This is a genomic window from Sneathiella sp. P13V-1 (assembly GCF_015143595.1).
Lineage (GTDB): Bacteria > Pseudomonadota > Alphaproteobacteria > Sneathiellales > Sneathiellaceae > Sneathiella.
Window position 1 is genome coordinate 1,030,864 of the sequence record NZ_WYEU01000002.1, and the last position, 57,671, is coordinate 1,088,534.

The following is a 57,671-nucleotide window of genomic DNA, read 5'->3' on the forward strand; positions in this document are numbered from 1 at the left end:
TCGTCGATTTTCGTCATCGTTTTGCCTTTTGTAAATGTGGCAAAACTGGATGGTGAATTTGGAACGTCTGGTGCACGCATCCACGTGAAAATCACATCGTCAGCTGTAAAAGGTGAACCATCGTGGAATTTTACGCCCTTGCGCAATTTAAATTCCCAAGTCAGTTCATCAATTGCTTTCCATTCTGTTGCAAGACCAGGCAGCAGTGCCTGCTTTGCGTCTTGTTCAATCAGACGGCTGAAGATATTCGCTGACATCGCATTGTTTGGTGTCAGGTTGTGATAATGCGGATCGATAGATGAAGGTTCGCTACCCAAACCAACAACAAGATCAGCAGCGTATGCAGTACCCATAGCGAAAGACGCAACGGCTGCGATTGCAGTCGCTTTCAACATCTTTTTAAGTTTCATAGTGCTCTCCCTGTATGAATAAAATCCAGCGGCTACCTTGTCGGCCAGACTCACCAGATTCCTCAAGCTCGATAACCTCGCGCACGCGCGAAGCCCATCCTCTCCCGCTTGCCGCTGATACTGAATCCCCATCTCAACAACACGCATTAGCTGATGTTCCAAAAATTATTTCATAACAATTTCGCATTTGCAATTTATTTTTTCATGCAATATTGTTATGCAAAATAAGGAAGCAAGATTACATTCTTGCATAGACAAGCATAAGATCGGTCGAAACCGTGCTACCTAATGTCAGTTTAAGAGAATTACAAATCCTGAGGGAAACCATATCCCTTCAATCGGCGACCCGTGCGGCGAATCGTCTTGGGATTTCTCAGCCTGCCGTCAGCCGCGCCCTTTCCCGTCTGGAAGAGCGCTTGGATCTGGTTCTTTTTGACAGAAAAGATCGCAAACTTATTCCAACACAGGCTGCTTTTGCCCTTAACGAACAACTGACCCCGGTCTTCACCAGCCTGGAGAATGTCGCCCACTTCTCTCCTGAAACTAAATCAGAGAATGTAGAAAAACTGAAAATTGTCGCTCCGACAACTTTCTGCATTCACCTCGTAATGCCGCTCATTTCTGAATTTATGAAAGAACATCCGCAAGTTCGATTTGAAATTGATATTGGCTCCTCACAGGAGTGCATTGCAAAAGTGGCGTCAGGGGAATCTGATATCGGTATCTCCAACACGCACCTCACCCATGACGGGATTAAATTTTCATCCATCCATGTGTGTGACGCTGTCTGTGTAATGCCTAAAGATCATCCGCTCACTAAAAAGAAAGTCATCGAAGCAAAGGACATTGCTGATTACAACATCGTTGCCATCTCCAAATCCATGTCCAGCCGGCATTTCTTTGACAGATCTTTAGAAAAAGCGGGTGTAGAACCCAAAATGATTGCGGAGGTTTCCGCCTCCTATACTGCGTGTCAACTTATTGCTGATGGTCTTGGTATCGGCGTCATTAACCCATTTCCCACCTTAATTGGTAGCTTTGGCCATCTTGAAGCACGACCTTTCACCCCAAGCCACACTTATGACACCAGGGTCATTACATCAGTCTATAATCAACCGAGTTGGTTAATGCAGAAATTTATCACTTCTTTACGAGAAACCACCCAAAGGCAGTGGGCAGAATGCGCAAAGACATTCGACCTCCCCCTTACCCCAAAAGGACATCAAGGATCATGAGCGAAGATACAATTAAATATGCTGTTGAATTGCCAAAAGTTGACATTTCAGCTTATGAAGAAGGCAACCGTGGCATTCCATATGTCACAACCTTCGACAGTGGTATTGAGGGTGATAACATCCTGATCATGGCGGTGACACATGGTAATGAAATCTGTGGCCCGATTGTTCTGGATTTTCTCTTCAAAAACAATGTTCGCCCTAAAAAAGGTAAACTCACTCTTGCATTCAGTAATGTGGCTGCCTTTGAAAGTTTCGATAATGACGCCCCTGAAAAATCCAGGTTCGTCGACGAGGACATGAACCGTGTCTGGAGTGCGGATGTGCTTGACGGGGATCGTGTGACAACGGAAACCACCCGCGCCCGTCAAATCCGCCAGATCGTCGAAGAAGCCGATTTTATTTTCGACATTCATTCCATGCAGACCGCCATTGAACCGCTGATGATTTGTGGCCCTCTCGAAAAAGGTCGTCAATATGCACGTGAACTCGGTGTTCCCGAATTTATTGTATCCGACGCTGGCCATGCCGCCGGTACACGCATGCGCGACTATGCGGATTTTGGAAATCCTGACAGCCCGAAGAACGCACTTCTTCTTGAAGCGGGACAGCACTGGGCGAAGTCCAGTGGTGACGTAGCACTGGATGCGACCATTCGTTATCTGAAAATGCATGATGTCATTGATCAGGATGCCTTTAGCGAGCACGAAATTCCAAATCCACCAAAGCAGAAACTAATCGTCGTTACGGATGCCGTGACTATCAAAAACGGCAGTTTTAAATTTGCTGAACCCTTTATCGGTTTTGAATGCCTTGAAAAAGCAGGAACAGTGATTGGCTGGGATGGTGATGAGGAAGTCGTCACACCATATGATAACTGCGTTCTGGTGATGCCAAGCCGTCGCCAAAAAGTTGGCGATACTGCTGTCCGTCTTGGGCGATTGGAAGACTGATCTTAAGGTTGTTGATATGTGACCCGATAAATAACATCGGAATAATCATCGGATATCAACAATGACCCATCGGGAAGTTCTTCAAGGTCAACCGGCCGTCCAAGGACTTCCCCATCTGGCCTCAGCCACCCATCAATAAAAACAGTGTTTGAGACAGCATTGCCCTTGTCGTCAAACTGTACATTGACGATGCGATACCCAATAGGATCTGTTCTGTTCCAGCTGCCCCGCTGCGCAACAAAAGCACTTTTCTGGTATTTCTTTGGAAAGCCATTCCCTTCGTAGAAATCAATGCCAAGTGACGCCACATGGGCGGCAAAATTCACCTGCGGCACTATCGGATTTGACGGTTTTACAGCATTTGCAAATTGCGGATAAGGAATGTTGTTTCCATACAAAAACGGATAACCGTAGTGATCTCCGGCCTTATCTACGCGATTAAGTTCATCGGGCGGTATGTCATCGCCAAGATTGTCGCCGCCATTATCGGTGAAGTACATTTTGCCACTATCAGGATGCCAATCAAACCCAACCGAATTACGTACCCCTTTTGCATATATGCTAGGTCGCCAATTGACAGGATCGAAACGCAGTATTGTGCCCTCAACACCCTTTACTTCGCAGATGTTGCAAGGTGCCCCAACGGCCACGTAATAGGTACCATCAGGCCCAAATCCAGCATAACGCCATCCGTGATGACGACGATCAGGCAGTAGTCCTGCCTTTACAAGAATTTGCCGTTTTCCGTTTTTCAAAATCCGAATGACACGATGCTGCTCAGCAATCACAAGATTGCCATCCTTATCTAGATCAATTCCGTTTGCCACATTCAGGTCATTGGCAAAAACTTCGACTGGGCCGGCTGTATAGTTTTTTTTCTGCAGATCAATCTTATAAATGCGACTACTGCGCGTCCCCACAAACACAGATTGATTATCTGGTGAGAGTCTAATTGTTCTGGCGCCCGGTACGTCTGCCCATTTTTCAATTTTAAATCCGGCAGGTAAATTAAGTTTGCTCAGATCATTCGCGCTTGCAGGCAATGCAACACCCGCAATCACTCCAAATATAATCCAGTTTTTGAATTTTCTGAGCGTCTTAATCACCATTAGGCAGCCGTTTTCTCCAACATCTTGGGTGTCATAAAATGAGAAAGCCGCGCTTTGGAAAATCCGATTTCCTGCCAGTTTTGCGTATCGAATTCCATGCTACATACCGCAGCTGTTGAGAATTTTCGCAGAATTCTGTTGCGGGTTTCCTGTTGGGCCGCATCCCAATTCGGCAGAACCAAAGAAAGTTCCTGCATTGCGGGATTATGTCCGATCACCCAGACATGCTCTTCTTCGGGGTTCTGGGTCATGAGGAGGTTCATAATCCCCTCTCCCATCCCAGCTGAATAAATGCTCCGATCAAAGACGACTTCTGAACTTAACGGCATGACCGTTTTCATTCGGGATAAAGTTTCCTTTGTTCGCCGTGCGGGGGAACAATAGATTAAGTCAGGTGACAACCCTTCGTCTGAAAGATATTTCGCTATTTTCGGGGCGGCCTTTATTCCGCGCGGAGACAACGAACGATCAAAATCGGGTAATTCCAGATCATCCCATCGCGATTTTGCATGACGAATGAGGGTCAGCCTTTTGGTCATTTCCTGTTTCCAGTCCTCCGCATTTCAACCAGCTTACACTAAAACACGCATATGGCGAAGGCATTACAGAAACAAGGTTTTGGCATAAAAAAAGCCGCTTCAATTGCTTGAAGCAGCTTTTTTAGTCCAATAAAGGACAATTACTTCAGGATTGAACGTCCTGCGTAAACAGCGGCTGGGCCAAGCTGTTCTTCAATGCGGATCAGCTGATTGTATTTTGCAAGCCTGTCAGAGCGCGCCAAGCTACCGGTTTTGATCTGACCGCAGTTTGTGGCAACCGCCAGATCCGCAATCGTTACATCTTCAGTTTCACCAGAGCGGTGAGACATAACAGCTGTGTAGCTGGCTTTATGCGCCATTTCTACAGCTTCCATTGTTTCTGTCAGGCTACCGATCTGATTTACTTTCACCAGAATGGAGTTACCGACGCCTTTTTCGATACCATCTGCAAGACGTGCTGGATTGGTTACGAACAGATCGTCACCAACAAGCTGAACCTTGTCACCGATTTTATCGGTTAGCAATTTCCAACCATCCCAATCATCTTCTGACATGCCGTCTTCGATGGAGATGATCGGATAATCGGCAACCAATGCCGCATAGTAATCAACCATTTCCTCATGAGACAGAACCTTGCCTTCACCTTTCAGGTGATATTTGCCATCTGAATAAAACTCTGTAGAGGCAGCATCAAGTGCAAGATAGATATCTTCGCCTGGTTTATATCCAGCTGCTTCGATTGATTTCATAATGAAATCAAGTGCTTCGCGTGTACCGCCGATATTTGGCGCAAAACCACCTTCATCACCAACGTTGGTGTTGTGACCTGCGTCAGATAGCTGTTTCTTCAATGTGTGGAATACTTCTGAACCCATACGAACAGCTTCACGAATGCTTGTTGCAGAAACAGGCATGATCATGAATTCCTGAACGTCAATCGGGTTATCCGCGTGCTCACCACCGTTAATGATGTTCATCATTGGAACTGGCAATGTGCGGGCATTCGCGCCACCGATATAACGGTAAAGCGGAAGGTCTGCATCTTCTGCGGCTGCTTTGGCAATCGCCATGCTGACACCCAGAATTGCGTTGGCGCCGAGGCGACTTTTATTTGGTGTGCCATCAAGTTCCAGCATGATCTGATCAAGAGCAATCTGGTTATCTGCATCCATGCCAGAAAGCGCATCGAAGATTTCACCGTTTACGGCTTCAACGGCTTTCAGAACACCCTTACCTTTGTAACGGTCGCCGCCATCTCGAAGCTCAACCGCTTCATGCGCACCTGTGGAGGCACCGGATGGAACAGCGGCGCGGCCAAAGGCACCTGTTTCCAAAAGAACGTCTACTTCAACGGTAGGATTACCGCGACTGTCCAGAATTTCGCGACCGATAATGTCGAGGATTGCACTCATTGTTCTGTATTCCTGTTATCGTATTTTCAGGGTTAGATTTGTTTTGCAAGGCGATCAAAACCTTGCAATGTCACTAGAAGATCTTCCATTTCATCAATCGGCACCATGTTCGGGCCATCGGATGGGGCATTGTCCGGATCTTCATGAGTTTCCATAAAGACCATGGCGACGCCAACGGCTACTGCTGCACGCGCAACAACTGGGACAAACTCACGTTGACCACCTGATGTCGCCCCTTTGCCGCCGGGTTGCTGCACGGAATGAGTTGCATCAAAGACAACCGGATAACCCGTTTCTGCCATTGTCGGCAGGCCACGCATATCGCTCACCAATGTGTTATAGCCAAAGCTTGTGCCGCGATCTGTCAGCATAATGTTTTCATTACCGCTTTCAGAGATTTTATTCGCCACATGCTTCATGTCCCACGGAGCCAGGAACTGTCCCTTCTTCACATTGACAACTTTGCCAGTTTTGGCAGCGGCGACAAGCAAATCGGTTTGGCGGCAAAGGAAAGCTGGAATTTGAAGGACATCCGCAACGGACGCAACTTCTGCACATTGGCCTGGCTCATGGACATCTGTCAGAACCGGAATACCAAACTCTTTTTTGATCTTTTCAAAAACAGCGAGTGCCTTTTCAAGGCCCAGACCACGCTCTGTATGAATGGAGCTGCGATTTGCCTTATCAAATGAAGATTTGTACACAAACCCCATATCCAGTTTCTTGGTCATTTCGACCAAGCGACCGGCCATGTCCATAGCATGACCTTCGCTTTCCATCTGGCAGGGTCCGGCGATTAACGCCATGAGCAGATCATTCCCAACTTCAAAATCCCCAATCTTTACGTGGGTTTGCGTGGTTGTCATGATCTTCTTCCTTAATTTTTATACGAGCCGGGATTGTTCCATGGCAGCTTTCACGAAGCTGCTGAACAATGGATGTGGGTCAAATGGTTTTGATTTCAATTCCGGATGGAACTGGACACCTATAAACCAAGGGTGATCCGGGATTTCAACGATCTCAGGCAGTTCACCGTCTGGGGACATACCAGAAAATTTGTATCCCACTTCTTCCAAAGGCGCACGATATTCCACATTCACTTCATAGCGATGACGGTGGCGTTCCTGAATAAGTTCCTCGCCATACACCTCGCGTACTTTTGTACCCTCGAGCAAATGACAAGGGTAAGCACCAAGACGCATGGTTCCGCCAAGGTCACCGTCTTCGGACCGTGTTTCAGTCTCGTTACCGCGTGTCCATTCAGTCATCAGTCCGACAACATTTGGATCGGAGGAGCCAAATTCAGATGTTCCCGCGCCTTCAATGCCAGCAACATGACGGCAGCCTTCAATGACAGCCATCTGCATACCGTAGCAAATACCAAAATATGGAATGCGGTTTTCACGGGCATAACGGGCTGCTTTGATTTTACCTTCTGCGCCACGTTCACCGAAACCACCCGGAACCAGAATAGCATGAGCAGATCCCAGCAACTCGTTGAGTTTGCTATCGTCTTTTTCAAACTCTTCGGACTCGATCCAGTTGATATTTACTTTCACACGGTTCGCAATACCGCCGTGAACAATACTTTCAGTCAGGGACTTATAGGCATCTTGAAGCGCAATATATTTACCAACAACCGCAATATTCACTTCGCCTTCCGGGTTAATCACGCGATCGCGAATATCTAACCAACGGCTCAGGTCTGGCTTAGGCGCATCTTCAATTCCAAATGCGCTCAATACAGCTTCATCAAGACCTTCGTCATGATAGCTGAGCGGCACTTCATAGATGGTGCGTACATCCAGCGCCTGGATAACGGCTTTTTCCGGAACGTTACAGAACTGACCAATTTTTGCCCGCTGACCTGCAGGAATTGGATGTTCACTACGACACAGAAGAATATCTGGCTGGATACCAATGGACTGCAGTTCTTTTACGGAGTGCTGCGTTGGTTTTGTTTTAAGCTCGCCCGCCGCCGCAATATACGGCACCAATGTCAGATGCATAAAGATAGCATCTTTTCCAAGCTCGTTACCGAGCTGACGAATGGCTTCAAGGAAAGGCAGACTTTCAATATCACCTACTGTTCCGCCAATTTCCACAAGCACGAAATCTTCGTCTTCCAGATCGGCAGTCGCAAATTCTTTAATAGCGTTCGTAATATGCGGGATCACCTGTACGGTCGCGCCTAAATAGTCGCCACGGCGTTCTTTACGGATAACCGTCTGATAGATACGGCCCGTAGTTACGTTATCGCTTTGTTTGGAAGGAACGCCCGTAAAGCGTTCATAGTGTCCAAGGTCCAGATCCGTCTCGGCCCCATCATCGGTCACATAACATTCACCATGCTCAAACGGATTCATGGTGCCAGGATCGACGTTGATATATGGGTCCAGCTTGCGCATCCGCACTTTATAACCACGAGCCTGTAACAGGGACGCAAGAGCTGCCCCGGCAAGACCTTTGCCAAGTGAGGAAACCACACCACCGGTAACGAAAATAAACCGTGCCATGGAGTTACTTTATATCCAAATTCTGTTTCAAGGAAAAGTAAAAGAGGCGGCTAATCGCCGCCTCAGTGAAATTTAGTTGTTTGAAAGGGGTGCAGAGGGTTCTGCGGGAGCCGTTTTTGCTGGCTCTTCCACTTTCGCGGGCTCATCGAGAATAGAAGTCGGCGCAGAATGGCTTCCACTGAGAATCGCCAATAGGATGCTTGTGCCCATAAATGCTGCTGCCAGAATAGCTGTTGTGCGTGTCAGCAGGTTCGCTGCACCACGGCCCGTCATCAGTCCACCGGTTCCACCACCACCGCCGATACCAAGTGCACCCCCTTCTGAACGCTGCAACAGTACAACGCCGATCAGAAAGACCGCGATAATAACGTGGATGACCAGCAGAATAGTTTCCATGACCTAACACATTCCCGAAATCAAGACACACCTGTGCCCTAGGTTTAACAAGTTCTGGGCTGGCTTCTACACCATAGCCCAGACAATTACCAGTCTAAATATGTTTACTTCAGACCAGTTTCAACGATTGGCCAGAAATCGCTTGCTTTAAGGCTGGCACCGCCAACTAGGGCACCATTCACATTATCCAGCGCCATTAATTCAGCCGCGTTACTGCCCTTTACAGAACCACCGTAAAGAAGACGAACACCGTCGGCATCCGACATCAGACCGGCCAGATCTTTACGCATATGAGCGTGAACTTCTGCCACATCTTCTGGGGTTGGGGTCTTACCTGTACCGATGGCCCATACAGGCTCATACGCAATAACAGTATTTTCAGCAGTTGCGCCAACTGGTAGTGAGTTCTTCACCTGATCTGTAATAACAGCAAGTGTCTCCCCGCTTTCGCGTTGTTCCAGTGTTTCACCAACGCAAACGATTGCAATAAGACCTGCCGCTATCGCTGCTTCTGCTTTTGCCTTTACAACTGCATTTGTCTCACCGTGATCTGTACGACGTTCAGAGTGGCCGACAATTGCATAAGTCGCACCAGCATCTTTTAACATAGCTGCACTTGTATCACCTGTGTGAGCGCCGCTTACATTTGCATGACAATCCTGACCACCGATTTGAAGAACACTGTCCTTAGAAATCTGGGCCATCTGATAAATAAGAGTGGCTGGTGGACAAATAAGAACGTCACAGGCTACGGTGTCAGCATTTGCAAGTAGATCTGCAAGTGCTTTCAATTCAGCAGATGATTCATCTGCCAGACCGTTCATCTTCCAGTTACCAGCGATCAATGGGCGTACAGTCATGTCTTCAACTTCCTCAACCATTTGTATATTTGCAGCGATTCATTCGTTTTGCAGGTGATATGCCATCTTTTTTCGAAGAAAGATACCGCTTTCAGAATTCCCTATTGCCGCACCCCACGAATACCCCCTATCATGTCGCGCCGTTATCCCTATATAGATAGCGATTAAGATTTAAACCTAATTTCGATTGATGGGTAGTTATGCTTCACGCAATGCGTAAAGGGTCAACAGGTTGGCTCGCTAAAGGACTGTTAATTCTTCTTGTTGCCAGTTTCGCCGCATGGGGAATTGGCAGTGATATGTTGGGTAGCTCAGTGACCAGTAATGTACTGGAAGCAGGCAAAACAACAGTGTCATTGGGCGAGTTTCAGCGCGAATACCAAAATCAGGTAAATATCGCGTCTCAACGTTACCAGCGCCAACTGACTCCGGAACAGGCCCAGCAACTAGGTATTGCCCAGCAGACAGTTGCGACCCTTCGCAATCGTATTGTTCAAGGGGAGCGGGCGCAGGAATTGAAATTGGGTGTGACTGACAGCGCCGTTCGCACCGAAATTACAGAAGGCCCCTCCTTCAGAAACGAAGTAGGTCAGTTCGACCGGATGCGTTTCCAAGAAGTCTTGTCACGAAATGGATATTCAGAAGGCGAATATATCAACATTCTTCGTGACGAGATTAAACGCGCACAGCTTATGGAAAGTTTCGCCCTTCCTGGCGGTAAATCACCTGAGGTTTTCACAGACGCGATTTATAATCACTTCTGGGAAAAACGCAGTGCACGATACGTCGAGGTTGCAGATACGCGCGTTGGTGACGCTCCAGAGCCAACTGATGAGCAGTTACAGGCGCTTATCGATGACAACAAAGCGTCCTACACTGCGCCAGAATATCGTAGCGGTGAATTTATTTTACTGACGCCAGATGTTTTTGTTGGTGAAGTTGATGTGACAGAAGACGAAGTAAAAGCTGAGTTTGAGGCTCGCGCCAATGAGTTCTTTACACCGGAATCCCGTGCGATTGAGCAGATGATCTTCGAAAAAGAAGAACGTGCGATCGAAGCGGCCTCGCGCCTGACCGGTGGAGAAGACTTCGCAGCTGTCGCACTTGATATGTTGCAGCTTACTAAAGAAGACATCACACTTGGTGCCAGCACTAAAAGTGATTTACTGGATGAATTGAAAGAACCTGTATTTTCAATCAATGAAGGTGATGTCACGGCCCCTGTCAAAACCATCCTCGGTTGGCATTTGATCCGCGTTGCTAATGTCACACCAGAGACCAACAAAACACTTGAAGATGTCCGCGAACTGGTAACCCGTTCCGTTGCCCTCCGTTACGCATCTGACATTCTTCACGACAAGCAGACTGCACTGGAAGATGAATTTGCTGGTGGTGCCTCTTTGGAAGAAGCGGCCAAAGTTGTGGGCATCAGCGTTCAGAAATTTGCGAGCCTTGATCGCGGTGGCCGCGATAAAAATGGGGCAGCTGTGGCAGGTCTTCCTGTGGAAAGGGAATTCCTCGCAACTGTGTTTGATACAGATGCCAACATTGAACCTACTCTTACTCAAACGGCGTCGGGGAATTACTTTGCTCTGACCGTTCAGGAAATCACTCCGTCCGATGTTCGCCCTCTTGCAGATGTGCGTGAAGCCGCAACGGCAGCATGGAAAGCCAAGTGGCAGCACGAAGAAAACGAAAAAGCGGTAACTGCCCTTTTAGACAAACTAAAAGGTGGTGCTACCTTGGATGAAATCGCTGCTGAAACAAACGGTACGGTTAAGACATCCAATGTCGCAACCCGTCAGGAGCAAATTCAGGGTCTGTCACGTGATGCCACACAGAAACTGTTTGAGCTTGATGATAACGGTTTTGCCATGGGTACCAATGAGGCAGGAAACGGCTTTGTATTGATGACAGTTGGCGAAAAAGCCGCTGCTGACAAAGTTGCTGACAAACCAATGTTTGACCAACTGTCTCAAACCATTGCAGCAAGTTTCCAGGAAGACTTGATTGCGCAGTACCAGTCCTACCTAGAAAAGGAAATCGGCTTCTCCGTCAAGGAAGGCCTAATCAGGGAATATTTCCAACAATGACCATTCAGCCAAGCTACCAGGAATTTACAGAGGGATTTGAACAAGGTAAGTCTCAAATCCTCTGGACCACACTGGTAGCGGATCTTGAAACTCCGGTCTCTGCCATGATGAAATTGGCAGAGGGGAAAGCAAATTCTTTTCTGCTTGAATCCGTTGAAGGCGGTGCCGTGCGCGGTCGCTACTCTATCATCGGAATGAAACCGGACCTGATCTGGCGATGCGATGGAACACAGGCACGCATAAATCGGACAGCCCGCTTTGACCCTGAGGCTTTTGTCACTTGTGATAAGCCGGTCTTGGACAGCCTGCAAGCGCTGATTGATGAAAGCCATATTGACCTACCAGAGCACCTGCCCCCAATGGCAGCGGGTCTGGTTGGTTACATGTCATACGACACTGTTCGTCTTATGGAAGATATTCCTGACAGCAACCCAAATGAATTGGGCTTGCCAGACGGTATGTTTATCCGCCCAACGGTTATGGCCATCTTTGACAGTATTCTGGACGTCGTTACCATTGTAACGCCTGTGTGGTATGGTGATGGGCGGTCCGCGCAAACGGCGTATAACCATGCAGCGGAACGCCTGACCGATGCGGTGAATGACTTCTCACGTTCCCTGCCCCATACGGTATCCACTGGCGATGTGATGGATGATCTGCCTGAGCCTACCTCAAACACCACTAAGGATGAATTCTTTGCCATGGTGGAAAAGGCAAAGGAATATATCCGTGCTGGTGATATTTTTCAGGTGGTGCCAAGTCAGCGGTTTGAAATTCCATTTCAGTTGCCGTCCTTGTCCCTTTACCGTGCACTTCGCAGAACAAATCCTTCCCCGTTTATGTTCTATCTGAACTTTGGAGAGTTTTCTGTGGTTGGATCCAGCCCGGAAATTCTTGTTCGACTGCGGGATGAACGGGTGACCATTCGTCCAATTGCAGGCACACGCCCACGCGGTGCCAATAAGGCAGAAGATCAGGCCCTTGCTGACGATCTTTTGAGTGATCCAAAAGAACTTGCCGAGCATTTGATGCTGCTTGATCTGGGTCGCAACGATGTCGGCCGAGTGAGTAAGATTGGATCTGTTGAAGTCACTGAGAGGATGATCATCGAGAACTACTCTCACGTGATGCATATCGTCTCCAACGTGGAAGGTCAGATCCAGGAAGGCTTAACCGCGATCGATGCGCTTAAAGCCGGCTTCCCTGCGGGAACGGTTTCAGGTGCCCCAAAAGTGCGGGCCATGGAAATCATTGATGAGCTTGAGAAATCCCGCCGCGGCGTTTATGGCGGTGCAGTTGGTTATTTCTCAGCCAATGGATCAATGGATACCTGTATTGCGCTTCGGACAGCTGTGGTGAAAGATGACAAGATCTATATTCAGGCGGGCGGTGGTGTCGTTGCAGACAGTGTCCCGGAATCTGAATATCAAGAGACTGTCAATAAATCCAAAGCCCTTGTTCGCGCGGCGCAGGAAGCGGTGCGCTTTGCCTCAGAAGGCAGCGGTAACCGTTAAATCTATTTCACAAGTGCGGCGGTCACAGGGATTAAGACAAATCCTTTCCGCCGCGCCTCCGGTATCCATTTTTTCAAGGCTTCGATAGTTTCTTTGTAAGGGTGACCGATAGCAATCGCCTGTCCATTTTTAAGGGCCACCTCCTCCACTTTTTGAAGCTGCTTCAAGATAGCATCTACTTCCGCGGTGTTATCCAGGAAAATATCTCTGTTCGCAGTTGGCAGGCCCCGCTCCTTCGCTAACTGATATCCTGTAGACTTTGCAGTTGTCCGGCTATCCAGAAACAAAAGACCTTTTTCTGCGACAACATCCATGACAACCCGCATGCCTTCACGGTAGGCTGTAAATTTGCTGCCCATATGGTTATTGATACCGACAAACCCGTCAAACGAAGCCAGGTTTTTCCGGGTACGTTCTTCAATCTCTTTTAGGGATAATTCCGTGAGCAACGCGTTGGGGCCTGGGTTCGCTGATTTCCGAGACGGCTCCATTGGCATATGAACCATAATCTCGTGGCCTTTGTTGCGGGATAGATCCGCACTTTCTTGCAGACCATTTCCATATGGTAGAAAAGCGAAAGTAAGCGGAGCTGGTAAATTCGCCAGATCAATGACACGTCCCTTATTAAGCCCAACATCATCAATCACAATGGCAATGGCGGGACGCCCGTTTCTCTCTTCACTTTGGGCCGCAAATCTCTCCCACGCTGGCCCATCTAAAGAGCTCACTTTTGGTGGCTTAGAAATTGCTTCTGGGTCCTCCGGCGGGAGGGTAGCTACGACCGATGTTTTTTCTTCCTCGACGGCAGGCGGGAAAAGAGGGTCACGTTTTCCTTCTGGCGATACACCAGCGCGATCTACAGGCAATCCTTCTTCATAAGCTGGAAATCGCACCTCAGGCGCACTTAACGCCTCTGGTTTATTGGACGGCCCCTTAGTCTCAGCAATTTCAGTCTTGGGACGGTCTTCGTCCTCATCATCAAGGATACCACCAACTAACATTCCTGTGGCGAGGCTTAATACGAGTACCGCGACGCAAAAACTGATAATTTTTGTAGGTGACTCCCAGATAGATGATGGGTTTTCCACCTCTTCATGCTTCACCTTATTCTGCGTCTTCTTCTTTTTAGCCATAAATCGATCGTCACCGGTATGATTTCATGCTCTTTTGTAGGGCATCAATTCTACAAGGAACAGAATTAATTGTGATTTGCCACAATGTTTTTGCCTACCAATTATGGTAAAAATCAGAACGTTTAAAGAATATGAATTAAATCAAGTCAATTTGAGCATTTCAGGGGTTGACGCGCCCCCAAAAGACGCCAAACTACAGACTTTCGCGAAACACCTTCTGGTGAAAGTGACATTTTACATGACCGCATGTAGAATTCCTTTCAAGATATTGATATGATTACATTAATAGACAACTACGACAGTTTTACATACAACCTGGTTCACTTTCTTGGCGAATTGGGCGCAGACATTAAAGTCTATCGGAATGACGTCGTCTCCGTTGATGAGGTTTTAAGGGAAAAACCCTCCGGGATTGTCTTGTCTCCGGGCCCTTGCTCGCCTGATAAAGCGGGTATCTGCCTTGATATGGTCAAATCAGCCGCCGCAACGGGTGTTCCGCTTTTTGGTGTTTGCCTTGGACATCAGTCAATTGGTCAGGCATTTGGCGGTAAAGTCATTCGCGCAGATGAGCTTATGCACGGAAAGACTTCTGACATTCACCATGAAGGTAAAGGCGTTTTTGCGGGTCTTCCCTCTCCTTTCACAGCGACACGCTATCACTCTTTGACTGTCGAGCGGGAAAGCCTTCCTGACAGCCTGGAAATTACAGCCGAGACTTTGGATGGCGTCATCATGGGACTACGTCACAAAGAATATCCAATTCACGGTGTTCAGTTCCACCCTGAGAGCATTGCCTCAGAACAGGGACACGCCATTTTGCAGAATTTCCTGGATCTGACAAACGAGCCAACAAAGGCAGTCGCGTAACATGAGTGTCGCGAATTTTAAAAACCTTATTGCTAAGATTGCCTCCGGAGGAACTCTATCTGAGGAAGAAGCGAAAGAGGCCTTTAATATTATTCTGTCTGGTGATGCTACACCGTCCCAGATGGGTGCTTTCCTTATGGGGCTACATCTTCGTGGTGAAACTGTCGATGAACTGGTTGGCGGTGTGAGCGTCCTTCGCGAAAAAGCCACGTATATCACCGCACCTGAAGGGGCTATTGACCTTGTGGGTACCGGTGGCGATGGTCATGGCACCTATAACATTTCAACAGCTGCCGCTTTCGTGGTTGCTGGTGCCGGCGTTCCCGTAGCCAAACATGGAAATAAAGCTGCATCCTCGAAATCTGGCACTGCGGATGTTCAGGCAGAGCTTGGTATCAACACAGAATGTGACCTGTCATTAACGCAGAAAGCTGTTCATGAGGCGAATATCGGCTTTATGGTCGCTTATCGCCATCACGGCGCGATGCGGCATGTAGGGCCTACTCGCGTTGAACTTGGAATTCGTACTATTTTCAACCTGTTAGGGGTTATGTCTAATCCTGCAGCAGTAAAACGTCAACTGACGGGTGTCTACGATCCACGTTGGATGATCCCCATGGTGGAAACATTGAAAGCCCTTGGATCAGAACATGTATGGATCATGCATGGATCAGATGGTCTTGATGAACTCACCACAACAGGCCCTTCACTAGTTGCAGAGCTAAAGGACGGGCAAATTCGTGAATTTGAAATCACGCCAGAAGAAGTTGGCCTTCCGAGAGCTACGCTTGATGAGCTTAAAGGCGGAACACCCGCCGAAAATGCCGCCGCACTAATGGCCCTGTTGAAGGGTGAAGCATCACCTTATCGGGATGTAACTTTGTTGAATGCCGGTGCTGCGCTTGTTGTGGGTGGTAAATGCAACAGCGTTAAAGAAGGTATCGACCTTGCCGCACAATCCATCGACAGCGGTAAGGCGCTGGCGGCTATGGAAAAACTTAAAGAAATTACAAATCTGAGTGTCTGAATTTAATGAGTATTCTTGCCAAAATTTGCGATGATAAACGCGTCCATGTTGCAGCTTGCAAAAAGAAAACAAGCCTGTCTGAGCTTGAAACAGCAGCCAAAGTCCAAAGCCCAACACGCGGCTTTTTGAATAACCTGCGTCAAGCTCGTTCGGAAGGTCGTTATGGTCTGATCGCTGAGGTAAAGAAAGCCTCCCCTTCTAAAGGGTTGATCCGCGAAGATTTTAACCCGCCACTTCTTGCCAAAGCGTATGAAGATGGCGGCGCAACCTGCCTGTCTGTACTCACTGACATTCCCTATTTTCAGGGGGCAGATGAGTATCTGGTTGCCGCTCGTGCCGCTGTGTCCCTCCCCGTGCTCCGTAAAGACTTTATGGTTGATCCCTATCAGGTAACAGAAGCTCGTGCCCTTGGCGCGGACTGTATTCTGCTGATTATGGCGGCACTTGATGATGGATTGGCAGCTGAACTTGAAAGCGCAGCCTTTGATTGGGGCATGGATGTTCTGATCGAAGTTCATGACGCAGAAGAATTGGAGCGGGCGAAGAAACTGAAAAGCCCGCTTATCGGTGTAAATAACCGCAACCTTAAAACGCTGGAAGTAGACATCGCGACAACTGAGGCCCTGTCCGCGGGTCTTCCTGAGAATTGTATCGCAGTAAGCGAAAGTGGTCTCTACACACCTGCAGATCTTGCACGTATGGAAAAAGCGGGCTGTGGATGTTTCCTCGTTGGTGAAAGCCTGATGCGTCAGGATGACGTGGCCGAAGCCGTTCGCACGTTGCTTACAAAGGACTGATCATGGGTGAATTTACTCACTTTGACGATAAAGGTGCCGCCCATATGGTCAATGTGGGTGATAAGGACATCACAGAACGCAGCGCGACCGCAACCGCGCGCGTCATTATGCAATCTGAGACCTTAAAACTGATCTTGGACGGTAAAGCCAAAAAAGGGGATGTTCTAGGTGTCGCCCGCCTTGCCGGCATTATGGCTGCGAAAAAGACACCTGATCTTATCCCGCTTTGCCATCCTCTCGCCCTTACCAATGTGACGGTGGAGTTTGAAACAAAAGAAGATGAAAATGCCATCGACATTTTCGCGACCTGTAAGCTGAAGGGGCGCACGGGTGTCGAAATGGAGGCTCTCACAGCCGCGTCAATTGCGGCTTTGACAATCTACGATATGTGTAAAGCAGTCGATCGCGGGATGGAGATTTCATCAACACGCCTGTTGGAAAAAAGTGGCGGTAAATCAGGACATTACGTGGCGACATGATTTCAGTAGAAGAAGCTTTAAAGAACATTCTTTCTGCAATTAAACCTGTTTCCACGGAAACGGTTTCTATCCAGCTGGCATCCGGACGCATCCTCGCCGAACCGGTGACCGCCCGCCGCACACAACCCCCATCAGACTTATCCGCAATGGACGGTTATGCAGTCAAAGCATCTGATGTTGCTGTAATCCCTGCCAAGCTGTCTGTGATTGGCGAGTCTGCTGCAGGGCATGGCTTTGAAGGGTCCGTCGGAACAGGGGAAGCCGTTCGAATTTTCACAGGTGCCCCGCTTCCAAAAGGAACGGATACCATCATCATTCAGGAAGACACTGATCGAGATGGTGATATTGTCACCGTTAAAGAAGGCGCTGATGAAGGGCGTTATGTACGCCGTGCAGGGATTGATTTCCGTGAAGGGGAACCTGCCCTAAAAGCAGGTAAAAAACTGACCCCACGGGATATCGGGCTTATGGCCGCCATGAACATCCCCTGGGTGGCTGTTTATCGCAAACCACAGATCGCTTTGCTATCCACAGGTGATGAACTCGTGCGCCCCGGGGAGCCACTTGGTTCCAATCAGATTATTTCAACAAACAGTCTGGTTGTTGCTGCCATGATCGAACAGGCAGGCGGAGAAGCCATTGACTTGGGCATTGCCGCAGACAATGAAGATAGCCTTCGTCAAATGGCTCAGGGTGCGGCTAAAGCTGACATGCTTGTAACACTTGGCGGCGCTTCCGTTGGTGACCATGACCTTGTTCAGTCGGTCTTAGGAAAAGAAGGCCTGCAGATTGATTTCTGGCGCATCGCCATGCGCCCGGGTAAGCCCTTGATGTTCGGAGATCTTGCAGGAACACCCATGCTGGGCATGCCTGGAAATCCGGTCTCCAGCATGATTTGCAGCTATATCTTCCTGATCCCTGCCCTTGATATCCTGATGGGCCGCGCACCAAGAGATCCAAAATCAATCCCTGCGATCCTGTCTCATGATGTAAAGCAAAATGACCAACGTCAGGATTATTTGCGGGCCAAGATCGTTGGCGATCAAGACGGACTTCCGCTGATTGAAACTTTTTCCAACCAAGACAGCTCCTTACTTTCTGCGCTGTCAGAGGCCGATTGTCTTCTTATGCGCCTCCCACATGCGGATCCCTTGAACAAAGGGCAACAAGTTGAAATTCTGATGCTGGAAGCTGCCTACCCGGATGTATAGCGATTAAGATCAATTCTATTGGTGCTTGACCTCACCGGAGAACTTTTGTAGAACATTTAAAGATGTTTTGGTTTTGTTCTTCGGGGGCACCATGCTAACCAAAAAGCAACACGAGCTATTGATGTTCATCCACCACTATCTTGAAGATCGTGGTGTCTGTCCTTCCTTTGATGAAATGAAGGAAGCATTAGACTTGAAATCCAAGTCTGGAATTCACCGCCTGATTACAGGATTGACGGAACGGGGCTTTATTCGCCGCCTTCCCCATCGTGCGCGTGCTTTGGAAGTTCTAAAATTGCCCGATGCAGTTCTGCCCGAAGGTTTGAAAAACAGAAACACCAAGCCAAGCACCGGATCGCCCAAGGAAAATGTGGTTCAGGCCGAATTTGGCAATCGTAGCGGTGATAACAGCAGTGCTGACAACGGCATTGTTAATTTGCCGCTTTATGGCCGAATTGCCGCAGGTCTTGCTATCGAAGCAGTGACGGATCCTGACAGCTTTGTAGATGTGCCTCAATCCATGTTGGATGGCGGTAAACATTACTGCCTCGAAGTTGCGGGTGACTCCATGATCAATGCGGGCATCCATGATGGTGACACCGTTGTCATACGTGACTGCAACACAGCTGAAAATGGCGCCATTGTTGTTGCGTTGATTGATAATGAAGAAGTGACGCTTAAACGCCTGCACCGTAAAGGAAATACCGTGGCGCTTGAGGCCGAAAATCCAGAATATGAAACTCGGATTTTTGGCCCTGATCGGGTGAAGGTCCAAGGAAAGCTGGTCGGTCTTTTCCGACAGTATTGAGATATCAAGGTTTCTGAGGCACCCAAGGGCGATGCCCTCTCACCCCATTTACCGTTTCTATAATCACATGCTCTTTGTCATTGATATAAAGGGCATGTGCTCCATTTCTCCACATGTCAAAACGATCGATGATGTAATCGGGATTTTCACACTCTCCCCCTATAGGGGCATTGCTAATCAGTATATCAGAATGCGCACAATCCAATGTGTATGAATATGGATTGTAGGAAACAGCAATCTGCGATCCTTTCACGCTAAAAACACACCCCACAGGATCACATTTCATTTCATGATCCGGATTACTGGCAAATTGCTGTGGTTTAACATCACGTCCTAAATAAACCTTCCATTTCTCACGGTCGAATTTGTCTGTTTTTATATTGCTTACCAGTAATTCGTTTTCCGATACCACCATGACTGTATTACCGCTATTGGACACGAGAAGGTCAGGCTTCTGATATCCTGCTTGAGCGGCGACACCAATTACAATCCCGATAATCGCGGCATACCTAATCCAGCTGCGCCATACGGCGAACCACAACACTGATAAAACAAGTGCAACCAAAGTGATGTCTGAAAAACTGCCAATAACCAATGTTGAAAAGTCGAAATTCGCTGCCCACTTTGCGATCGCTTGAATATGTTCAACACCAGCTCCTGCCAGCGACAAGGGATAATCCATCAATCCTATGGGATAAAGAAGCAGGGAAATGAGTACCCATGGCATAACCCAAAAACCCATCACGGGCACCGCTATCATATTTGCTACAACACCCAAGGTCGCCACTTGCCCAAAATGATAGATCGCGAACGGGGCCGTTGCCAATGAGGCTATAACCGAGGTGGCAAGAACCCCGATGAGGTAATAAAAAAATCGCGTTAGAAGGCCTTTATCTTGTCCTCGGATCAAGAACTTCTGGCCAAACTCTTGATATATGGCAATCAGACAAAATACGGCAGAAAATGACATCTGGAAGCTCGCCCCCAACAAGCTTTCCGGCTTAAACAATAGAACAACCATCGCAGCAATCGCTAAATTTCTGTAGGATAATGCCGTGCGATCAAAACAGATGGCCAGAAACACTAAAGAAATCATCACGAAAGCCCGAAAAGCCGATATCGACATCCCACTTAAGGCCAAATACGAAACCAATCCGATGATTGCCACGCTTGCTGCAATTTTCTTAAGGGGAAGCGTCAAAGCGATCCTTGGGATCAATGCCCCGGCGAAACGAAGAACAAAGAAGATAAGCCCGCCAACCATTCCCATATGTAGACCCGAAATGGCAATCAGGTGCGCCAAACCGGAGCCCCTCATATCTTCCAGAGTTTGTTTGTCGAGGCCATTCCGCTCCCCAGTGGTAATAGCGAGCAAAAATCCCTTAACATCTTCAGCCGAATTTTCCTCCACCGCCCTGCCAATTGAAAAACGCCAGTCTTCTAATAGGCTGGCAAAAACCTTGTTTTGATTCTCAAGAATTTCTAGTTTCGTTACAAAGCCGACGGCACCAATGCCTTGGAAATATAACTGACGCTGAAAATCAAATCCCCCCGGATAGGCTGGTAAGGGCGGTGGCGACAAAAAAGCGGATAGCTTCACCCTGTCACCGGGTTTGGGAGATTTACCTTTCAATCGGTATGAAAGCCTAACTTTTGAAGGACCGATAAAACCATCTTTCTGAAAACCAATATTCTCAAGTACGACCTTACGTCCTTTGTGACTGGCTGAAATTGATGAGACCACCGCTGTCATTTCTACAAAAGTTCGCTTATCCAAAACGGGTGCCGAAACGCTCGTTTGTCGCAGTTTTGCGGCCGATATTCCCCCCACGAAGAGCACAAACATTAACATAAGCAGCGAGAGTAACTGCAGATCGCGATATCGAGCGGTGAGGTAAACGGCAATACTGACAGGCAACAGGGCCATCCACGTGGCCTCGAGTTCAAAAGGTAACGTGAAATAAAGCGCGATGCCGCCAGCGAAAAAAACAGGCGCCCAAAGCACCCATCGTGCACGATCCGCATAAAGAAGCGACGCAAATGTAGAAAACAGTGCTGGCAATTACTCCCCCCAAAGTTTCTATCGCTGACTTGCCTAAACAGGCCCCAATAGAGTACAACTGCCGTCGACTGAAAGATGTCTCCGGAATTAAACCATTAATTGAATTTCTTGCAAAGAAAATTGCCATGTCTGTCGTAACTCGATTTGCTCCCTCTCCTACCGGTTTTCTGCATATTGGCGGTGCAAGAACTGCGCTCTTTAACTGGCTGTATGCAAAACGCCACAACGGCAAATTTTTGCTTCGCATTGAGGATACTGATCGCGAGCGCTCCACGGATGAGGCAATCGAAGCAATTCTAAACGGTTTGGAATGGATGGGCCTTGATTGGGATGGTGAGCCGGTTTACCAGTTCTCCCGTCGCGACCGTCACAAGGAAATTGCAGACCAGCTTCTGGCAGAAGGCAAAGCCTATAGATGCTACGCTTCCAAAGAAGAGCTGGAAGAAATGCGCGCCAAAGCGCGTGAAGAAAAGCGTGCACCCGGTTATGATGGACGTTGGCGTGACCGTGATCCATCTGAAGCTCCAGAAGGTGTTGATCCGGTGATCCGCTTTAAATCCCCTAACGAAGGCGCAACTGTTATCAAAGACGCTGTTCAGGGTGATGTGACAATTAAAAACGAGCAGTTAGACGACTTTATTATCCTGCGTGCAGATGGCACACCAACTTACATGCTGTCAGTGATTGTGGATGACCACGATATGGGTGTCACGGACATTATCCGCGGAGACGACCACCTGACAAATGCAGCACGCCAGCTTCAAGTATATGAAGCATTGGGTTGGGATGCCCCGCGCATGTGCCATATCCCCCTCATTCATGGGCCAGATGGTGCAAAGCTCTCCAAACGTCACGGTGCTTTGGGTGTAGAAGCCTATCGCGACATGGGCTATCTGCCGGAAGCCATGCGAAACTATTTACTTCGTCTAGGCTGGTCTCATGGAGATGATGAGATTATTTCCACGGAACAGGCTATTGAATGGTTTAACCTCGAAAATATCGGTAAATCTGCTGCCCGTTTCGACTTTGATAAGCTGGAAAGCCTTAACGGAACCTACATCCGCGGGGCTGATGACGCCTATTTGACCAGCCTTATTTTACCACTTTTGTCCAAGGAAACCGGGCTTGAGCTGGGACAAGATGACGCGACTTTGATTGAAAAAGCTATGTACGGCTTGAAAGAGCGAGCAAAATCAGTAATATCCCTAGCGGAAAGTGCCCGTTTTCTCGTCGCCAAACGACCACTGGCGATGGATGACAAGGCAAAAAATCTTCTGTCAGATGACTCCGTAACACTTTTGCAAAAATTAGCTGACAGATTGGATACCCTTGCAGAGTGGAACAAGGACACAATTGAAGCCGCAGTTCGGGAAACGGCAGAGGCCGAAGATCTCAAACTTGGCAAGATTGCGCAACCACTTCGCGCTGCCCTGACAGGCACAACAGTATCTCCAGGCATTTTTGATGTGCTGGAAGTACTGGGTAAAACAGAATCCATCGGCCGTATCCGCGATACCGCCGAATAGTGTTTTTTAGGTGGGACAATCTCTCACCATCTCGTCAAATGACGATTAATTTGCAAACCCTCTCCTTGCAGGGTTTTAAAACGTTGAAGCTGACCATTTCTGGGCCAGCTTCAAAATAAAAGGGAAAGAATATATGAGTGGCTCTAAGGTAAATGGCAACGTCCAGCTCGACGAAAATGGTCAAGTAACAGAACTTCCGATGATCGAAGGTTCAGTTGGGCCAAAAGTGATCGATATCCGTAAACTTTACGCCCAGACTGGTCATTTCACATACGATCCTGGCTTTACTTCTACTGCTTCCTGTGACTCAGCAATTACCTATATCGACGGTGATGAAGGCGTGTTAATGCACCGCGGTTACAAGATCGAAGAACTGGCATCTCAAAGCGACTTTATGGAAGTTTGCTATCTTCTACTGAAAGGTGAATTGCCAAACGCACAGCAGAAAGAAGATTTCACAACAAGCATCACTTACCACACCATGCTTCACGAGCAGCTGACTAAATTTTTCAGCGGTTTCCGTCGTGACGCCCACCCAATGGCCATTATGGTTGGTGTTGTAGGTGCTCTGTCTGCCTTCTATCACGACAGCACAGATATCAATGATCCACGTCAGCGTATGATTGCAAGTCATCGTCTGATCGCGAAAATGCCAACTATTGCTGCGATGGCATATAAATACTCCGTTGGTCAGCCTTTCATCTACCCACGTAACGATCTGTCATACGCAGAAAACTTCCTGCACATGACATTCAGCGTTCCTGCAGAAGAATACAAAATGTCACCGGTTATTTCCCGTGCCATGGATCGTATTTTCACGCTGCATGCTGACCACGAGCAAAACGCGTCAACATCTACAGTACGTCTTGCCGGCTCTTCCGGTGCGAACCCATTTGCATGTATTGCCGCTGGTATCGCTTGTCTGTGGGGCCCTGCCCATGGTGGTGCCAACGAAGCTGTTCTTGAAATGCTGGACGAAATTGGTTCTGTCGACAATGTTCAGGAATACATCAACAAAGCTAAAGACAAGAACGATCCGTTCCGTCTGATGGGCTTTGGTCACCGTGTTTACAAGAATTACGATCCGCGCGCGAAAGTGATGCAGGAAACTTGCTATGAAGTTCTGGAAGAACTGAACATGCAAGATGAGCCAATGCTGAAACTGGCGATGGAACTGGAACGCATTGCGCTTGAAGATCCATACTTTGTTGAGAAGAAACTGTTCCCGAATGTGGACTTCTACTCAGGCATTATCCTGAAAGCACTTGGCTTCCCAACAAGCATGTTCACAGTGCTGTTTGCCCTTGCCCGTACAGTTGGCTGGGTTGCGCAGTGGAATGAAATGATGGAAGATCCTGCACGTAAGATCGGTCGTCCTCGTCAGCTATACACAGGTCCTGCGGAACGCCCATTTGTTCCACTCGACAAGCGCTAAGAGACTTTATGCGGGCGCGCGTTTCCATAGAGAACCAAATGCCTTCAGCCAAACCGGCTGAAGGCGAAAAACGCTCGCGCAAAATCATTTTGAAAGCGGTGAATGACAATCATCCACCGCTTTCATATCGACTAAAAAAATTCTTTTTCTATGGATTACCGGTTGCCGGTATATTGACCTTATCGGTCCTTCTCTACCTATCCTGAGATAAGCTCTTTAACGATCCTGGCTGCCTGAAGTCCAGGTGCTTCCCCGTTCCCTTGAAGCTTTGACATGGCACTGTTGTAGCCAGCTTGCTGCTGCTCTACTGCATTGTTGTCTGTCAGCAATTTTTTAATCGCAGGGGACAAATTCTCAACCGTACAGTCTTCCAGCAAAAACTCTGGCACAACTTCCTGCTCTTCCAGAATGTTCACCAGATTTACATAATCCAGTTTTACCAATTTGCGGGCCAAATAAGACGTTACAGGATGCATTCGGTAAGCAATAACTGATGGCAGTCCGGCCATCGCCAGCTCTAGCCCCACCGTCCCAGACGCCGCCAGAGCCGCGTCCGATGCTGCCATCGCATCATATTTCTCGCCTGCTGCCTCGACGAGCAATGGCTCAAGGTCTGTATTCTGAAAATACTCGGTTACTAACGGTCTGGTCTTGCCAATAACAGGGATAACCAATTTTAAGTTCCTGACATTTTGCATCACATGGCGAACACTGTCCGTGAAAATGTCCAAATGCCTCGTAACTTCCCCTTTACGGCTACCCGGCAGCATCATAAGGAGCTTGGTATCTTCACCTATCCCGTGAGCTCTTCTGAACTTGTCCCGGTTACCCTTATCAGCCCCACTTTCAATGATTGAATGGCCGACAAAGCTAGCGGCAAGACCTTCTTTCTCAAAATAGGGAGGTTCAAAAGGCAAAAGTGTCAAAAGGTGATCATAAAGCCCCGCTATTTTCTTGGCACGTCCTGGACGCCAGGCCCAAACGGACGGGGCAACATAATGAACCTTCAGAAAACTGGCATCTTTGAGTTTCTTTGCTACCCGGAAACTAAAATCCGGAGCGTCAACAGTTATAAATACATCAGGTTGAACCGAGTTCGCATGTGATGCAGTGTGCTTGATCCGTTTTAAAAGATTTTTAAGTTGGGGTAATACCTCGGCAATACCCATCACGGTCAATTCATCCATGGGAAAAAGGCTCTTAAGTCCTTTCTCTTCCATGAGAGGGCCACCTACCCCATGAAATTCCAGATTTTCTTGACCAAACAATTCGATCAGTCCCGTCATGAGACGGCTTGCGAGCAAATCACCTGACGGCTCTCCAGCAACGAGGAAAATCTTGAGCCTTTTTGGATCATACATCGCCACTTGCCTCAATGGCATATATAAACAGACCAAGAGTATTTGCTTTCTTCAAAAACTCTTCACGGTCCAGAATAATTGTATTTCCGGCTTCAATGACAAGGCCAGACAAGTTTGCAGACTTCATTTGCTGCAATGTATCCAGTCCAACAGTTGGCATATCCGCTTTTAAGTTCTGACCCGGTTTGGGTAATTTGACAAGCACACCTGCCTGGCTCTCCCAAGAAAGGTCTTCACAACGATTAAGAAGCTTTTCAGTACCTTCTGCCGCCTCTACTGCCAAGACATACCCTTTTCGTATGACGATCGCCTGCCCGATATCTAATGCACCAATTTGTCGGCAAATGACACTCCCCTTCTCAATGTCACCCAGCTGATCAGAGGACGGTATAATGTCATTTAACGGACCGCTTGAAATGGTCAGCTCTTCTTCAAGTTCATGCGCACCCAACACATGATATCCTTTTTCCTCAATATAGTTGGTCACAGCAGACAACAGACCATCATCCCCTTTACTAAGTGCGCCACCAATGCGGGCGATTAGCTTGGCCCCTTCAAAATCTGGAATAAGTTTGCTGAAATTTGGTCTGCTGACCGGGCCTGCAAGGGTTACAGCAGTGCAGCCACTTTTTTTAAGTGCTTTGAGAAATTTTCCCACCTTCGCGATGGGGACAATATCGTGCGGAAAACCAGAATACCTGTTTGGATCCGCCTCCCCCTCAACGAGGAGGAAATGAAAGGATAATCCACGCTTCTCTAGCGATGAAGCCAGGGACAGAGGAAGATCCCCTCGCCCTGCGATTATACCAATTTTTTCATCTAGGCCGAGATTATGACGGCTGGCAGAAGCCACGTTTGGACTCCCCATTGATGAAATCGACCACCTGGCGAACAACTTCTGATTCAGGAAAATTCTGTTGCAGTTTTACTGTTCGCTCCTGAAAAGTACCTTCGTGCGAAAAAAGCTGTTTATAGCCATTGCGAAGTGCATGGATCTCTTCACGAGGGAAGTTGCGGCGTTTCATTCCAGTCAGGTTAAGTCCAGCCAATACAGCGCGGTTCCCTGTCGCTGAGCCAAATGGAATAATATCCGTTTCCACACCAGATGCTCCGCCTATCATCGCATGAGCACCAATTCGCACAAACTGATGAACCGCTGACAGTCCACCAATGATAGCAAAATCTTCTACGATAACATGTCCACCTAGTGTCGCATTGTTTACAAGGATTACATTGTCACCCACAAGGCAATCATGGGCCACATGCGCCCCAATCATGATCAGACAATCATTCCCCACTTTAGAGAGGCATCCACCACCTTCGGTACCAGGGTTGATAGTGACATGTTCGCGAATAACACAACGCTCGCCAATGATCACTTCACTATCTTCCCCATGGAATTTCAAGTCCTGAGGCGCATGACCAATAGAGGCGAAGGGAAACACGGTGGTCCCCTTACCAATGGTCGTTTTGCCTGCGACAGCAACGTGTGATTTCAGTACTGCCCCTTCGTGGATTGTTGCGCCGCTCTCAACAACGCAAAAAGGTCCGATTTCAGCACTTGGATGAATATCGGCACCGTCTTCAATCACGGCAGTCTGATGTATGTTCGGCATTTAATTACCAACTTAAATAATATTCGTTTAGTCTTGCTACCAATTCCAGTGAATTGCAGCAAATCACGCTTTGTTTCAACGGGTTTCGACCCGTGAAAGAACTAGTCGGTAATCATTGCGGCAAAGTCAGCTTCAGCAACTTTTTTGCCTTCAACTTCCACTATACCAGTAAACTTCCAGACCGGTCCACGCTGCTGTTTTTTTGTGACTTTAATGTGCATAACATCACCAGGTGTCACCGTTGCACGGAACTTTGCGTTGTCGATTGACATAAATAGAACGTTCTTTTTCTCATTCTCAGCGCCAAGGGTCTTGATAACTAACACAGCAGAGGTTTGAGCCATGGCTTCTACGATCATAACACCAGGCATAATCGGACGGCCCGGGAAATGCCCTTGGAACTGAGGCTCGTTCATTGTCACACATTTGATGCCGGTTGCACTTACATCCGGAACAATATCAACCACACGATCAACCAGCAGCAGAGGATATCTGTGTGGAATGAGTTCCAGAATCTGTTGAATATCGACAGCATCTACAACATCATTTTCGCTCATTTACGTGGTCCTTTTCTCTTTGCCAACTGCGCGAGGGTGGCAACTGATCTAAAAAATTCTTTTCGCGGGCGTGCTGGAAATCCGGCATAGACCTGTCCTGCTGGAATATCTGATATTACACCTGATTTTGCAGTGACAGTCGCCCCCATCCCAACGGTTAAATGGCCAGCCATACCAACTTGACCACCCAAGACAACAAAATCTTCAAGCACACTGCTACCTGAAATACCAGTTTGGGCGGCCAGTATACAACCTCGGCCCATTTTCACATTATGTCCAATCTGACATAAATTATCGATCCAGCAACCATCGCCGATAACCGTATCGGGTCCTGCCCCTCTATCAATTGTGGTATTTGCACCAATCTCAACGGAATTTCCAATGATCACACGGCCTAGCTGTGGGATTTTGATGTGCCCGGCTGGATCTGGCGCAAAACCAAAACCATCACAACCAATACGAACTCCAGAATGGAGGGTTACTTGATCCCCAATATCGCACATTTTGAGGGTTACTTGTGCATGAATAAGGCAATTCTCACCCAGTGTGGAATTGCTTTCAATAACACAATGAGAGCCAATGATTGTCCCGGAGCCAACTTTGACACCGTCTTCAACAACCGAATAAGCACCTACAGAAACATTTTCACCCAAAATTGCAGTATCAGAGATAAACGCTGTAGGATGAACAACCCCTTTTGAGATTTCTTGCGGATAAAAATGAGCTGAAATCTTTGCGTAGGCCTTGTAGGGGTCTTTGGCAAGCAACAGCGTCATTCCATCTGGCACGACGTCAGTAAATTGGTCTGATACGATACAAACACCAGCAGAGGAATTTCGAAATTCATCGGCATATTTTGGATTGCTCAGAAAACTCAAATGATCTTTCTGGGCTTTATCAAGAGGCATGACATCCTGAACAGATTTACTCGTTTCACCTGCACCAGCTATTTCGGCGCCAACAAACTCAGCCAATTCGCCAACAGTATAGGGACCCGAATTCGAAAAAAATCTTGGATCTGCCATTTTACTTCTTCAAAGGTACAAGTTTCAAAGGCAGCTTAGTAAGCTTTCTGTTCAAATCCTTACTTACCGCAGCAGTGATATTAAGTTCTTTGCTAACAAAGATAACCTGTTTCCGCTCCAAAATAATTGTTGCACCGACTTGTTTTGCTACTTTGGAAACAATCGGTTCCATGGCCTTTTCGATTTTCTTCAGTGCTTCAGCTCGCGATGCCGCAAGTTGCCGAAATTTCATCTGAAACTCATTGCGGCTATCGCGCATTTCAATGCTTAATGCGTTCTGCTTTTGAGAAAACTGCTCAGGTGCCAAGATCGCACGCTGTTGATTAAGAGAGAGTTGGCGATCACGAAAGTTCTCTTCCTTGGCTTTCGCGTCAGAACGCAGCTTTGCATCCAACTCTTTCAATTGCCGGTCTATGTCTTTCATTGCGGGAGAGTCTACGAGCACTTGCCCCAGATCAATAATTGCGATCCGCTGCCCCGCAGCTTCCGCATACATTGGACCAAACGCGATGATCGCGACCGCAAATAAAATAACTTTTCTGATTCCAGATACCATTAAATAACCTGCTTAGAAACGTGTACCAAATTCAAGCTGGAACACTTCTTCCCTATCAAAAGATTCTTTAAGGAACGGGTACGAAATATTGACTTGTAGCGGGCCAAAAGGGGATGTCCAGTTTACACCGAAGCCTGCAGAAGCACGGAGGCTTGCTTCATCTTCAATATTCGGATCATCGTCATCAATACCGGTTGCTGTACCTGCATATACGAAAGTTCGTCCAACCAGTCCAAACTCTTCTGGGAAACCAAGCGGGAAACGAACCTCAGCTTTACCTACAGCGTATAGGTTGGATCCCAAACCATCGCCACTTGGCTCATCTCTTGGTCCAATGCCTGTTTTCTTAAAGCCTCTGAAAGACCGCCCGCCAATTTTGTAGCGTTGTGACAAGATAACATCCTCTCCAAGGCCAACAATATATCCAGCATCGGCGCCAATACTTAATACCACATCATCATCGACGATTGGGAAAAACTCGACATACTCGCCTTGTGTCGCCAGAGAGTAAACATCACCACCCAAGCCTGAAATAGTTTGCCCGATTGAATATTTTCTACCTTCTGTTGGTAAAATCGGATCATCCAGATAATTAAAAGTCAGTCTATAACCAACTGAAGAAATTAAAAATTCTCCTGCTGATTTTTGGATACTTACAGAAGCACTAGATTTTACGTTTTCAATTTTTTCGTTAATCAGGGCATAAGTCAAAGATGCACTAACATCCTCGGTAATTGGAAATCCAGTTCTCAACTGAATCCCTGTTTTCTGGGAATCATAACTTCCGGAATCCTGATTGTCCTGCTTTGTGTGGAAGATGTCAAAACCAGCCCGCAAGTCTTTACCCATGAAATATGGCTCAGTAAATCCGAGATCAATTTGTTGATTTTCGGCACCTAAAGAGATTTTGAAACGCAGATCCTGCCCTCGCCCTAATAGGTTTCTTTCGCGAAGTTGAAGATCCGCGGAAACAGAGTCTTGTGTAGAGAAACCAGCACCAACACTTAATTCACCCGTTGATTTCTCCTGCACGTCCACATTGATTATTGTTTTGTCAGGATCAGAGCCTTCATCCTGCGTCACTTCAACTTTTTCAAAGAAGTTCATTCCGCGTATTCGGGAACGTGACTTTCTCAATAGAGCGGTGTTGAACGCATCCCCCTCAACTAATCTGAATTCTCGACGGATCACGTGATCAAGGGTACGTACATTGCCTGTTATGTTAATTCGCTCGACATATACACGTGGTCCCTTTTTAATTTGATAATTCAATCCAATAGTCAGGTTTTCTTTATCACGATCTACTTTCGGGCGAACATTTACGAACGCATAACCAAGACGACCCAACTCAAAGGTAATATCCTGAATAGTCTCTTCAATAAGATCCGCATTATAAAACTGACCCTCAACGGTTTTCAGAAGAGGTCGTAATTGTTCGGATTGTAGGTCCTTCAGCTCACTCTCAACATCAATCTTACCAAACTTGTAACGCTCTCCTTCGTCAAGGGCAAAAGTGATATAGAAACCATCCCTGTCAGGTGTCAGTTCAGCCACAGCGGAAGTCACTCGGAAATCTGCATACCCCTTACTCAGGTAATATTTCCGAAGCAGTTCCCGGTCATAGGTTAAGCGATCCGGGTCATATGTATCCCCATCAGATAACAGATTATACCAACGACTTTCAGTGGTGGAAACTTGCCCGCGCAAGCGCTTATCTTTAAATCGCTTATTACCGATAAAACGGATTTTCTTGATGCCCGTCTCTTCGCCTTCATTAATCTCAAAAACCAAGTCGACCCGATTTTCTGGAAGCTGAATAACCTTAGGCTCTACCACAGTCGCAAATCGACCACTTCGCCGATAAACCGTAATAATTCTCTGTACATCATTTTGTACACGCGCACGTGTGTATACGACGCGCGGGCGCAACTGTACTTCGGCGCTCAGGATATCATCGGCAATACGAAGGTTACCCTCAAAAGCAAGGCGGTTGATGATTGGGTTTTCAACAACGCTGACAATAACCGCGGACCCTTCGCGACGGATAGATACGTCCGCAAACAAGCCTGTGTTAAACAGGGCTTTCAAAGATTTATCGATACGTGATCTGTTATATGGGGATCCAACAGAAAAGAGGAGATAGGATTGAACGGTTGCCCCTTCAATACGGCGGTTACCTTCAATGCGGACGTCACTGATAATCGCATTTGATTGAGCATAGGCCGTGTTTCTTTCAACATAAGAAACACTCGCCACTGCTGCCAAGAGCATACAGATAAAGACCGTTACGCGCAATTTCCCACCCCCCGAGCGGACAGATTTTGTTTTCTGCTTTTTGCCATTTCCTCGTCAGGAAAACAGCCCTGTAAAGAACGACTTGACCCATGGTTTATTCAAGTCATTCCATGTGGCGAATATCATTAGCATTAGAACGAGTGTTAGTCCAATGCGGAAACCATATTCCATAAATTTTTCGCTAACCGGACGCCCCATTGCAGCTTCCAGAGAATAGAATAACAAATGCCCACCATCCAGCATGGGAATGGGGAATAAATTGATCAGTCCAAGGCTAATTGAGACGAAAATCATGAAATTGAATAGTGACAGCGCGTTCGTTGTAAGATCGCTCCCGCGCTTTGCTGCATCCCCGGACATTTTCAGGATACCGAGCGGCCCGCTTAGCTCCTTCGTATCACGGGCTCCTGTGATCATCTGCCAGGCCCCCTTCAAGGTTGCTGTCGTCACAAACCAGGTTTGGTCCACAGCACTGGTTAAAGCGCTCACCGGCGAATGCTCTTTGAACTCCCGCTCAGTTGAGCGAATACCAAGTTGGCCTATTTTTTGAACATTCCCATCGCTATCTTTATGTTCAACAATATGCGGTACAATTTCCAAAGTGACTTTTTCACCGCTGCGATCAATCAGCAAGGAAAGCGGCTCATCAAGTCCAACTACTACAGTTTGGCGAAGCTGTTCGAAACTCTCAATTTCATCACCATTCACCGAAAGGACGCGGTCACCAGGCAAAATACCGGCTTCAAAAGCTGCACTATTTTCAACCACTTCAGATGCAATTGGTGGGGTATGGGCTTGACCCAAGGAGAGATGAAGAACGGTTAGGGCCGCAATCGCGAAAATATAATTGGCTGCAGGTCCGGCGAAGACAACAGCCGCTCTTTGCCATAGGGCTTTATGGTGAAACGAGACCCGTTTCTCTTCTTCACTGAGCGTATCAAGTCCGATATCTGCGTTACTAGCAACGCCAGCGTCCCCAAAGAATTTTACATAACCACCAAATGGAATGGCACTTATCCGCCATCTGCATCCGTTTTTATCATACCAACCATATAACTCTTTGCCAAAACCAATGGAGAAAACATCTACCTTCACACCGCAAAGACGCGCCACTTTATAGTGGCCATATTCGTGAATGAAGACCAGAACAGTTATAACAATCAGAAAAGCAGGAATATAGATCCAGTTCTCGCTGATAAACTCCATTTAACTCTCCACACACTTTGATAATTATACGCTGCTCAGCAATTCGAGCGCATTATCGCGCGCCCGCTGATCAACTTCAATCACTTCATCCAAGTTTGATAATTCACGTATGTCCGCAACCTGAAGAACTTTATCGACGATTGTGGCGATTTCAAGAAATCCGATCCTGTTCTTCAAGAAAGCCTCAACAGCAATTTCGTTTGCAGCATTCAAAATAGCAGGGGCACTCCCTCCCGCTTGCAGGGCTTCTCTTGCAAGTCTTAACGCAGGAAAAAGATCTTCATCTGGATCAAAAAAGGACAAAGACCCAATTTCCGCCAAGTTGAGCCGATCAGCTTTAAAAGGGTGCCTATGTGGCCATCCTAATGTGTAAGATATTGGGGTGCGCATATCAGGTGCGCCCATCTGCGCCAATACCGACCCGTCCCGATACTCAACCATACTGTGAATAATGGATTGCGGGTGAACAATGATATCAATTTGATTTTTCTCAACCGGGAAAAGAAAATAGGCTTCTATAAGCTCTAACCCTTTATTCATCATGGTTGCAGAGTCAATTGAGATCTTCGCTCCCATATCCCAATTGGGATGAGCTAAGGCCTGATCAGGGGTAACCTTTTCCATAAAGTCGCGACTTTTCCCATGAAAAGGTCCGCCTGAAGCCGTTAGAATAATGCGTTCTACAGTACTTTGTTGCTCACCTTCAAAAACCTGAAAAATAGCATTGTGTTCGCTATCTACTGGTAACAAAGTCGCGCCGCTTTTTCTAACTTGATCAAGAACCAGATCTCCGGCACATACAAGAGACTCTTTATTCGCCAATGCAACAGTGTTCCCGGATTTAATGCTTGCGAGTGTTGGGGCCAAACCTGCTGCCCCTACAATCGCAGACATCGTCCAGTCGACAGGTTCTGACGCCGCATCTATCAACGCTGACTCACCGGCTGCTGCTTCCACGTTACTTCCTGCAAGCAGGGCTTCCAATTCGCCCAACTTGCTCTCATCCCCAATAACGGCCAATTCCGCAGAAAGCTTGATAGCTTGCTCAGCTAGAGCTTCCACATTGGAATACGCTGTTAAGAAAGCAACATCAAAATCAGATGGCTTTTCTTCGATGAGTTTAATGGTGCTGCAACCAATAGATCCAGTCGCTCCAAGAATACTTATCCTTCTCGGCTTGCCTCCAATATCTGCTACTTCCTTCGAAAACTCTATGACATCCGTCATTTCAACTACCAACTATGTTTTTCAGGAAATATAGTGCAGGCGCAGCAAATAGCACCCCATCGAGACGATCTAGAATGCCACCATGTCCCGGGATTAGGTTACTGGCATCCTTGATGTCAAAGTAACGCTTCCAACCTGACTCGGTAAAATCGCCTACTTGGGCCAAAACCGCTATCAGCGCACCGGAGATAGCGAGAATATGAGCCGGAACCTCTAGCGTCAATAGATGCTCATTCACCAAAATTGCTGTGAAACCTGCACAAAGCGCACCCCCGATTAATCCTGCCCAGGTTTTGTTGGGGCTTATAGAAGTGGCGATTTTTGCGCCCCCGATACCTCGACCAACAAAAAAGGCTCCGATATCTGTCGCCCAGACGATCAGGAACAAAGCCAGTGTCCAGAACATTCCGATATCTTCATTACCTCTGAGCTCGAGAAGGCATATTGCGGGTATTCCGATATAAATTGGCCCCAGAAAACCGCCTTTCCACTCGCGTTCCTCTTTGCGGAACCAGGTAAGTCCCATCAAAGCCGCAGATGCGACAACTACACCTAAAAGGCTCGCTTCAAGAAAACCTTCAAACGCAAAATAAAGCGCCACGACAAGCCAGATTGAAACGAGAAGGGTGTAACTCGACCGGTTTTTCTGAAAAGAAGTCTTGCACCATTCCCAACTCATCCCCGCCACTGAAATAGCAAGAAATAGAGCAAACCAGACGCCTCCTAAATAAACGGCCCCAACTGCAATCGGGGCCAAAATCAAGGCTGAAATAATTCGAAGTTGCAAGGAAGAAAGATTGGATTTAGCCACTTACAGCCCCGTAACGTCGGTTTCGTGAATAAAACTCGTTAATTGCATCCTGAAGATCATTCCTTGTGTAGTCTGGCCACAACACGTCTTGAAAAATCAATTCGGAATAAGCCGATTGCCACAAAAGGAAATTACTGAGCCTCTTCTCTCCGCTGGTTCTGATAATCATGTCAGGATCGGGAATATCTTTTGTTTCCAAATAACCCTCGAACGAGCCTTCTGATAGATCAGCGGCGGAAACTTTTCCAGACGCGATATCCTCAGCCAACCGCACCGCTGATTCAACAATTTCAGCGCGGCCGCCATAACTTAATGCGATTGTCAAAGTGAGCGCAGAATTATGTGACGTTCTTTCAACCAGTTCTTTCGACAATTTTTGAACATCATCTGGCAACTTGCTGATATTGCCGATAAAATCAACTTTTACACCAGCATCAACAAGTTCATTGATTTCTTTGTTGAAGAAGAATTTAAACAACCCCATCAGGTGATTAACTTCCTCTTTTGGTCTTCTCCAATTCTCAGAAGAGAATGCAAAAAGTGTCAGATAAGGAATGCCCAATTCACGACAACCCTTGATCACCTCACGAACAGCTTTTGCCCCCTGTTCATGCCCTTTAAGGCGCGACATGGCCCGTTTGCCTGCCCAGCGTCCATTGCCATCCATAATGATGGCAATGTGCTTTGGCGCCTCAGGTAACAGATCTTTCTTTCCGACAACTTCCATCGAAGATCAGACCTGCATAATTTCAGCTTGTTTTTCGCTCAGGATTTCGTCGACTTTTTTAACATAAGTGTCAGTTAGCTTCTGAATATCATCTTCAGCTTTCTTCACATCATCTTTTGAAAAGTCACCGTCTTTTTCGGCTGCTTTCGCATCATCAATTCCGTGACGGCGTACATTTCTAACAGCCACTTTTGCCTGCTCAGCATAGCCACTTGCAACTTTAGCCAAATCAACACGACGTTCTTCCGTAAGCTCCGGAATAGGAACACGAACCGTCATGCCATCAACAACCGGGTTTAGCCCCAGACCTGAGTTGCGAATACCTTTTTCAACGGCAGCCACATTACTCTTGTCCCATACTGAAACCGCAAGCATCCGCGCTTCAGGCGCACTTACAGTACCAACCTGTTGCAATGGCATCTGTGCACCATAAGACTCTACCGTGACCGGCTCAAGCAAGCTCACATGAGCACGACCGGTACGAAGGCCGGCAAATTCGGTCTTTAGTGCTTCCACGGCTCCGTTCATACGTTTTTCTAGGTCTTTATAATCTGGCGCTGCCATTGTTATCTCCCTACTTCAGGGCCTTGAGGCCCCGACACAGCATCAATCCGTCTAAAGAAGTTTATTTAACTTCAGTGAATTTACCCTCTTTACAGAGGACATTTGAAAATGATCCTTCATCATGAATAGAGAAGACGAGGATCGGAATATTGTTTTCACGGGCCAAAGAAATGGCCGCGGCATCCATTACTTTCAGGTCTTTTGCAATAACTTCCAGATGCGTCAAAGTTTCAAACCGTTGAGCATCATCAAATTTCTTAGGATCTTTGTCGTAAACACCGTCAACGTTTGTGCCTTTTACCAAAGCATCACATTTCATTTCAGCTGCACGCAAAGCCGCCGCAGTGTCGGTTGTAAAGAACGGGTTCCCTGTACCAGCAGCGAAAATCACAACTCGACCTCTTTCCAGATGTCGTTCTGCACGACGGCGAATATAAGGCTCACATACGGTTGCCATTGGGATAGCGGAAAGAACTCGACTATCCATTCCCTCTTTCTCGATAGCGTGCTGCAAGGCAAGGGCGTTCATAACGGTTGCCATCATCCCCATATAATCGGCGTTGGCCTGATCCATACCTTGCGCAGTACCAGACACGCCACGGAAGATGTTACCACCGCCCACTACGATACAGATTTCAACACCCATATCATGGGCCTGTTTCACATCTCTTGCGATTCGGGAAGCTGTCTCCACATCAATTCCATATTGCTGATTTCCTAGTAATGCTTCACCGGAGCATTTCAACAAAACACGCTTGTATTGTGGCTCTTTCGACATATCGGTCCCCGAACACGTATAAATTATGAACAATAGTATTCCGGAAAGACAGCATACAGGATTGTCATAATTTTAAAAGTAATCCTGTCTTCCCATAAAAAGAAGGCGGCCTCGAGACCGAGACCGCCAAATTTCTTGAAGATTTTAAGGCAATTTAGCTGCTAACCGCAGCAGCAACTTCAGCAGCAAAATCTGATTCTTCTTTTTCGATACCTTCACCAACAGCAAAACGAACCATAGCCGTCAATTTAATTGGGCTACCGATTTCTTTTGCGACAAGGTCAATGGCTTTTTCGACAGTATTTTCACCGTCAATAACGAATGTCTGCTTCAGCAGAACAACGTCCTGATAGAATTTGTTGATACGGCCTTCGACCATTTTCGCGATGATTTCTTCTGGCTTACCAGATTCACGAGCCTGATCGCTCAACACCTGACGTTCACGTTCAACCAAGCTCTGATCGAGGTCATCAACACTGATAGACTGTGGGTTTGTCGCCGCGATATGCATGGCAAGTTGTTTACCCAGAGCAGTTAGGCGATCTGCATCACCTTCTGATTCCAAAGCAACCAGGATACCGATCTTGCCAAGGCCATCGGTTACTGCGTTGTGGATATAGGAAGCAACCACACCGTTACTAACTGTCAGCGCCTGCGCACGACGAAGAGACATGTTTTCGCCGATTGTTGCAATTGCGTTTGTCAGAGTAGCTTCGACTGTATCGGATGACCCTGGGTATGCAGCTGCCTTAACAGCGTCCAGATCATCACCAACAGATGCAACAACAGAAGCAATATCGCCAACCAGTTTCTGGAAGTCTTCGTTACGACCAACAAAATCTGTTTCTGCGTTTACTTCTACGATAGCACCTGTCGTGCCTTCAGTTTTAACAGCAACCAGACCTTCCGCAGCAACACGGCCAGACTTCTTGGAAGCAGTCGCCAGACCCTTTGTGCGCAGCCAGTCGATAGCCGCATCCAGATCACCGTTGGCTTCTGTCAGGGCTTTTTTACAATCCATCATGCCTGCGCCGGATTTCTCGCGCAGTTCTTTTACCAATGAAGCGGTAATAGCAGACATAACTAATTCCTCATGTCTTGAATGTTTCGGGTGTCAAAAGGTGTCACACATCCATTTCGAATGTGTGACAACAGTCCTTACTCTGAAGCAGCTTCTGCAACTTCTTCGGCTGGAGCTTCTTCTGCAGCAGCCAGCTGTTCCATTTCTGGTTCAACAGCTTCACCAAGATCGGCGCCAGATGCAGCCATTTCTTCGGAGATACCGTCCAGAACAGCCTGTTTGAACAGATCACAATAAAGGTTGATCGCACGCAGAGCATCGTCGTTACCTGGAATTGGATAATCGATACCAGCAGGATCAGAGTTACTGTCGAGAATAGCAACAACAGGGATACCCAGTTTGTTTGCTTCTTTAACAGCCAGTTCTTCTTTGTTTGTGTCGATCACAACGATGATATTAGGCAGACCGCCCATATCTTTAATACCGCCAAGAGCCAGTTCCAGCTTGTCACGCTCACGTGTCAGCTTCAGGATTTCTTTCTTGGTCAAGCCCTGTGCGTCAGAAGACAGCAGCTCATCGACTTTGCGAAGACGTTTGATGGATTCTGAAACAGTTTTCCAGTTTGTCAGCATACCGCCGAGCCAACGGTGGTTTACGTAGAACTGCGCGCACTGTTTTGCGCTTTCAGCAACAACTTCAGATGCCTGACGTTTCGTACCAACGAACAGAACACGACCGCCACCAGATACTGTGTCACGAACTGCTTTCAGTGCGTGGTGCAGCATTGGAACTGTCTGCTGAAGATCCATGATGTGGATATTGTTGCGTTTACCGAAAATGTAAGGGCCCATTTTTGGGTTCCAACGGCGGGCCTGGTGGCCAAAGTGTACACCAGCTTCAAGTAGCTGACGCATAGTAAAGGTTGGCAGTGACATCCTGCGATACTCCTTTTCCGGTTGAGCCTCCGTGGGTGATGGTTCAGAAATCTGAACACCGGATGGGCCTTACCAACACAGCAAAACCCGAACCCACGTGTGATTTACAGGGCGGTATCTATCTCTTATTCAGCGTGAACGCAAGAGGAAATATACAGAAAAACGGGTTTTTCACCGCTTTTTATTAGATATCGTGAACATCCTGAACACCAGGCACATATTTGAGCGCCTGACGCACCTCTGGCGAAATGCTGAAGGTATTCTTTAGATCAAGTTCCACTTCCTTGTTTTCGCCCTCAAGATTAAGAACAAACGCAACCCGCCCCCGCCCGGATCCCGCTCCGTTCAGTATTTCAGCAATCTGAGTAATCGGGTTGTCATCATCCATAAAGATACGCACCCCATCTCCTGTCTGAGAAGCCACATATTCAAGACGCTGTACAGAGTTGGCGGTAACGCGTGGTTGTTCATTTTCAACATCCATATGCCCAACGACGCTCACAACAACCGAATTTCCAACCTCAAGGATTTCACGGCATTGCATCAGCGTTTCTTCGAACAAGGTTACTTCAAAGGCGCCAGACGCGTCAGATAACTGAACAAAAGCAAGGGCTTTCCCCTTCTTCGTTTTGATCTGGCGCTTACCCATAATAGTACCGGCGAGTTTTGCAGCACTATCGGCGGCACTCAAGGACGCCATATATGATGAACTGCTTCGTACCCCTGCCTTGTCGAGTGTTTTTGCATAGGCGTCCAACGGGTGCCCCGACAGGTAAAAACCAACCGCGTCAAACTCCTGCTTCAACTGCTCCATGGATGTCCAGCGACTGCTCTTTACCAACACAGGAGCAACGGAGGCCTCAACTTCCGAACCACCAAACAAGTTCACCTGACCTGATCCGCGTTCCTCCTCCATTTGCTGCGCGTGCCGAATGAGGTTTTCTAAAGATGCGAAAACCTGTGCGCGATCTCCATGTAATGCATCAAACGCCCCTGCCCGCGTTAGATTTTCCGCCTGACGTTTATTCAAGTGTTTGGGGTTAAGTCGGGAGGAAAAATCAAAGATGTCTTTAAATGCTCCGTTCTCTTCGCGCTCTTTAACGATACCGGCCATAGCATCGCGGCCCACATTTTTAACGGCAGCAAGGGCATACCGAACGGCGCCTTTCTCCCCTTCAAACTCAACATTAAACTCCACGTCAGAATGATTGAGGCATGGAGGGTAAAGAGGGATCTTCATCTGTTCCAGATCTTGACGGAAGATATTGAGTTTGTCTGTGTTATTAATATCGAGGCTCATGGACGCTGCCATAAACTCAACGGGATAGTTCGCTTTCAAGTAAGCAGTGTGATAGGACACAAGCGCATATGCCGCCGCGTGTGATTTGTTGAAGCCATAGCTCGCGAACTTTGCCACAAGGTCAAAAATGTGACTAGCCTGCTTCGGATCAACACCCTGTTCTTCCGCACCTTCACAGAAGCGCGCCCGCTGTTTATCCATTTCCTCTTTAATCTTCTTACCCATGGCACGACGGAGCAAATCCGCTTCACCAAGGCTGTACCCAGCAAGGACCTTGGCGATTTCCATCACCTGCTCCTGATAGATGATCACGCCATTGGTCTCTTCCAGGATATGTTCCAGCTTTGGATGAAGAAGGTTTGGCTCTTCCTCCCCGTGCTTACAGCGGATATAGGTGGGTATGTTTTCCATGGGGCCCGGACGGTACAGCGCCACGATCGCGATAATATCCTCAAAAGCGTCGGGACGCATCTTCCGAAGCATGTCCCGCATACCTGAACTCTCCAACTGGAATACACCTACGGTATCACCGCGAGAAAGAAGCTCGAACGTCGCTTTGTCATCCAAGGGAATAGCTGAGAAATCAATATCAATGCCCCGCTTGGCAATCAGATCCTTGGCCCTGTCCAATACGGTCAGGGTTTTAAGTCCCAAGAAGTCAAATTTCACGAGACCAGCGGTTTCCACATATTTCATGGAATATTGTGTGACCGGCATGTCTGAGCGCGGGTCTCGATAAAGCGGAACCAGCTCGTCCAGTTCACGGTCACCGATCACCACACCCGCAGCGTGGGTGGAAGCGTGCCGATAAAGACCTTCCAATTGCAACGCAATTTCAATAAGGCGCGCAACCTCCGGATCATTTCGCTGCGCTTCGCGCAACGGCACTTCCGTATCCAACGCTTCTTGAAGGCTCATGGGGTTGGCAGGGTTAGAGGGGATCAGTTTACTGATACGGTCCACCTGACCATAAGGCATTTGCAAAACACGGCCCACATCACGAATAGCCGCTTTGGCCTGCAATTTACCGAATGTGATAATCTGCGCCACCTGATCGTGACCATATTTGTCCTGAACGTAGCGGATCACTTCGCCGCGTTTATCTTGACAGAAGTCGATATCAAAGTCAGGCATACTGACCCGTTCCGGGTTCAGGAAACGTTCAAACAGCAAACCAAAGCGCAAAGGATCAAGGTCGGTGATGGTCAATACCCAGGCGACCAAAGAACCCGCACCGGAACCACGCCCAGGCCCAACTGGAATATCATGATCTTTGGACCACTGGATAAAGTCAGAAACGATCAGGAAGTAACCCGGGAACCCCATCTGAATGATGACGCCTAGCTCAAACTCAAGACGCTCCCAGTATTCTTTGCCTTTTTCCTCTCTTGCCGCTTCGTCCATATCATCAGTAAAAACAGCGGTTTCAAGGCGCATGTGAAGGCCTTTTTCTGCCAAAGCTCGCAATTCATCCGCCTCATTACGACCTTCACCTGATGTAAAAGCGGGCAAAATTGGTGGTCGTGTCGGGGATAAAACGGCGCAGCGCTGTGCAATGACTACGGTGTTATCAATGGCCTCTGGCAGATCATGGAAAAGTTCCCGCATTTCTTCAGCAGATTTGAAGTAATGCTCAGGTGTGCGGCGCGGGCGTTCCAGTTCCCCAACATAGGATCCCGAAGCAATGCAAAGAAGCGCATCATGTGCGTCATACATATCGCGCTTTGGGAAGAAACATTCATTGGTGGCCACTAGAGGAATATCATGCTCATAGGCAAGTTCCAGAAAACGAGGCTCTGTTCCTTGCTCCGCTTCGGTGCCATGACGCTGAATTTCCATATAGAGCCGCTGGTCAAAAGCTTTTTTAAGCCGGAGCAACATCTGGACGGCTTCATCATTATGCTCTTTGAGGATAAGGCGACCTATAGGACCTTCCGCCCCACCCGTCAGGCAAATAACACCTTCAGAATGTTTCTCTAAAACGTCAATCGGCACCTGAGCGGTCTCACCTGCTTCCGTTTTAAGGTAAGCATGAGAAGACAATTTCAGAAGATTGTAATAACCGGTATCATTTTGGGAGAGCAGCACAACGGGTGTTGGTTCCGGCCGACGACCATTTCTTTCAATCGGCTCAATACTGGTCAGGGCAATCTGACATCCAATAATCGGCTGGATGCCCTTACCCGGCAATGTGAGGGAGATTTCCAGGCTACCAAAAAGATTGCTGGTATCCGTTATCGCCACGGCTGGCATCTTGTTATCAAGACACAGGTCCGCAAGCATCTTAACAGGGATCGCCCCCTCTGAAAGAGAGTAAGCAGTGTGAACCCTTAAGTGAACGAACCCGGCGTGCGACATGGATCTGTTTTCCAGTAAAGACTTTAGTTGTCCCATTATCACACACCTTTTTTAAAAGATAAGATCTTGACTCCCGTTCACGTCCATTTTTCTGTGGATAAAATTTGCATATACAGGGTTAGCCCGTGAAGCTGTGAACAATTTCCGCCCAGAAAACCAGCGTTGCCATGACGCTACCAAAGACAACAAATTCAAAGCTGCTTTTCAAAATTTTGAAGTTAGTCATGTCATCCTCCTTGAGTTGTTGGAAGGATGATGTTCATTTTTTGTTCTCATGTCAAACAAAACAAGAACATTTATATAATATATATTAATTTCAATATGTTAAATAACATAACCAATAGTGGATAATTTGCAAAACGATCCCTTCTCTACCGAATCTTATATAGATTCCTAGAATCAAAAAAGGTGATTCAATTGTGCTTAAAGAGGATTAATCTGCGATCAGTTGATGATCCCGGATATGGACAATACGGTCCATCCGGCGTGCCAGATCTTTATTATGGGTAGCGACCAATGCACCTACGTTTTGGCTTTTGATCAAGTTGACGAAATTTTCAAACACCATATCCGATGTCTGTTCATCAAGATTGCCGGTTGGCTCGTCCGCCAAAAGGACAGATGGATTATTGGCAAGCGCGCGGGCAATCGCCACACGTTGTTGTTCCCCGCCAGACAGTTTTGCAGGACGATGCGTTAGACGATGAGAAAGCCCCATCAAGGTCAGCAACTCAGTCGCCTTCGCTTTTGCCTTGGATTTTGCCACCCCTGAAATCAGATTTGGCATCATGACGTTTTCCAGTGCGGAAAACTCGGGTAGCAGATGGTGGAACTGATACACAAAACCGATATCATTGCGCCGCGTTTCGGTTCGTTTTTTATCGTTACCTTGCGTGCAATCCTGACCGTTCACAATCACCTTGCCGACCGTCGGTGGCTCCAGCAATCCTGCGATTTGCAACAAGGTGGATTTACCAGCCCCAGATTGTCCCAACAAAGCGACAATCTCACCCGGCTGAATATCCAGATTTACATTCTGCAGGATTTCGAGCTTCTCTCCGCCCTGCTCAAATGTGCGTCCAACCGCCTGCAAAGAAAGCACTGGATTACTCATAACGAAGTGCCTCCACCGGATCGAGACGTGCCGCACGCCAGGACGGATAAATGGTCGCAGCCAGAGAAATAACCAAGGCCATAATCACAACCGTCGTTACTTCAGATGGGTCCACTTTTGCAGGCAGGTTTGACAGGAAGTAAATCTCCGCGGAGAAAAGTTCCGCCCCTGTAAGGCCTTCGATTAACTCTTTAATACGGTCAATATTGGCGCAGAATCCAAGCCCCAAAAGAAAACCGAACAGCGTTCCAACAACCCCAACACTGGCCCCTGCTATAAAGAACACGCGCATTATCATACCTCGGGTCGCGCCCATGGTTCTGAGGATGGCAACATCCCGTCCCTTGTCTTTTACCAACATGATCAGGCTTGAGATTATATTAAACGCTGCAACCAGAATAATCAGTGTCAGGATCAGGAACATCACGTTCCGTTCCACCTCCAAAGCGTTGAAGAAGCTCGCTCTGGATTGCTGCCAGTTATAGATGAAGGCGCGGATATTAACGGCATTGATGATCTCGCGGCGAAGTTCCAACGCCCGATCCGGGCTGGTTGCAAAGACTTCAAGGGAAGATACACCCTCACCATATTTGAAGTATTTCTGGGCAGCGGACAGGGACATAAAGAGATACCCGCTGTCATATTCATACATGCCTGTATTGAACAGTCCCCCAACAGCATAGGTTTTCACCCGCGGAACACTTCCAAACACAGTTGCCGTGCCTTTGGGGGACAGGATTTTGACCTTGTCTCCAACGTTGAGACCCAAGCTCTGCGCAAGGCGATATCCAAGCAGAATGGATTTTCCTTCGGCAAAGCCTTCTCGTGATCCCGCAAAGATGTTGTCAGAAAGAACGGTTAGTTTATCCAGATCTTCCGGTGCCATGCCGCGCACCAACGCACCGCTGGCATTTGGTCCTGCCGCAGCCATCACCTGCCCCTGCACCAACGGCGTAACACGCACGATATCTTCAAGGGCAGACAGGTTTTTTATGACCGGCTCGTAGTCTATCAGCAGTCCGTTTTCTGGTGCACGAATTTCATAATGTCCGTTCATACCCAGAATTCGGTCCAGAAGTTCTGCCCGAAATCCGTTCATGACAGACATCACAATGATAAGCGTTGCAACGCCAAGGCCGATCCCCAGAAATGAAAACAGGGCAATAACAGAAATAAAACCTTCCTGCCTGCGCGCCCGCAAATAACGGAGCGCCATAGTCCATTCAAATCTGGAGAACACGATTGATTATCCTATCAGTTTGGCAAGGGCCGCTTCTGGCGTCATTTCTTCTTTTTCGCCAGCGCTACGGTTTTTGATTTCCACCATACCGGATTTTACTCCACGTGGACCAATGGAGATCTGCCAAGGCAAACCGATCAGATCCATATTAGCGAACTTGGCACCGGCGCGGTCAGACGTATCGTCATACAAAACTTCAACGCCTGCAGCTTCCAGCTTGTGATAAAGATCTTCACAGGCCGCATCACAAGCGTCATCCCCAGATTTCAGGTTAATCAGACCAACCTTGAACGGCGCCACTTCTTCCGGCCACACGATACCGTTTTCATCATGGCACGCTTCGATGATGCCACCAACCAGACGAGACACGCCGATACCGTAGGAGCCCATGGAGACAGTAACATCTTTTCCATCTGGACCAGCCACAGCTGCGCCCATAGCAGCAGAATATTTCTCACCAAAATGGAAGATATGTCCAACTTCGATACCACGGCGGGACACAAGGTCGTCACCAGAAATCGGGCAATTATCCGCATCGTGCATTTCATCTGCCGCGGCATAAAGGCTTGTCCATTTGTCGACAATGCCCTGCAATTCTTCGGGTGTGTGGTCTTTGTCTTCCGGCGTTTCAAAGTTCAGGATATCTTTGTGATAGAAGACTTCGCTTTCACCAGTATCCGCCAGAATAATAAACTCGTGGGACAAATCACCGCCTATTGGGCCCGTATCGGCACGAAGTGGCATCGCCTGAAGGCCAAGGCGTGCATAGGTTTTCAAGTAAGCCACAAACATGCGATTATAAGCGATCTTCGCGCCTTCATAATCCAGATCGAAAGAATAAGCATCTTTCATCAGGAATTCACGGCCGCGCATTACGCCAAAACGTGGGCGGACTTCGTCACGGAATTTCCACTGGATATGATAGAGGTTAAGCGGCAGATCCTTATAGCTCTTCACGTTGGAGCGGAAGATATCTGTCACCTGCTCTTCATTGGTTGGGCCATAAAGCATTTCACGATCATGACGGTCCGTAATCCGCAGCATTTCCTTACCGTAATCGTCATAACGATTGGATTCACGCCACAGATCAGCAGGCTGAATTGTCGGCATCAGAATTTCCAATGCCCCCGCTTTATTCTGCTCATCCCGAACAATATTTTCGATCTTTTTAAGAACCCGCTGACCAAGCGGCAACCAGGAATAAATACCAGCAGAGGACTGCTGGATCATTCCCGCACGTAGCATCAAGCGGTGTGACGCAATTTGCGCTTCTTTTGGATCTTCTTTTAATGTGGGCAAAAAGTAACGGGATAGACGCATGAAAGCCTCGGTATTTCCTGCAAAACAGTTGAGTTTAGAATGTTGCCTGAGAATAAGGCGTTTTTCAGACTTTTAAAGGGATTTGATAAGATTGCAAGGTCTTATGGCCTATCAGACCAAACATGCTCTATTTGCCATATTTTTTCTGGCATTCCTCTGCAATTGCATTAAGGGCAGGATCAGCTAATTCCTGACCATTGAAAAAGAATTTTCCTTTTAGCAGATCATACCGGATCGTCCCCACTTTGACTTCTGCATTTTTCAGCTCATCCTTTGGCGGGTTACCGGCAGAAAAAAGATCCTGAAGCGGTAACGACAGATCTATGACGATTTCATCAAACTGGATGGTTGGAGTTGTGTTCACATCGGCCGGGGTCACCGGCTTGCCATACACATCAACCCCCGGCTTATAAGTCACATCATTCCGGGCGACATGTTTTTGAATGCGCTGACATTCCTTCTGTGTGGTTTCAATACGAATGTCGTCTGCGGCAGCATCGAAAACCAAGAACAATGCCAGCATTGCAAAAATGATATGCCCGTAACAGATCCTCATAATCCCTCCTGACAATCTCAAGCGAACGATATCACATTTAAAGGGCACCTAAAATAGAAAGGCTATTTACTTGTTTTTACATAAAAAAGGCGGCTCAATTAAGGCCGCCTTTACATTCTAAATCCGGATAACCACTATTTTTGACCGGATACCATCTCGCGGAAATTAAACAGGTCCATTTCAACGATAGTATAAAAAATACCGAACAGGAGGGCAGTCACAATCGTTGTGATCAGCAACTTCTTCCAGATGGCCGGATTGACGGGGGCACTTTCAGCTGTACCCGGCTCAACCTCACCTTCTTCTTGTTGGGTGCGCACCCCCCACGGCAGAACCGTGAAAAGAACAACAAACCACATGATGCTGTAGACTACCAGCCCTGTAACAAAACCCATTTTTTCCTCTTAAACCTTAAACTTGTTCCAGCTCAACGAGCGTGCCATTGAAGTCTTTTGGATGCAGGAATAGAACCGGTTTCTTATGGGCACCGATTTTCGGCTCTCCGCTTCCTAGAATTCGTGCACCTTCTTCAACCAGTTTGTCACGAGCCGCCAGAATATCTTCCACCTCATAACAAACATGATGAATGCCACCAGATTTGTTTTTGTCCAAGAACCCAGCGATCGGAGATCCTTCACCGAGAGGAAAGAGAAGTTCAATTTTTGTGTTGTCCAATTCAACAAATACAACTGTCACGCCATGATCTGGTTCATCCTGAGGCGCACTTACAGTCGCGCCTAAAACATCACGATATGTCTTAGTGGCAGCTTCCAGGTCAGGAACGGCAATGGCTACATGGTTCAGGCGACCAATCATCTCAATATCCTCTTTAACTCTTTTCGCACTTTTGCCCTTCATAACGGGCTTTTTATTCTTCAATACGGATTACATATACATCGGTAAGCGGACGTCTTCCACACAACTTTCTGAAAAAGCGGCGCACGGCTTGCGTGGCTTGCGTTTCTACCGCGTCATCATCCAGCCTTTCCCGTTTGGAAAGCGCATAATGTTCAGCAATAATATATTCATTCAAGTTTTTGAAAAGGTTGGGGAAATTATCCACATCCACGACGCCTTTCAATCGAACTTCTGGGTCTTCCGTTATGCGTCCCGCGCCATCAACGATCAGCATTCCACTTGCTGATCCATTGAAAGAAAATTTACGACGGTCTGCTAGAAACTCACTTTCCAGAGACGATAGACCGCCTGCATCTACAGCAAGGCGACCGGATGGGACCGTATCAATGATTTCTGCATTTCCAGGCGCAAGTCTAACCAGATCGCCATTTCGAACCGAGATTGCTTTTTCGACCCCTTTACTCAGTGCAAAATCGCAATGCTCTTCCAAATGTCTCGCTTCACCATGGACCGGAACGGAAATTTTGGGCTTTACCACATCATACATTTGGGAAAGTTCATCGCGCGCCGGATGCCCGGACACGTGCACAAACTCATCCATTTCAGTGATCACGTTGACACCGTTGTCCGTCAACCGGTTGTGAAGTGTATAGAGTGTCCTTTCGTTCCCCGGGATAACTTTTGATGAGAAGATAACCGTATCACCCTCAGACAAGGTAACATGCGGATGCTCATCTTTCGCAATTCGGGACATGGCACCGCGTGGCTCCCCCTGACTACCTGTGCATAGGTACAAAGTTTTCTCAGGCGGCAGATATCCGGCTTCTGCTTCATCAATAAATGACGGTAAATCAGTAAGATAGCCAGAGTTCTTTGCGACTTGCGTCATCCGGTGCAGGGACCTTCCAACCAACACAACATGACGCCCGTTTTTTTCTGCGATACGGGCAATGGTGGCAACACGCGCAATATTGGAAGCAAAGGTAGTGACTGCTACTTTGCCGGTTTTTATGGTTGAGAGGAGCTCATCCAAACTGTCTTGCACGTCCCCTTCAGAGCCGGAATCCCCCTTTTTGAAAACATTGGTGGAATCGCACACAAGGGCCAACACACCTTTCTCAGTGATTTCAGCCATTCGGTCCAGATCACTCTCTGGGCCAACAACAGGACGCGCATCCAGTTTCCAATCACCGCTATGGACAACATTTCCATACTTGGTGGAAATCAACAAAGCCTGCATTTCAGGAATTGAATGGGTGAGATCAACAAATTCAAGGTCAAAAGGGCCTATGGTAAGATTCCCACCTGGACTTACTGTGTTGAGTTCAACAAGTTCCTCAAGTCCCTTTTCTCTGAGCTTCCCATATAGAATTTCAGCCGTGAACGGGCTTGCGTAAACAGGACATTCAAATTGTGTCCAGAGATGAGCCACCGCGCCAACATGATCTTCATGAGCATGGGTAATCACCAACCCCAGAAGATCATCTTTCCGCTCAGCAATCCATGAGGGATCGGGCACAATCACGTCAATTCCGGGGGCGCGATCATCTGAAAAGGAGATACCGCAGTCAATCATCAACCACTTACCATCACATTGGTAAAGGTTGAGGTTCATTCCAATTTCACCGCTTCCCCCAAGTGGGAGAAAATACAGGCCTTCTTCCAATACTTTTTTCCTTCAAAATGTTATGCATGGTCTATCAGCAAAACTACTGAACCGAAAGGAAATTCGCTGAAAAAGGCAGGTCTAGCCTTATTTCTGAGATAAAGCAGGGTTGCTTAATTGGATAAAGTCAGGAAGCGGATAATCTTTGGGCAGCCCAAGGGAAGCATACATTTTCTCCTCGACCTCCGGGTCTGTGGCATGGAGAATCATATAACTGATGTTTTTTTGGCCGACGAAAGACATCATCATTCTGACAACTCCATGGGCCAACAAACTGTCTACAAGCAGGATTTCAGTATAACTGCCGCTTTTGGTTTGAGAGTTACGCATCATTGATGCAATAAAAGACATATCATCGGGGGAGAGTTTAATATCACACCCTCTTACATCTATTAACCGGTTTAAATTTTCACGATACCCACTATCGACAGCAACCCCTTCACCTCGCGCAACTACACTATCCCTTGTGATAGGTCCATGATGACGAATAAAGATACAATTCGCATCCGGGTCGATAACATATTCGTATTGTTTTTCCACCATTATATAAAGTTCCGATCACTTAAAGCTGTCTTTAACTACTTCTGAACGGATCGCCTAGAAAATCAGGGAATTTAAAATCACTCGGTAACTCAATGATTTCCTTTACTTTATTTACTAAATCTGGATCATTATCCTGCAAAATTTCATACCGGATATCTATACCATCAAGCAATGCCAGCAGCATTCTTGAGAAACCTTGGGATAACAACCCTGTCACTATCAGGACTTCTGTATATCGGTCTCTTGTTTCTCGCTGACTGATGATCCAGTCAGCCGTTGCCTTTATATCTTCCGCCGAAAGCGCAATGTTGATATTTCGACAATCTACAACTCGAGCTAATCTCGGCCCGCTATCCGGGTGACTATTAATTGCCCTTGCCCGCTCCAAAATGGAACTCAAATTGATTTCATTAAAGTGCTTAACGAAAACAACATTCAGGTCTGGCACAATCTGAAATCGGTACTGATCAGACATGCATTTCCTAGCTCGTTTTGTAACTTTGAATAATAATATTGAACAAATTTGTTACAATTTCAAGCTAGGAATTTTATTTGTACAGCAACAGAAATACCTTTAGTTGTTTTTATGGTAAATTTCCACAAGCCCTGTGAGTGTCAAATCACGGTCTATATGGTCAATAATATCGGTTCCACGGGCCAACAACGGTGCAAGACCACCTGTCGCAACAGTTGTCAATTTGGTCCCATACTCTTCCTGCATGCGGGCCACAAGCCCCTCAACCATACTGATATATCCCCAGTAAATACCTGACTGCATACATTCGAGAGTGTTTTTACCGATGACTTTACTAGGTCGTTCCACAGCAATTCGAGGTAACTTTGCGGCGGCACTATGCAGCGCATCCAAACTTAAATTCACGCCAGGCGCAATAATACCGCCCGCGTAGTTTCCGTCTTCATCAACCACATCAAGTGTAGTTGCTGTACCAAAATCTATGACAATCGTTGGGCCGCCATATTTGGAATGGGCCGCCACAGCGTCTACTAACCGGTCTGCCCCCGCCTCTTTGGGATTATCAATCTGCGGAACCATTCCTATTTCCACATTATCTTCACCAATAACCAGAGGCGTGCATCTGAAATAACGTTTACAGAGACCTTTCAAGTTAAATAGGGCACCAGGAACCACAGTTCCAATAATCACGTCCTTAATGTCGTAGAGTTTCAGACCATCAAGGGCCATTGCCTGACTTAACCAGACACCATATTCTTCCGCAGTTCGGGAATTTGAAGTGGCGATGCGCCATTCTTTGACAAGGCTTCTTCCGGAAAAAGCCGCGAAGGTCATGTTGGTATTACCCACATCGATTGCCAATAACATCTGCTCACCTCTGAAATTTACTTGGCTGGGAAGAAGACCTCTCCAGCACTGATGTATTTTATTGCGCCGTTAGACTGCTTGAGGATCAGGGCACCATCTTTATCAAGCCCAGAAAAAATTCCATGCAGTTCTTCATTAGGGAGGCGGGCAACAACTTCGTTCCCTACTCCAACCGCATACTTTAACCATTCATCCCGAATAGGCGCAAAGCCATTTTTCACCCAAATCTGGTAATAATGAAGGAAATTAGTGCAGTATATCGAAATCAATTCTGTTGGCTCTGGTTCCGCGCCATAAAGCCCCAATGCCGTTGCAGGCAAGCCTTCGGTTACTTTGGGATAATCATTGATATTCACGCCAGTTCCGATAACAAGCCAATCAAGCGCTCCGTCAGGACGGCTTTTGCTTTCCAACAAGATGCCCGCGACTTTTTTACCATCCACAAGAACATCATTTGGCCATTTCAGGCTTACCGGAACATTTTCCGGCAAAAGAGATCTGATGGAATGGTAAAGAGCAACAGACACAAGAAAGGAAAGTTTCGCAGCTTCAGCGGAGCTACATTTAGGCCGGATCATCAGCGAGGCATACATATTGCCTTTAGGGCTCGTCCAAGCACGCCCGCGGCGCCCCACGCCGCTGTTTTGACTTTTGGCAATGACCAGTTGGCCGGATGGTGCCCCCTCTTCCGCTAACCTTTTCGCCTGAATGCTGGTGGAATCCACCTCGTTATAGGCGGTTAGAGAAAAAAAGGGCGGCAGATCAAGTCTGTCGCCCATTTTCAAATACTCTTAGTTAAACAGTGCGCTTGCCGCAGTCCCTGCTGTTTCAAGCAACAGTGCCGGATAGATGAAGAACAATGTTGTTACGACACCAGATGCTGCCATGATCACGCCAAGCGGACGCTGTACTGGAACAAAGCCTTCGGCAGGTTCGTCGAAATACATGATCTTGACGATACGCAAGTAATAGAAAGCACCAACTGCGGATGTCAGAAGGCCAATAACCGCCAGCGGATATAGGCCTGCATGGATCGCTGCCATAAAGACATAGAACTTACCGAAGAAACCTGCGAGTGGTGGAATACCAGCCAGTGAGAACATAAAGATCATCAGAAGCGCAGCCATTCCTGGACGTGTTTTTCCAAGACCAGCCAGTTCAGAAATATCCTCAACCATGCCTTCTTTTGCGCGCATTGACAGAATAATCGCGAATGTACCGATATTCATGATCACGTAGAGTGTCATGTAAACCAGAATACCGCGAACACCTTCTTCTGTACCGGCCGCCAGACCAACAAGCGCATAACCAATGTGACCAATGGAAGAATAGGCCATCAGACGTTTGATATTCTTCTGGTTGATCGCAGCAAAAGCACCAAGCGCCATAGACAGAATGGACACAAATACGATGACCTGCTGCCACTGCGCGACAACATCACCAAATGGCATCGCGAATGTCCGGACGAACAGCGCCATACCAGCCACTTTAGGAGCTGCGGCAAAGAAAGCTGTTACGGGTGTTGGAACACCTTCGTAAACATCCGGGGTCCACATGTGAAACGGAACAGCAGATACCTTAAAGGCAAGACCGGCGATCAGGAAGACGATACCAACAAGCAGACCAAGACCCATTTCGATCTTACCACTGGAAAGACCATCAGCAATTACACCGAAGTTTGTGGATCCTGTGAAGCCGTAAACCAAAGAGCAACCGTAGAGCAACATACCGGAAGACAGGGCGCCAAGAACGAAGTATTTCAGACCGGCTTCTGTTGAGCGGATGCTGTCACGACGGAAAGCTGCTGTCACATAAAGAGACAAGCTCATTAACTCAATACCCAGATACATGGACATAAGGTCATAAGCTGAAATCATGACCATCATACCCAAAGTGGCAATGACGATCAGAACCGGAAATTCGAACCGGTCCATTTTTTCACGGGCGTTGAAATCCATGCTCATGATCAAAGCCAGCGCAGACGCACCAAGGGCCAACAACTTCATGAAGTTGGAGAAGGCGTCAACACGATAGAGATCATTGAAAGTAACCATGGTCCCTTCTGGGCCCATAAGAACCAATACAGCAGCTATCACCATGCTGATCACAGCAAGCCAGGAGACCAGACCTGTTGATCCGTTACCTCTGAACACGCCGACCATCAACAGAGCCATCGAGGCGACGGCCAGGAAGATTTCCGGAAGTGCGATTGAAAATTCAGGCAATACCATTTTTCGACACCTACCTATTTAGCCGCGTGCATTGTTGATTTAACCAGTTCCATGGACGCTTGATGTTGTTCCATCAGGTTTGTCACAGAGGCGTGCATCACATCCAGGAAAGGATCCGGGTAAACACCGATCCAAAGTGCAACCGCGATGAGCGGTGCAAAGATAGCGATTTCACGTTTGTTGACGTCCAGCATTGTTTTCAGATCTTCTTTGACAAGCTCACCGAAGATGATCCGGCGATAGAGCCAAAGGCTGTAAGCCGCGCCCAGGATCACACCAGTTGTCGCAAAGACGGCTGTCCAAGTGCTGACCTGATACGCACCGACCAGGATCAGAAATTCACCAACGAAACCACTTGTACCTGGCAGACCAATAGTCGCCATTGTGAAGAACATGAAGATCAATGCGTATTTCGGCATCCGATGAACAAGGCCGCCATAACGGGCAATTTCACGTGTGTGCAGACGGTCATAAACAACACCAACACACAGGAACAAAGCACCGGAGACGATACCGTGGCTGATCATTTGCAGAATACCACCTTCAAGACCCTGCTGGGTGAAGGTAAAGACACCGATTGTGATAAAGCCCATATGCGCAACAGATGAATACGCAATCAGCTTCTTCATGTCTTTCTGAACAAGGGCGACCAAAGATGTGTAGATGATCGCGACAACGCTCAGGAAGAAAACAAGCGGCGTGAAATATTCGGATGCTTCTGGGAACATTGGAATGGAGAAACGAAGAAGTCCGTAACCACCCATTTTCAGCAACACACCCGCCAGGATCACTGAACCGGCTGTAGGCGCCTGCACGTGAGCATCTGGAAGCCATGTGTGAACTGGCCACATCGGAACCTTCACCGCAAATGACGCAAAGAATGCCAGCCACAACCAAAGCTGCAAATCACTGTCAAAGTTTGTCGCCATCAATGTTGGAATATCTGTTGTTCCCGCAATCACATACATTGTGATCATCGCGGCCAACATCAGAACAGAACCAACCAATGTGTAGAGGAAGAATTTATAACTTGCATACACGCGGTTTGCGCCGCCCCAAATACCAATGATCAGGAACATCGGGATCAGACCTGCTTCGAAGAACAGGTAGAACATAACCATGTCCAATGAACAAAACACGCCAATCATCAGTGTTTCCAGAAGCAGGAAGGCGATCATATATTCACGAACACGTGTTGTGATAGCTGTCCAGCTTGCCAGTACACAGATAGGCATCAGGAAAGTTGTCAGGATGATAAACAGCATGGAAATGCCATCCACACCCATATGGTAGTTAATACCACCACCCAGCCATTCCGCCTTTTCAACCAGCTGGAAACCAGCCTGGCTGTTGTCGAACATGTACCAAATGCCAAGGGACAGAACAAAAGTCACCAGTGTCGTCAGAAGCGCGACGCTACGTGCGTTACGAGCTGCAACCTCTTCCTTCCCGCCGATCAACAAGATCAACGCGGCGCCTGCCAGTGGCAGGAAGGTTACCCATGAGAGAATATTAAAATCAGCCATGACTTAGTGCCCACCACCGGATAGGAAAAAGAAGGAAACAAATGCGGCCACACCAATCATCATCGCAAAGGCGTAGTGATAGACATATCCGCTCTGCAGCCAGGATGCGCGTTTTGCAATATCAACAACACGCGCAGCCACACCATTTGGACCCAGACCATCAATGATTTTTGTATCACCGATTGTCCACAGCTTCTTACCAAGCCATTTGGACGGACGGACAAATACGTAATCATAAAGTTCGTCGAAGTACCATTTGTTCAAAAGGAACTGGTAAAGCGCAGAGTGTGTTTTCGCAAGCTGCGGCGCAATGTCTGTACGGCGTACATACATGTTCCAGGAAACAAGGAAACCAAGGACCATTGAACCAAGCGGCAACAGGAACACCCATAGAGGAGGATTTCTGAAATCTTCCATAACCGAGTTACCTTCAGCAATGTAGATCGCTGAGCCCCAGAATTCTTTATAGTTATCACCAACAAAGTAATCGAAGAATACGAAGCCTGCGAACAATGCGCCAATCGCCAATACATAAAGTGGCACCAACATTACCTGTGGGCTTTCATGTACGTGGGACATAACTTCTTTGTCTGCGCGTGGCTTGCCATGGAACGTCATGAAGACCAGACGCCAGGAATAGAAGGATGTCAAAACAGCCGCACCCACACCACACCAGAAGGCATATTCACCAACACCTGGACCGAAAGCATAAGCTGCTTCGATAATGGCATCTTTGGAATAGAAACCAGACAGGAATGGGAAACCAGTCAGAGCCAGCGTACCGATGGTCATCATGATATAGGTGACTTTAATATGCTTCCACAGACCACCCATCTTACGCATGTCTTGCTCATCAGATACGGCGTGGATGACAGAGCCGGAGCCAAGGAACAACAGCGCTTTAAAGAAAGCGTGCGTAAAGAGGTGGAAGATGGCAATTGGATAGGCACCAACGCCAATGGCGAAGAACATGTAACCCAGCTGCGAACAAGTGGAATACGCAATCACACGTTTGATGTCGTTCTGTACCAGACCAACCGTAGCCGCGAAGAATGCTGTAGACGCACCCACCACTGTCACAACAGCCAAGGCAGTTGGGGCAAATTCAAAGATCGGAGAACAACGAGCGACCATAAAGACACCCGCAGTCACCATTGTCGCCGCGTGGATAAGCGCGGACACTGGTGTCGGGCCTTCCATCGCATCAGGAAGCCATGTGTGAAGACCGAGCTGAGCTGATTTACCCATCGCGCCAACAAATAACAGAAGGCAGATAGTCGTCAGGATATCAACGTCATAGCCGAGGAAGTTAAAGGTCTTCCCTGCTTCACTGCTTGCCGCAGCAAACACTGTATCAAAGGAGATGCTGTCGAATACCAGATAGATCGCCATGATACCGATCGCAAAACCGAAGTCACCGACACGGTTCACAACAAACGCTTTCATGGAAGCCGCGTTCGCAGATGGTTTTTTGAACCAGAAACCGATCAGCAGGTAACTGGCGAGACCCACGCCTTCCCAGCCAAAGTAAAGCTGCAGGAAGTTATCGGAAGTCACCAGCATCAGCATGGCAAAGGTAAACAGGGACAGATATGCCATGAAGCGTGGTTTGTGCGGATCGTGTGACATATACCCGATGGAGTAAATATGCACCAATGCAGAAACCGTGTTCACAACCACCAGCATAACCGCTGTCAGGGTATCAATACGAAGGCTCCAGCTAACGTCGAAGCTACCTGAACTGATCCAGGTGAAAAGCTCAACGGTAAGAGGGTTACCACCGATACCGACTTGGAAGAAAGCCACCCAAGAGAGAACCGCACTGGCAACAACTGCGCCGGATGTAATGAGCTGACTGCCTCGATCACCGATTTTGGATCCGCCAAGACCCGCAATCAGGGAAGCAATCAAAGGAAGGAAGACAATGAGGACGTACATCATTTTTCTGAGCCTTAGCCTTTCATGTGATGGATGTCCTCAACCGCAATAGAACCACGGTTTCGGAAATAAACAACGAGGATCGCAAGACCGATGGCCGCTTCACCAGCAGCAACCGTCAGGATGAACAGGGTAAAGACCTGACCGACCATATCATTGAGGAATGCTGAGAAAGCAACCAGGTTGATATTCACGGCCAGCAGCATCAATTCCACTGACATCAAGATAACAATTACGTTCTTACGGTTTAGGAAGATCCCGAAAATGCCGAGCGTGAGCAAGATGGCAGATAGGATCAAGTAATGGGCTAGTCCGATTTCCATATTCAGCCTCCCCCTTATACGCCCTGGCCAGGTTCGACTTTGCGAACCGCCATGGAATCTTCAGGACGACGATAAACCTGATCAGCAATAACCTGCTTCTTAACACCCGGACGTTGACGGTGTGTCAGGACAATGGCACCGATCATCGCAACCAGCAGAACCATGCCCGCTGCTTGGAACAGGTATACATAGTCTGTGTAGAGCAAGTTACCAATTTGTTCAGTGTTGGTGAGCTTGGAGATATCTGTTGCCGGTGCTGCCACAACCGTTAGCGCGTCCGGATCCAGATGCCAGC

54 protein-coding genes (2 of these 54 only partly in view) are annotated in these 57,671 nt (G+C 47.6%); 12 read left to right on the forward strand and 42 right to left on the reverse strand.

Annotated elements, in window-relative coordinates; translation table 11 throughout:
* A protein-coding gene (locus tag GUA87_RS11855) for an ABC transporter substrate-binding protein (protein ID WP_193716760.1) crosses the window boundary here: on the reverse strand, positions 1-410 show its beginning. 1,183 nt of this gene lie to the left of the window's left edge; only the first 410 of its 1,593 coding nucleotides appear in the window; its start codon is at positions 408-410; its stop codon lies off the left edge, out of view.
* Between the two features lie 278 nt (positions 411-688).
* Here GUA87_RS11855 and GUA87_RS11860 point away from each other — a divergent pair, with 278 nt between their 5' ends.
* Together GUA87_RS11860 and GUA87_RS11865 are read left to right on the forward strand one after the other, a co-directional pair.
* Complete coding sequence (locus GUA87_RS11860; RefSeq protein ID WP_193716761.1) at positions 689-1,645, forward strand: LysR family transcriptional regulator; 957 nt, start codon at positions 689-691, stop codon at positions 1,643-1,645.
* The gene (locus GUA87_RS11865) at positions 1,642-2,598 is read left to right on the forward strand and encodes a succinylglutamate desuccinylase/aspartoacylase domain-containing protein (RefSeq protein WP_193716762.1); all 957 of its coding nucleotides are present in this window, start codon (positions 1,642-1,644) and stop codon (positions 2,596-2,598) included. The genes GUA87_RS11860 and GUA87_RS11865 overlap by 4 nt, the downstream gene beginning before the upstream one ends.
* A 2-nt stretch (positions 2,599-2,600) precedes the next feature.
* On the opposite strand, the gene GUA87_RS11870 is transcribed toward GUA87_RS11865, so the two are convergent.
* The 7 genes from GUA87_RS11870 to tpiA all read right to left on the reverse strand — a co-directional run bounded on the left by GUA87_RS11870 (position 2,601) and on the right by tpiA (position 9,430).
* Positions 2,601-3,707: a PQQ-dependent sugar dehydrogenase gene (locus GUA87_RS11870; protein ID WP_193716763.1), complete on the reverse strand. Its 1,107-nt coding sequence runs from the start codon at positions 3,705-3,707 to the stop codon at positions 2,601-2,603.
* Positions 3,707-4,246, reverse strand: coding sequence for a SixA phosphatase family protein (locus GUA87_RS11875; RefSeq protein ID WP_193716764.1), 540 nt, complete (start codon positions 4,244-4,246; stop codon positions 3,707-3,709). The genes GUA87_RS11870 and GUA87_RS11875 overlap by 1 nt, the downstream gene beginning before the upstream one ends.
* Before the next feature lie 140 nt (positions 4,247-4,386).
* Complete coding sequence (eno, locus tag GUA87_RS11880; RefSeq protein WP_193716765.1) at positions 4,387-5,658, reverse strand: phosphopyruvate hydratase; 1,272 nt, start codon at positions 5,656-5,658, stop codon at positions 4,387-4,389.
* 32 nt (positions 5,659-5,690) lie between these two features.
* Positions 5,691-6,524, reverse strand: a complete 834-nt coding sequence (kdsA, locus tag GUA87_RS11885) for a 3-deoxy-8-phosphooctulonate synthase (RefSeq protein ID WP_193716766.1) — start codon at positions 6,522-6,524, stop codon at positions 5,691-5,693.
* An 18-nt stretch (positions 6,525-6,542) separates the two neighbouring features.
* Positions 6,543-8,174, reverse strand: a complete 1,632-nt coding sequence (locus GUA87_RS11890; RefSeq protein ID WP_193716767.1) for a CTP synthase — start codon at positions 8,172-8,174, stop codon at positions 6,543-6,545.
* A gap of 72 nt (positions 8,175-8,246) precedes the next feature.
* Complete coding sequence (gene secG / locus GUA87_RS11895; RefSeq protein WP_193716768.1) at positions 8,247-8,570, reverse strand: preprotein translocase subunit SecG; 324 nt, start codon at positions 8,568-8,570, stop codon at positions 8,247-8,249.
* 104 nt (positions 8,571-8,674) lie between these two features.
* The gene (tpiA, locus tag GUA87_RS11900; RefSeq protein ID WP_193716769.1) at positions 8,675-9,430 is read right to left on the reverse strand and encodes a triose-phosphate isomerase; all 756 of its coding nucleotides are present in this window, start codon (positions 9,428-9,430) and stop codon (positions 8,675-8,677) included.
* A 200-nt stretch (positions 9,431-9,630) separates the two neighbouring features.
* On the opposite strand from tpiA, the gene GUA87_RS11905 reads away from it, so the two are divergent.
* On the forward strand, positions 9,631-11,523 hold the full coding sequence (locus tag GUA87_RS11905; RefSeq protein ID WP_193716770.1) for a peptidylprolyl isomerase: 1,893 nt from the start codon (positions 9,631-9,633) through the stop codon (positions 11,521-11,523).
* Positions 11,520-13,037 (forward strand): anthranilate synthase component I, encoded by a 1,518-nt coding sequence (gene trpE / locus GUA87_RS11910; RefSeq protein WP_193716771.1) that lies wholly within the window; start codon positions 11,520-11,522, stop codon positions 13,035-13,037. The genes GUA87_RS11905 and trpE overlap by 4 nt, the downstream gene beginning before the upstream one ends.
* A gap of 2 nt (positions 13,038-13,039) precedes the next feature.
* Here trpE and GUA87_RS11915 read toward each other — a convergent pair whose 3' ends face one another.
* On the reverse strand, positions 13,040-14,170 hold the full coding sequence (locus GUA87_RS11915) for a divergent polysaccharide deacetylase family protein (RefSeq protein WP_193716772.1): 1,131 nt from the start codon (positions 14,168-14,170) through the stop codon (positions 13,040-13,042).
* Between the two features lie 273 nt (positions 14,171-14,443).
* Between GUA87_RS11915 and GUA87_RS11920 the strand changes: the two genes are divergently transcribed.
* From GUA87_RS11920 to lexA, 6 genes are all read left to right on the forward strand, one after another.
* Entirely contained in the window at positions 14,444-15,037 is a 594-nt protein-coding gene (locus tag GUA87_RS11920; protein WP_193716773.1) for an anthranilate synthase component II, read from the forward strand.
* Position 15,038: 1 nt separating this feature from the next.
* Entirely contained in the window at positions 15,039-16,064 is a 1,026-nt protein-coding gene (gene trpD, locus GUA87_RS11925; RefSeq protein ID WP_193716774.1) for an anthranilate phosphoribosyltransferase, read from the forward strand.
* Positions 16,065-16,069: 5 nt separating this feature from the next.
* Positions 16,070-16,861 carry an indole-3-glycerol phosphate synthase TrpC gene (gene trpC, locus GUA87_RS11930; protein ID WP_193716775.1) on the forward strand — a complete coding sequence of 264 codons (792 nt, stop codon included), beginning with the start codon at positions 16,070-16,072 and terminating at the stop codon, positions 16,859-16,861.
* Between the two features lie 2 nt (positions 16,862-16,863).
* The gene (gene moaC, locus GUA87_RS11935; RefSeq protein ID WP_193716776.1) at positions 16,864-17,340 is read left to right on the forward strand and encodes a cyclic pyranopterin monophosphate synthase MoaC; all 477 of its coding nucleotides are present in this window, start codon (positions 16,864-16,866) and stop codon (positions 17,338-17,340) included.
* Entirely contained in the window at positions 17,337-18,551 is a 1,215-nt protein-coding gene (gene glp, locus GUA87_RS11940; RefSeq protein ID WP_193716777.1) for a gephyrin-like molybdotransferase Glp, read from the forward strand. The genes moaC and glp overlap by 4 nt, the downstream gene beginning before the upstream one ends.
* Positions 18,552-18,642: 91 nt before the next feature.
* Positions 18,643-19,359, forward strand: coding sequence for a transcriptional repressor LexA (lexA, locus tag GUA87_RS11945; RefSeq protein ID WP_193716778.1), 717 nt, complete (start codon positions 18,643-18,645; stop codon positions 19,357-19,359).
* Positions 19,360-19,363: 4 nt separating this feature from the next.
* On the opposite strand, the gene GUA87_RS11950 is transcribed toward lexA, so the two are convergent.
* Positions 19,364-21,421, reverse strand: a complete 2,058-nt coding sequence (locus GUA87_RS11950; protein WP_193716779.1) for a ComEC/Rec2 family competence protein — start codon at positions 21,419-21,421, stop codon at positions 19,364-19,366.
* Positions 21,422-21,546: 125 nt separating this feature from the next.
* Between GUA87_RS11950 and gltX the strand changes: the two genes are divergently transcribed.
* Together gltX and gltA are read left to right on the forward strand one after the other, a co-directional pair.
* Positions 21,547-22,947: a glutamate--tRNA ligase gene (gene gltX / locus GUA87_RS11955; protein ID WP_193716780.1), complete on the forward strand. Its 1,401-nt coding sequence runs from the start codon at positions 21,547-21,549 to the stop codon at positions 22,945-22,947.
* Between the two features lie 133 nt (positions 22,948-23,080).
* Complete coding sequence (gene gltA, locus GUA87_RS11960; protein ID WP_193716781.1) at positions 23,081-24,382, forward strand: citrate synthase; 1,302 nt, start codon at positions 23,081-23,083, stop codon at positions 24,380-24,382.
* Between the two features lie 197 nt (positions 24,383-24,579).
* On the opposite strand, the gene lpxB is transcribed toward gltA, so the two are convergent.
* From lpxB to GUA87_RS12120, 32 genes are all read right to left on the reverse strand, one after another.
* Positions 24,580-25,743 carry a lipid-A-disaccharide synthase gene (gene lpxB, locus GUA87_RS11965; protein ID WP_193716782.1) on the reverse strand — a complete coding sequence of 388 codons (1,164 nt, stop codon included), beginning with the start codon at positions 25,741-25,743 and terminating at the stop codon, positions 24,580-24,582.
* Positions 25,736-26,596 carry an LpxI family protein gene (locus GUA87_RS11970; protein ID WP_193716783.1) on the reverse strand — a complete coding sequence of 287 codons (861 nt, stop codon included), beginning with the start codon at positions 26,594-26,596 and terminating at the stop codon, positions 25,736-25,738. The genes lpxB and GUA87_RS11970 overlap by 8 nt, the downstream gene beginning before the upstream one ends.
* Positions 26,574-27,359 (reverse strand): acyl-ACP--UDP-N-acetylglucosamine O-acyltransferase, encoded by a 786-nt coding sequence (lpxA, locus tag GUA87_RS11975; protein WP_193716784.1) that lies wholly within the window; start codon positions 27,357-27,359, stop codon positions 26,574-26,576. The genes GUA87_RS11970 and lpxA overlap by 23 nt, the downstream gene beginning before the upstream one ends.
* A gap of 101 nt (positions 27,360-27,460) precedes the next feature.
* Complete coding sequence (gene fabZ, locus GUA87_RS11980; protein ID WP_193716785.1) at positions 27,461-27,916, reverse strand: 3-hydroxyacyl-ACP dehydratase FabZ; 456 nt, start codon at positions 27,914-27,916, stop codon at positions 27,461-27,463.
* Positions 27,913-28,941 (reverse strand): UDP-3-O-(3-hydroxymyristoyl)glucosamine N-acyltransferase, encoded by a 1,029-nt coding sequence (lpxD, locus tag GUA87_RS11985; protein ID WP_193716786.1) that lies wholly within the window; start codon positions 28,939-28,941, stop codon positions 27,913-27,915. The genes fabZ and lpxD overlap by 4 nt, the downstream gene beginning before the upstream one ends.
* A gap of 1 nt (position 28,942) precedes the next feature.
* The gene (locus GUA87_RS11990; RefSeq protein WP_193716787.1) at positions 28,943-29,497 is read right to left on the reverse strand and encodes an OmpH family outer membrane protein; all 555 of its coding nucleotides are present in this window, start codon (positions 29,495-29,497) and stop codon (positions 28,943-28,945) included.
* Between the two features lie 12 nt (positions 29,498-29,509).
* On the reverse strand, positions 29,510-31,792 hold the full coding sequence (gene bamA / locus GUA87_RS11995) for an outer membrane protein assembly factor BamA (protein WP_227711842.1): 2,283 nt from the start codon (positions 31,790-31,792) through the stop codon (positions 29,510-29,512).
* Positions 31,793-31,846: 54 nt separating this feature from the next.
* The gene (gene rseP, locus GUA87_RS12000) at positions 31,847-32,998 is read right to left on the reverse strand and encodes an RIP metalloprotease RseP (RefSeq protein WP_193716788.1); all 1,152 of its coding nucleotides are present in this window, start codon (positions 32,996-32,998) and stop codon (positions 31,847-31,849) included.
* A 24-nt stretch (positions 32,999-33,022) separates the two neighbouring features.
* The gene (locus GUA87_RS12005) at positions 33,023-34,225 is read right to left on the reverse strand and encodes a 1-deoxy-D-xylulose-5-phosphate reductoisomerase (RefSeq protein WP_193716789.1); all 1,203 of its coding nucleotides are present in this window, start codon (positions 34,223-34,225) and stop codon (positions 33,023-33,025) included.
* A 1-nt stretch (position 34,226) separates the two neighbouring features.
* Complete coding sequence (locus GUA87_RS12010; RefSeq protein WP_193716790.1) at positions 34,227-35,036, reverse strand: phosphatidate cytidylyltransferase; 810 nt, start codon at positions 35,034-35,036, stop codon at positions 34,227-34,229.
* Positions 35,029-35,763: an isoprenyl transferase gene (locus GUA87_RS12015; RefSeq protein ID WP_193716791.1), complete on the reverse strand. Its 735-nt coding sequence runs from the start codon at positions 35,761-35,763 to the stop codon at positions 35,029-35,031. The genes GUA87_RS12010 and GUA87_RS12015 overlap by 8 nt, the downstream gene beginning before the upstream one ends.
* A 6-nt stretch (positions 35,764-35,769) precedes the next feature.
* Positions 35,770-36,327, reverse strand: coding sequence for a ribosome recycling factor (gene frr, locus GUA87_RS12020; RefSeq protein WP_193716792.1), 558 nt, complete (start codon positions 36,325-36,327; stop codon positions 35,770-35,772).
* Positions 36,328-36,388: 61 nt separating this feature from the next.
* Positions 36,389-37,105: a UMP kinase gene (gene pyrH, locus GUA87_RS12025; protein WP_193716793.1), complete on the reverse strand. Its 717-nt coding sequence runs from the start codon at positions 37,103-37,105 to the stop codon at positions 36,389-36,391.
* 154 nt (positions 37,106-37,259) lie between these two features.
* Positions 37,260-38,186: a translation elongation factor Ts gene (gene tsf / locus GUA87_RS12030; RefSeq protein WP_193716794.1), complete on the reverse strand. Its 927-nt coding sequence runs from the start codon at positions 38,184-38,186 to the stop codon at positions 37,260-37,262.
* Positions 38,187-38,263: 77 nt separating this feature from the next.
* Positions 38,264-39,061 (reverse strand): 30S ribosomal protein S2, encoded by a 798-nt coding sequence (gene rpsB / locus GUA87_RS12035; RefSeq protein WP_193716795.1) that lies wholly within the window; start codon positions 39,059-39,061, stop codon positions 38,264-38,266.
* 184 nt (positions 39,062-39,245) lie between these two features.
* Entirely contained in the window at positions 39,246-42,755 is a 3,510-nt protein-coding gene (dnaE, locus tag GUA87_RS12040; RefSeq protein ID WP_227711843.1) for a DNA polymerase III subunit alpha, read from the reverse strand.
* A gap of 397 nt (positions 42,756-43,152) precedes the next feature.
* The gene (locus GUA87_RS12045) at positions 43,153-43,833 is read right to left on the reverse strand and encodes an ABC transporter ATP-binding protein (protein WP_193716796.1); all 681 of its coding nucleotides are present in this window, start codon (positions 43,831-43,833) and stop codon (positions 43,153-43,155) included.
* Entirely contained in the window at positions 43,826-45,076 is a 1,251-nt protein-coding gene (locus GUA87_RS12050; protein WP_193717041.1) for a lipoprotein-releasing ABC transporter permease subunit, read from the reverse strand. Before GUA87_RS12050 ends, GUA87_RS12045 begins: the two co-directional genes overlap by 8 nt.
* A gap of 3 nt (positions 45,077-45,079) precedes the next feature.
* Entirely contained in the window at positions 45,080-46,393 is a 1,314-nt protein-coding gene (proS, locus tag GUA87_RS12055) for a proline--tRNA ligase (RefSeq protein ID WP_193716797.1), read from the reverse strand.
* A gap of 127 nt (positions 46,394-46,520) precedes the next feature.
* Positions 46,521-46,949 carry a hypothetical protein gene (locus GUA87_RS12060; RefSeq protein WP_193716798.1) on the reverse strand — a complete coding sequence of 143 codons (429 nt, stop codon included), beginning with the start codon at positions 46,947-46,949 and terminating at the stop codon, positions 46,521-46,523.
* 134 nt (positions 46,950-47,083) lie between these two features.
* Positions 47,084-47,344, reverse strand: coding sequence for a DUF1467 family protein (locus GUA87_RS12065; RefSeq protein ID WP_193716799.1), 261 nt, complete (start codon positions 47,342-47,344; stop codon positions 47,084-47,086).
* Positions 47,345-47,360: 16 nt separating this feature from the next.
* Positions 47,361-47,765, reverse strand: a complete 405-nt coding sequence (gene mce, locus GUA87_RS12070; protein ID WP_193716800.1) for a methylmalonyl-CoA epimerase — start codon at positions 47,763-47,765, stop codon at positions 47,361-47,363.
* A gap of 52 nt (positions 47,766-47,817) precedes the next feature.
* Positions 47,818-49,473 (reverse strand): ribonuclease J, encoded by a 1,656-nt coding sequence (locus GUA87_RS12075; protein ID WP_193716801.1) that lies wholly within the window; start codon positions 49,471-49,473, stop codon positions 47,818-47,820.
* A gap of 87 nt (positions 49,474-49,560) precedes the next feature.
* Positions 49,561-50,016: a hypothetical protein gene (locus GUA87_RS12080; RefSeq protein ID WP_193716802.1), complete on the reverse strand. Its 456-nt coding sequence runs from the start codon at positions 50,014-50,016 to the stop codon at positions 49,561-49,563.
* A 31-nt stretch (positions 50,017-50,047) separates the two neighbouring features.
* Positions 50,048-50,491 carry a hypothetical protein gene (locus tag GUA87_RS12085; protein WP_193716803.1) on the reverse strand — a complete coding sequence of 148 codons (444 nt, stop codon included), beginning with the start codon at positions 50,489-50,491 and terminating at the stop codon, positions 50,048-50,050.
* 99 nt (positions 50,492-50,590) lie between these two features.
* The gene (locus GUA87_RS12090) at positions 50,591-51,358 is read right to left on the reverse strand and encodes a type III pantothenate kinase (RefSeq protein ID WP_193716804.1); all 768 of its coding nucleotides are present in this window, start codon (positions 51,356-51,358) and stop codon (positions 50,591-50,593) included.
* A 17-nt stretch (positions 51,359-51,375) separates the two neighbouring features.
* Positions 51,376-52,137, reverse strand: a complete 762-nt coding sequence (locus GUA87_RS12095; protein WP_193716805.1) for a biotin--[acetyl-CoA-carboxylase] ligase — start codon at positions 52,135-52,137, stop codon at positions 51,376-51,378.
* 12 nt (positions 52,138-52,149) lie between these two features.
* Positions 52,150-53,589, reverse strand: coding sequence for an NADH-quinone oxidoreductase subunit NuoN (gene nuoN, locus GUA87_RS12100; RefSeq protein ID WP_193716806.1), 1,440 nt, complete (start codon positions 53,587-53,589; stop codon positions 52,150-52,152).
* Positions 53,590-53,603: 14 nt separating this feature from the next.
* Entirely contained in the window at positions 53,604-55,115 is a 1,512-nt protein-coding gene (locus GUA87_RS12105) for an NADH-quinone oxidoreductase subunit M (RefSeq protein ID WP_193716807.1), read from the reverse strand.
* A gap of 3 nt (positions 55,116-55,118) precedes the next feature.
* Positions 55,119-57,053, reverse strand: coding sequence for an NADH-quinone oxidoreductase subunit L (nuoL, locus tag GUA87_RS12110; RefSeq protein ID WP_193717042.1), 1,935 nt, complete (start codon positions 57,051-57,053; stop codon positions 55,119-55,121).
* Between the two features lie 14 nt (positions 57,054-57,067).
* Positions 57,068-57,376, reverse strand: coding sequence for an NADH-quinone oxidoreductase subunit NuoK (nuoK, locus tag GUA87_RS12115; RefSeq protein WP_193716808.1), 309 nt, complete (start codon positions 57,374-57,376; stop codon positions 57,068-57,070).
* Between the two features lie 14 nt (positions 57,377-57,390).
* A protein-coding gene (locus GUA87_RS12120) for an NADH-quinone oxidoreductase subunit J (protein WP_193716809.1) crosses the window boundary here: on the reverse strand, positions 57,391-57,671 show its 3' end. Its footprint extends 334 nt past the window's final position; only the last 281 of its 615 coding nucleotides appear in the window; the start codon falls outside the window, past its right edge; the stop codon is at positions 57,391-57,393.

Bases quoted from the DNA above. Each gene is read 5' to 3' on its own strand.
- GUA87_RS11865 (WP_193716762.1), top strand. From the start codon at position 1,642: ATGAGCGAAGATACAATTAAATATGCTGTTGAATTGCCAAAAGTTGAC.
- GUA87_RS11870 (WP_193716763.1), bottom strand. From the start codon at position 3,707: ATGGTGATTAAGACGCTCAGAAAATTCAAAAACTGGATTATATTTGGA.
- GUA87_RS11875 (WP_193716764.1), bottom strand. From the start codon at position 4,246: ATGACCAAAAGGCTGACCCTCATTCGTCATGCAAAATCGCGATGGGAT.
- eno (WP_193716765.1), bottom strand. From the start codon at position 5,658: ATGAGTGCAATCCTCGACATTATCGGTCGCGAAATTCTGGACAGTCGC.
- kdsA (WP_193716766.1), bottom strand. From the start codon at position 6,524: ATGACAACCACGCAAACCCACGTAAAGATTGGGGATTTTGAAGTTGGG.
- GUA87_RS11890 (WP_193716767.1), bottom strand. From the start codon at position 8,174: ATGGCACGGTTTATTTTCGTTACCGGTGGTGTGGTTTCCTCACTTGGC.
- secG (WP_193716768.1), bottom strand. From the start codon at position 8,570: ATGGAAACTATTCTGCTGGTCATCCACGTTATTATCGCGGTCTTTCTG.
- tpiA (WP_193716769.1), bottom strand. From the start codon at position 9,430: ATGACTGTACGCCCATTGATCGCTGGTAACTGGAAGATGAACGGTCTG.
- GUA87_RS11905 (WP_193716770.1), top strand. From the start codon at position 9,631: ATGCTTCACGCAATGCGTAAAGGGTCAACAGGTTGGCTCGCTAAAGGA.
- trpE (WP_193716771.1), top strand. From the start codon at position 11,520: ATGACCATTCAGCCAAGCTACCAGGAATTTACAGAGGGATTTGAACAA.
- GUA87_RS11915 (WP_193716772.1), bottom strand. From the start codon at position 14,170: ATGGCTAAAAAGAAGAAGACGCAGAATAAGGTGAAGCATGAAGAGGTG.
- GUA87_RS11920 (WP_193716773.1), top strand. From the start codon at position 14,444: ATGATTACATTAATAGACAACTACGACAGTTTTACATACAACCTGGTT.
- trpD (WP_193716774.1), top strand. From the start codon at position 15,039: ATGAGTGTCGCGAATTTTAAAAACCTTATTGCTAAGATTGCCTCCGGA.
- trpC (WP_193716775.1), top strand. From the start codon at position 16,070: ATGAGTATTCTTGCCAAAATTTGCGATGATAAACGCGTCCATGTTGCA.
- moaC (WP_193716776.1), top strand. From the start codon at position 16,864: ATGGGTGAATTTACTCACTTTGACGATAAAGGTGCCGCCCATATGGTC.
- glp (WP_193716777.1), top strand. From the start codon at position 17,337: ATGATTTCAGTAGAAGAAGCTTTAAAGAACATTCTTTCTGCAATTAAA.
- lexA (WP_193716778.1), top strand. From the start codon at position 18,643: ATGCTAACCAAAAAGCAACACGAGCTATTGATGTTCATCCACCACTAT.
- gltX (WP_193716780.1), top strand. From the start codon at position 21,547: ATGTCTGTCGTAACTCGATTTGCTCCCTCTCCTACCGGTTTTCTGCAT.
- gltA (WP_193716781.1), top strand. From the start codon at position 23,081: ATGAGTGGCTCTAAGGTAAATGGCAACGTCCAGCTCGACGAAAATGGT.
- lpxB (WP_193716782.1), bottom strand. From the start codon at position 25,743: ATGTATGATCCAAAAAGGCTCAAGATTTTCCTCGTTGCTGGAGAGCCG.
- lpxA (WP_193716784.1), bottom strand. From the start codon at position 27,359: ATGCCGAACATACATCAGACTGCCGTGATTGAAGACGGTGCCGATATT.
- fabZ (WP_193716785.1), bottom strand. From the start codon at position 27,916: ATGAGCGAAAATGATGTTGTAGATGCTGTCGATATTCAACAGATTCTG.
- lpxD (WP_193716786.1), bottom strand. From the start codon at position 28,941: ATGGCAGATCCAAGATTTTTTTCGAATTCGGGTCCCTATACTGTTGGC.
- GUA87_RS11990 (WP_193716787.1), bottom strand. From the start codon at position 29,497: ATGGTATCTGGAATCAGAAAAGTTATTTTATTTGCGGTCGCGATCATC.
- rseP (WP_193716788.1), bottom strand. From the start codon at position 32,998: ATGGAGTTTATCAGCGAGAACTGGATCTATATTCCTGCTTTTCTGATT.
- GUA87_RS12005 (WP_193716789.1), bottom strand. From the start codon at position 34,225: ATGACGGATGTCATAGAGTTTTCGAAGGAAGTAGCAGATATTGGAGGC.
- GUA87_RS12015 (WP_193716791.1), bottom strand. From the start codon at position 35,763: ATGGAAGTTGTCGGAAAGAAAGATCTGTTACCTGAGGCGCCAAAGCAC.
- frr (WP_193716792.1), bottom strand. From the start codon at position 36,327: ATGGCAGCGCCAGATTATAAAGACCTAGAAAAACGTATGAACGGAGCC.
- pyrH (WP_193716793.1), bottom strand. From the start codon at position 37,105: ATGTCGAAAGAGCCACAATACAAGCGTGTTTTGTTGAAATGCTCCGGT.
- tsf (WP_193716794.1), bottom strand. From the start codon at position 38,186: ATGTCTGCTATTACCGCTTCATTGGTAAAAGAACTGCGCGAGAAATCC.
- rpsB (WP_193716795.1), bottom strand. From the start codon at position 39,061: ATGTCACTGCCAACCTTTACTATGCGTCAGCTACTTGAAGCTGGTGTA.
- dnaE (WP_227711843.1), bottom strand. From the start codon at position 42,755: ATGGGACAACTAAAGTCTTTACTGGAAAACAGATCCATGTCGCACGCC.
- GUA87_RS12045 (WP_193716796.1), bottom strand. From the start codon at position 43,833: ATGAGTAATCCAGTGCTTTCTTTGCAGGCGGTTGGACGCACATTTGAG.
- proS (WP_193716797.1), bottom strand. From the start codon at position 46,393: ATGCGTCTATCCCGTTACTTTTTGCCCACATTAAAAGAAGATCCAAAA.
- GUA87_RS12060 (WP_193716798.1), bottom strand. From the start codon at position 46,949: ATGAGGATCTGTTACGGGCATATCATTTTTGCAATGCTGGCATTGTTC.
- GUA87_RS12065 (WP_193716799.1), bottom strand. From the start codon at position 47,344: ATGGGTTTTGTTACAGGGCTGGTAGTCTACAGCATCATGTGGTTTGTT.
- mce (WP_193716800.1), bottom strand. From the start codon at position 47,765: ATGATTGGTCGCCTGAACCATGTAGCCATTGCCGTTCCTGACCTGGAA.
- GUA87_RS12080 (WP_193716802.1), bottom strand. From the start codon at position 50,016: ATGGTGGAAAAACAATACGAATATGTTATCGACCCGGATGCGAATTGT.
- GUA87_RS12085 (WP_193716803.1), bottom strand. From the start codon at position 50,491: ATGTCTGATCAGTACCGATTTCAGATTGTGCCAGACCTGAATGTTGTT.
- GUA87_RS12090 (WP_193716804.1), bottom strand. From the start codon at position 51,358: ATGTTATTGGCAATCGATGTGGGTAATACCAACATGACCTTCGCGGCT.
- GUA87_RS12095 (WP_193716805.1), bottom strand. From the start codon at position 52,137: ATGGGCGACAGACTTGATCTGCCGCCCTTTTTTTCTCTAACCGCCTAT.
- nuoN (WP_193716806.1), bottom strand. From the start codon at position 53,589: ATGGTATTGCCTGAATTTTCAATCGCACTTCCGGAAATCTTCCTGGCC.
- GUA87_RS12105 (WP_193716807.1), bottom strand. From the start codon at position 55,115: ATGGCTGATTTTAATATTCTCTCATGGGTAACCTTCCTGCCACTGGCA.
- nuoL (WP_193717042.1), bottom strand. From the start codon at position 57,053: ATGTACGTCCTCATTGTCTTCCTTCCTTTGATTGCTTCCCTGATTGCG.
- nuoK (WP_193716808.1), bottom strand. From the start codon at position 57,376: ATGGAAATCGGACTAGCCCATTACTTGATCCTATCTGCCATCTTGCTC.